Source organism: Bradyrhizobium sp. URHD0069, assembly GCF_000701345.1.
In the GTDB taxonomy this organism is placed as follows: Bacteria; Pseudomonadota; Alphaproteobacteria; order Rhizobiales; family Xanthobacteraceae; genus Bradyrhizobium.
On sequence record NZ_KL370776.1, the window covers coordinates 120664 to 175525 of the forward strand.

The window sequence follows — 54862 nt, forward strand, 5'->3', positions numbered from 1 at the left end:
TCGACGTCCGCGAAATCACAAAACCGATCTCGTCGCCCATCCGCAACGCCTATATCGACTTCACCAAAATGACGACGAGCCTGGTTGCCGTCGTCACCGATGTCGTGCGCGACGGCAAGCGGGTGGTCGGTTACGGCTTCAATTCCAATGGTCGTTACGGGCAGGGCGGACTGATCCGCGAGCGCTTCGCGCCGCGGCTGATGGAGGCCGATCCGAAGAAATTGCTCGACGAGGCCGCCGATAATCTCGACCCGGACAAAATCTGGGCGACGCTGATGTCGAACGAAAAGCCCGGCGGTCATGGCGAACGCTCGGTGGCGGTCGGCACCATCGACATGGCGGTGTGGGATGCGGTGGCGAAGATCGCAGGCAAACCGCTGTTTCGATTGCTCGCCGAGCGTCACGGACGCACGGCCAATCCACGCGTGTTCGTCTATGCCGCCGGCGGTTACTATTATCCCGGCAAGGACCTGTCGATGCTGCGCGGCGAGATGCGCGGCTATCTCGATCGCGGCTACAACGTGGTGAAGATGAAGATCGGCGGCGCGCCGATATCGGAAGATCGCGCGCGCATCGAGGCCGTTCTCGAAGAAATCGGCAGCCAGGCGCAGCTCGCGGTGGATGCCAACGGCCGGTTCGATCTGGAGACAGCGATCGCCTACGCCAAGATGCTGCGCGACTATCCGCTGTTCTGGTACGAGGAGGCCGGCGATCCCCTGGATTTCCAGCTCCAGGCTGCGCTGGCGGAATTCTATTCCGGACCGATGGCCACCGGCGAAAACCTGTTCAGCCATCAGGACGCGCGCAATCTCATCCGCTACGGCGGCATGCGGCCCGACCGCGACTGGCTGCAGTTCGATTGCGCGCTGTCATACGGGCTTTGCGAATATCAGCGTACGCTGGCGATGCTGCAAACCCATGGCTGGTCGCCGAGCCGATGCGTCCCGCATGGCGGGCATCAGATGTCGCTGAACATCGCGGCCGGTCTGGGCCTTGGCGGCAATGAGAGCTATCCCGATCTGTTTCAGCCCTATGGCGGTTTCCCCGATGGCGTTCGCGTCGAGAACGGTCACATCACCATGCCGGATTTGCCGGGCATCGGGTTTGAGGGAAAATCCGATCTCTACGCGGAGATGAAGGCGCTGGCGTCGTAAGGTGTGGCAGTCAACAAATGTGAATTTGGTCCGTCCTTGCCAGACAAAGGCGCTACGACAGCCGCATGTCCAGTAGTCGCCGGCCTTCGTTCTTCAGCAATTTCTTCACGGAACTGGAAGCCGCGATCTCGCCCTGGTTGGCGTAGGCCTCGTGGTTCTTCTCAATGTCCTCGAGACGATAGAGATAGTTCACCATGATGCCTGCGGATTCGCGCAGGCCCTTCGGCGAGAGATCGCCCACCCAGTCGATCCGCTCCAGCCGCGCGCCATTGCCGAGATGGAATCGCGCCACCGAATCGATCAGGCGGCCTTTCGGGGTACGCGCCTTGAGAAAATAATAGGCCGCGAGAGGCTCAAGCAGCGAACGCAGTTGCGCCGTCAGCTCCGCATTCTCTGACCATTTGGGATTGTCGAGATGATCGAGCAGCGCCCGGTCTTCGTCCGAGAGCGGAACATCCGGAGCCTGCTTCAGCCATCGCATGAAGCCCGGCACTGGCGACAGCGTCACGAAATTGTCCAGCTTCGGCAATTCGCGGCGCAATTCCTCGACCACTTGCTTGATCAGGAAGCTGCCGAAGGAAATTCCGCCGAGACCGCGCTGGGTGTTGGAGATCGAATAAAATACCGCAGTGCGGGCGCGCTCGATCGGCACCGTCTGGCGGTCCTCGGCAAGCAGCGGCGCGATCGCGCCGGGGATGGCTTCGGTCAGCGCCACCTCGACAAAGATCAGGGGCTCATCGACCAGAGCGGGATGGAAGAAGGCGTAACAGCGCCGGTCAACGGGATCGATGCGGCGGCGCAGATCGTCCCAGTCGCGGATCTCATGCACCGCCTCATAGCGGATGATTTTTTCCAGAATGTTCGCGGGCGTCGACCAGTCGATCCTGCGCAACACGAGAAACCCCCTGTTAAACCACGAGCCCAGCAGATGCGCGACGTCGCGGTCGAGCGTGGCGAGGTCCTTGTGGCTGTTCATGGCGCGAAGCAAATCGGCGCGCATCGACACCAATTCGCCGGTACCGCCCGGCGCGCGGTTGAGCCGACGGAACAATTCTTGCCGCCGCGGTTCGGAAGCAAAGTGCAGGTCGCTGGCGTCATCGTCGCTCGGCTGCGCCCGCCAGGTCTCGATCGCCTGCGAAAGCTTTTCCCGGTCCGGACCAAAGTTGCAGACCAGGGCGTTGAAGAACGAGAGCCGGCTAGCCTCGTCGAGATGATGGTAGCGATCGAGAAGGTCGCGCGCCATCGCGGTGCCGGAGGCTTCACCCCGGCCTGACAGCAGCGCTTCGCATAATTCGATCAGGCCGGACGCATCCTGTTTTGCGTTGGATGACCCCGCGCGGCGAAGCAGCGTCCGGCCGCGCTCGGAAATCGAGGTCATCAGGTCCGAGAAAAAGGCGTTGTTCATGGCGGGCAAATCGAATCCAGAACGGACCTAATTGTTACATGAATTTAAGGCGGGGCGGATCACAATCAAGCGGGCAAGCAGCGCAAAAAATCGTCAGGCTCCCCCGGAAAAACCATCATGCACCGCCAACGGGTCGGCGCGAGCGCCGCCCGATGACAAGCTCCAGCGGGGATCTGCAAACTCCGTCGGCGTCTTGCCGGTGACCTGCCGGAACGCATGCGAAAACGCCGGCACGCTGGCATAGCCGAGATCGGCGGCGAGCTGCTTGATCGAGACATCGGCCTCCATCGACAGTCTCTCGATCGCAGCCGCAATGCGGGCGCGCTGGCGCCAGCTCCTGAAGCTCAATTGCGTCTGCGACGCGAACAGCCGCGACAGCGTGCGCGCCGTGGTCCCAACCTCGCGTGCCAGCATCTCGATCTCGTGCGAAGCCGTGGGGTCGCCGAGCACAATGTCGGCCGCGCGCCGGCAACGCGGCTCATGCGGCAGCGGAATGAAGGTCGCGGAATCCCCAACCTGATGCAGTTCGAGCATGGCCAATCCAATCAGAAGCCCGGTGCGTTCAGGATTGTTGCGGCCGTCGAACAGCGCAAGGACCGCCTCATGCAACAACCGCGACACCCGCACCACGAATTCCGCTTCCAGGCTGGCGCTGCGCGCTTCTCGTGCCAGCCACGCCAGATCGAAATACAGCGTGCGCATTTCGATATCGGCCAGCACGTCGATGGAATGCTCGAGCCGAGCTGGCACCCATACCGCGCGGTCGGGCGGCACCAGCCAGCGGCCCTTCGGTGTGGTGACCTGCATCGTGCCCTTGGCGGCATACACCAGTTGCGCCTCGCGATGCATGTGGGTGTCGAGCCGGACGCCTTTCCTGTAATGCCGCGCGACCAGATGGACACCATCGCCAGAGGTGCGGTGGCCCCCTCTGATGGCCGCGATTGGCGTTTCGGCGATACTCATTGGCCACATCCCGTCAGGACAAGCATCTATAACCCATCCGCGCAATTACGGGAATCGCCATGAACAACCCCACCCGGGTGATCGGTTTCGTCAACGCCGCCCACTTTATCGACCATTATTCGATGCTGATCTTCGCCGCCGCCGTTATCGTCATGGGGCCCGCGCTCGGCATGGCCTATTCGGAGTTATTGCCTTACACCACGCCAGGTTTTGTCGCGTTCGGCGCCGGGTCGCTATTGACGGGATGGCTCGGCGATCGCTGGAGCCGCCGCCATATGATGGTGATCTTCTTTACAGGGATCGGCGCCTCGATGATCGCAGTCGGGCTTGTGCAGACGCCGCTGCAGCTCGGGGCGGCCTTGCTGTCGGTCGGCCTGTTTGCGTCGATCTATCATCCGGTCGGCACCGCGATGATCGTGTCCTACGCCGACCGTCTCGGCCGCGAGATGGGCCTCAATGGCGTCTGGGGCAATCTCGGCGTGGCCTCCTCGGCGCTGGCCACCGGCGTGATCGGCCAATACCTCGGCTGGCGCTGGGCTTTTGTCATTCCCGGCATCGTCACGGTTCTGATCGGAGTGGCCTTTGCGCGCACCGTGGTTCACGAAGATCGCTCGGGCCACAAGCAGGCGGCAGCGCAGGCGCGGGTGGCGAAAGACGACATGTGGCGGGTGATCGTGGCGCTCTTGATCGTGGTGATCGCGGTATCCACCACCTTCAACGCGGTCACGGTCGCGCTGCCGAAACTGTTCGCGGAGCGGCTGGTCGACCTCACCCAAAGCCCGGCGCTGCTCGGCGTGATCGCGGCTTGTGTTTATGTATTCGGCGCGATGACGCAATACACCATCGGCAAGCTGATCGACCGCTATTCGCTGAAGACCGTGTCTTTGCCGTTGTCCTTCATGCTGGCGCCATTCTTATACTTGGCTGCAACCTTGTCGAACCTGCCGCTGATTTTGGCCGCGATCGGCATCGTGATGGGCGTGTTCGGTCAGGTGACGGTGAACGACGCCATGGTCGGCAAATACACCAGCGAGGAATGGCGCAGCCGCGCCTATGCCGTGCGCTATTTCGTCGGCTTCACCGCGGCCGGCGCCTCGGTGGGCCTGGTGGCATGGCTGTACGAGCAGGGCGGCTTCGTCACCATGCTGCATGCCTTCGCGGGATTGTGTCTTCTGGTGATCGCCGCGGCGATCATCCTGCCACAGGAGATCAAGGTGCCCGCGGCGCAGGCGAACTGATTCAATGAGTTGCCGCGTCCGCCAAGGCGGGCGCGGAGTCTTTGCGGAATCAAAACTCCACTTCTCAGATCGACCAGCAAGCTGGAGTTTCGACCCCGGCTTCGGAATCCGCGTGCAACGGGTCACGCCCAAGTGATTCGAAAGTGATTCGAAGCCCGTAACGTAACCGTCTTCTCAGCGAAATTCCCAGGGTGTCTCGATGACGCTTTCGGCTTGATCCGAAGCAACAGCACGGCCGCACCTTCGCAATTTCTTCGAAGACGGAGTCGATATGAGTTTCAAGACAAGCGCGATAATGCTGCTAATGGGACGATGGGATGCCGCGGCACGCTGGGCTCCCATTCCGCTGCGCCTCATTGTCGGGTACGGCTTCATGGAACATGGCTTTGCCAAACTCGCCAGGGGTCCGGAGGCGTTCGCGACGATCCTGCATGCCATAGGCGTGCCCGGACAACATTTCATCGCATGGATCACCGTGTTGACCGAAATACTCGGAGGTTTGGCAGTCACCCTGGGTGCTTTCGTCACGCTGGTGAGTGTACCGATGGCTGCGATTTTGCTGGTCGCCATATTCACTGTGCATCTGCCTTACGGTTTCAGCTCGATCAAGCTGATGGCGGTGACGGCTGCGGGTGCAACGTTCGGGCAGCCCGGATATGAAACCAACGTCCTGTATCTCGCCTGTCTTGCGGCCCTTGTGCTGGGTGGTTCCGGACCTTTAGCGGTGGATGGTCTGATCCGAAGGCGTTTCGGAGATGCGAGTTCAGAAACCGGAGGCTGGAACGCACTCAAATCCCCAGCGGAATTCATCGCCGCATGGCGCCGGAGGGCAATGAGGTTCATCTCGCCGGCGCGAGCTGCCGGGGGTCAGCGCGGGAGAGTGGATGAATCCGCGGCACGAGGCGAACAGGCGGCAACGCCTGCCCCGGCGCCGGCGCCGCGCGCGGCGGATCAGGCCATGCATGTTCTGATCGCGGGAGGGGGGATCGGGGGACTCACGCTGGCGTTGTCCCTGCACCAATTCGGCATTCCCTGCACTGTCTTTGAGGCGGCTGCGGAAATGAAAGAGCTCGGCGTTGGCATCAACGTCTTGCCGCATGGCGTTCGCGGGCTGGCCCAGCTCGGCCTGCTGCCGGAGCTCGACCGTGTGGGCATCCGCACGCATGAGCTACGTTATCTGAGCCACCGCGGACAGACAATTTGGGCCGGCAAGCGCGGCCTCTGGGCCGGCCACGACACGCCCCAAGTTTCGATCCATCGCGGCAGATTGCACAGTATCCTGTGGCGCGCCGTGAAGGCACGCTTGCCGGACGGCGCCCTGCGCAACGATCACCGTCTGCTTGGCACCGCGCAGGACGCCGACGGAGTCACGGCACGCTTTGCCCTGTCCGGCGGCACGGTCACGGAGGTGCGCGGCGCGGTACTGGTGGGCGCCGATGGCATCCATTCCGTCCTGCGCAGCCAGTTGCATCCTGATGATGGCGGCATCCGCTGGCAAGGCGTCCAGATGTGGCGCGGCGCAGTGGAATGGCCGGCCTTCGAAGGTGGCGATGTCATGATCATGACTGCTGACCTCCTCGCCAAGCTGGTTATCTACCCGATTGCCGAAGGAAGGACGCCGGCGACGCGGCTGACGAACTGGGTGATGCACGGCAAGGTAGCCACCGGCGAATTGCCGCCGCCTCGGCGCGAAGACTGGTCCCGGCCCGGCCGGTTGGAAGAAGTGCTGCAATTCGCCACGCGCTTGCAGCTGCCCTTCCTTGATGTCGAGGCGCTGATCCGAGCCACGCCGCAATATTTCGAATACCCGCAGTGCGACCGCGATCCGCTGCCGTGGTGGAGCCGGGGACGGATCACGCTGCTGGGTGATGCGGCACATCCGATGTATCCGGTCGGCTCCAACGGCGCTTCCCAGGCCATCCTCGATGCGCGTTGTCTGGCGAGGCTGCTGTTCGAATTGACGCCCGAAGCGGCACTCAAGGCCTATGAAGCCGAGAGGTTGCCGATGACGGCCGAGATCGTCCGCAGCAATCGCAGCAGTGGGCCCGAGCGCGTGATGGATGTCGTGGCGGAACGAGCCCCGGACGGCTTTGCCCGTTTGGAGGATGTAATCGCACCGGAAGAACTTGCGGCCATTGTTCACGGCTATGCGCGGACGGCGGGATTCGCCGACCCTCGCCAAGTGCGCTGTTGCGCCGGAACCTGGCAGAGGGCCAATTGGATGCATTTTTTCCGGGGGGCGCCTGACAAATTTCGGCTCGCCCCTAGAATTTCGGGTTCCAACGCTTCCCGCAATCGAGCACAATGGTCGGTGAAGGTTTCGATAACAAAAAGCGAGCAGGTGGGGGATGTATCCAATGTCCAATCAATCTTTGCTGCGCTTCGCCGGCGTCGTTTTAGGTGTCTTTGTCATGATGGCTGTGCCTGCAAGCGCCGATGCACTGAAAGATGAAATCGCACCTTCCGGCAAGTTGCGGGTGGCGATCGCGATCAGCCCGGCCGGCGGCGCGTTCTGGTCGACGAAAAACGACGCGGGCGGTTACGCCGGGGTGCCGGTCGATCTCGGCAAGGAGATGGCGGCGCAACTCGGTTTGCCGGTCGAATATGTCGTTTATCAGAACTCCGGGCAGATCGTCGACGCCGCGTCGAAGGGCGCCTGGGACGTCAGCTTCCTGCCAAAAGACCCTGAACGTGAAGCGAAGATGTCGTTCGGCCCGATCTACGAGGTTGCCGACGCGACCTATATCGTAAGAGCGGGCTCGTCGGCCACGAATTTCCAAACGCTCGATCAGCCCGGTGTCAAAGTCGCGGCGGTGAATAACACCACGACGATGCGCGGCGCGATCGCGCATCTGAAGAATGCCAAGGTCACGGGCTATCAGACCTATGATGAAATCTTCGGGTTGTTGAAGAACGGCGAAATCGATGCCTTCGCGCTGTCGCGCGACCAGCTCAACGCGATGGCGAAAAAGATTCCGGGCACCCGCGTGCTGGATGAAACTTTCAAGCAGACCGTCACCGCGGTGGCGGTGCCCCTCAATCATCCATTGGCGCTGGCGTTCGTGACCAAATTTATGACGGATGCCACATCAAACGGCGTGCTGCGGAAGGCCTATGACAACAACGGACTGAAGGACGCGCCGATCCGCTCGAAATAGCACAAGATCTGGAGAGCGCGCTTCCTCTCCATCTCCGCTGCTTCGTCGGACGGTCCGCGACGCGGACCGATCCGGAAGCTCGAAGTGACGGGCGAATTTGTTTCGCGAGATTCCTGCTTCGGCATCGCGGCCGCGCGGCCAGTGAGGTTCCCGCCGGTGACGCTCTGGAAGTAGTGAGGTGTCGTCACCGGAGGAATTAACGTTTTTCGTCGGCCGCTTGCTGCGGTGCGCTTCAACTGTGCTGGATGTGGTGCGCGGTATCGGACTGAGGCCGACATCTAGCGGTGAACAGCGGAGTACAGGCCCTAACAGCTGATTCGGACGCGGTTCGTTCTGTCCGCGTTCCGAACCTTAACATACGGTCGACTTCCGTCGCATTTTGACACAGCGCTAGGGGCGCGCCTTTGAATCGGAAACGGTGCGCAGGCGCCAGCCGACCACTGTCGCCTCAACGGTGCCGCCGGACTCGTTATTGCGCCAGGCGCCATCCACCCAGCGGCACGCGAACGGCAGTTGATAGGTTCCGCTGTGATCCTCGCATAGCACCTGCACCGGTAGATTCGGGGGTGGCTCTCCTTCTCCATTGAATTCGGCCAGACGTCGTTCGCGCGTTGCCATTTTTTTGTTTCTCCGTAACAGAAGCGGGTGACGCGGTGCGTTCCTCACCCTTGCATCCCCATCCCTTGCTTTGGCTCGGGTGTTATCGCAAAACCTCAACGCGCGAATGAGGTTTCAATGTGGTAACTTTGGCCTCCCGCGCCGGCTCTTCGCAAATTGATGTGATGAAAAATACTTGAATTGAGGATTTCCATGATTCACCGGATCGCTCTCATGGTGTCGGCTGTTTTGGCCCCTTCAACATTGCCAACCGCCGACGCGCGAGCCCAGGATGTTCCCGGCATCGAAATCTGCACCGCCGAAAAGACCATGGAGCGGCGGACCAGTTGCCTGCAGAGCAATGTCGATTTCCTGCACAAGACGATTACCAAGCTCAGCGGCGATCATCAACAGAAGCTCGATGCCGCCAACCGGCAGATCGAGGCATTGAAAAGCACGGTCGCCGCCCTGCAGAAGGCGGCTGAGGATCAAAAGAGGAAGGCCGACGCACCGCCGGCCAAGGATAATCCGGCGCCGGCAAAGGAAGGCGCTAAATGAATTTGCGATAGAATCCACTTGCGTGGTTCCTGGCGCGTGATTGCTTGGCAAGCGATATCGACTTTGCCATAACATCGCGCAACGAAATCGTTGCGCGTGGGCGATCGACACTGAAATCCGCCTGCAAACAAATAGCCCGGGAGGATTTCATGTCGAATGTTCGCGTACTCGCCACCGATCTTCAATTTCCGGAAGGGCCGGTGGTCATGCCGGACGGATCGGTGGTGCTGGTCGAAATCCGCGGCCGGCGCCTGACGCGGGTTTGGCCCGACGGGCGCAAGGAGGTGGTCGCGGAAATTCCGGGCGGTCCCAATGGCGCGGCGATCGGACCCGACGGCAAATGCTATATCTGCAACAACGGCGGCTTCGGCTGGATCCCGTCACGCGGCGCCATAATGCCGGGCGCGCCGGAGCCGCATGAATATATCGGCGGCTCGATCCAGCGCGTCGATCTCGCAACCGGCAAGATCGAAACCCTGTTCGACAAGTGCGACGAGCATCCGCTGAAGGGGCCGAACGATCTGGTGTTCGACAGGCATGGCGGGCTGTGGTTCACCGATCTCGGCAAGCGCCGCGCGCGCGATATGGATGTCGGCGCGTTTTACTACATCAAGCCCGGGATGAAGGAAATCGTCGAAGGCGCATTCGGTATGCTGTCTCCGAACGGCATCGGACTGTCGCCGGACGAAAACACCGTCTACGTCGCGGAGACGCCGACGGCGCGGCTGTGGGCGTTCGATCTGTCCGCGCCGGGCCAGGTCAAACCGCGCGAGGTGATCTATCGCGGCGAACGCGGCAAGCCGATCGCAGGGCTCGGCGGCTACCAGATGTTCGATTCGCTTGCAGTGGAAGCATCCGGCAATGTCTGCGTGGCGACGCTGATCTCGGGCTGCATTTCGGTGATCGCGCCTGACGGCACGATCGTCGAGCAGGTGCCGACCGGCGACCGCCTCACCACCAACATCGCCTTCGGCGGCCCCGAACTGAAGACCGCCTACATCACGCTATCGGGCAAGGGCGAACTCATTGCGATGGACTGGGCGCGCCCCGGCCTGCCGCTGAATTTCCTGAATAAGTGACCTGCGACAACAAATGCCAATTTTCGTCATTGCGAGCAAGGCGAAGCAATCCAAAGCCGCGAAGCAAGGCTGGATTGCTTCGTCGCTACGCTCCTCGCAATGACGACCTGAGGAGCGGAGTGCATAATGGCCTGGCTTGAACCGGTTTCACTGCGTGGCGCGCACGCGCGGCTTGAGCCTCTGTCGCAGGAGCATTGCGAGGGGTTGATCGAGGCGGTGAAGGATGGCGAGCTGTGGAAGCTCTGGTACACCTTCATTCCGCGCGCCGAAGACATGCGGAAAGAGATCGATCGCCGACTTGGGCTGCAGGCGGCTGGATCCATGCTGCCATGGACGGTTTTCGATGCTGACGGCACGATCGCGGGCATGACGACCTATATGAACGTCGATGCGCCAAATCGGCGCGTCGAGATCGGGTCGACCTGGTATGCCAAACGCGTGCAGCGCAGCGCCCTCAATACCCAGTGCAAATTGCTGTTGCTCACCCATGCATTCGAAAAGCTCGATTGCATTGCGGTTGAATTCCGCACGCATTTCTTCAATCATGCGAGCCGGCGCGGCATCGAGCGACTAGGCGCCAAGCTCGACGGCATCCTGCGTAGCCATCAGATCGCGCCGAACGGAACGCTGCGCGATACCGTGGTGTACAGCATCATTGCCGGCGAATGGCCGACGGTGAAGGCGCATCTCGACTATCAACTGAATGAAAAGCCGCGGTAGCGTGTCGCCGCTGCCGGAATTGGTGTGATGGATACATTCGATTACGTGATCGTGGGCGCAGGCTCCGCCGGCTGCGTGCTCGCCAATCGGCTCAGCGAAGATGCTACGACCAGCATCTGCGTGCTCGAAGCAGGGCCCCGCGACTGGCATCCCTACATCCATTTGCCGGCGGGCTTCATCAAGACCTTCTACAATACGAGCATCAACTGGTGCTACTCGCAGGAGCCCGGCCCCTGGACCGGAGGCCGGCGCATCTACGCGCCGCGCGGCAAGACGCTCGGCGGCTCATCCTCGATCAACGGCCATATCTATAATCGCGGCCAGCACCAGGATTTCGACACCTGGGCGCAGCTCGGCAATCGCGGCTGGGGCTATCCTGATGTGCTGCCCTACTTCAGGCGGCTTGAGCGGCGCGTCGGCGATGGCGATGCCGCGTTCCGTGGCCGGGACGGCGGATTGACCGTCACGGATATCGATTGGAAGGATCCGCTCTGCGAGGCCTTCATCGCAGGCGCGATGAGCCTCGGCATACCCCGCAACCCCGATTACAACGGCTCTACGCAGGAGGGCGTCGCCTATGCCCAGCGAACGATCCACAGGGGCAGGCGCGTCAGCGCGGCGACCGCATTTCTGCGCCCCGCGATGAAGCGGCCGAATGTCGAAGTGCGCACGCACGCGTATGCTACCGGAATCATGTTCGAGGGAAAACGCGCGATCGGCGTGCGTTATGCCAAAGGAGGGAAGGGTGGCGTCGCCGCCGAGGTGCGTGCGCGCAAGGAGGTCATTCTCGCCGGCGGCGCCTACAATTCGCCGCAGCTTTTGCAATTGTCCGGCGTCGGATCGCCTGATTTGCTACGGTCGCTCGGGATCGAGGTGCGCCACGCGCTTGCAGGCGTCGGCGAGGGACTGCAGGACCATTACGCGCCGCGCTCGACCGCGCGCGTCAAGAACGCCAGGAGCATCAATGAGCGCGCCCGCGGCCTCCATCTGGTGATGGAGGCGATGAAATGGGCGGCGACGGGGAAGGGAATCCTGTCGCTCTCGCCAACGCTGGTCTATTGCTTCTGGCATTCCGGCGAAACCACCGAGAGCTCCGATCTGCAACTGACGTTTACGCCCGCGAGTTACGCGGAGGGCGTGCAGGGGCAGCTCGAAACCGAACCCGGCATGACGGTCGCGTCCTGGCAGCAACGGCCCGAAAGCCGCGGCCATGTCCGTGCTCGCTCGGCCGATCCGTTCGAGCCGCCGATCATTCAAACCAATTATCTGGTCGCAGAGCTCGACCGCCGCGTCGTGGTCGCTGGCATGAAGCTGGCGCGGCGCCTGCTCTCGTCGGCGCCGCTTGCCCGCTATTACGAGCGCGAGGATTTCCCCGGACCCGACGTGCAGACCGACGACGAATTTCTGGCGGCGGCAACGCAACGCGGGACTACGACGTTCCATCCGGGGTGCACCTGCCGCATGGGTCCGGCCGACAGCACATGGGCCGTGGTCGACGACCAGCTGCGGGTGCACGGCTTACAAAATCTGCGCGTGATCGATGCTTCCATCATGCCGCGGATGATCTCGGCCAACCTCAATGCATCGACCATGATGATCGCCGACAAGGCGTCGGACCTGATCCGTGGCCGCAGCGCGCCGGAGGCCGCAGCGGTCGGATCAGCAGCTGGCTAGTCTGGAGGCTTCGAGACCTCATTCTGAGGGGCATCGCGAAGCGATGCGTCTCGAAGGATAAAGCCACCGAACTGGAAAGGCGCTAAACCTCTCTTCGGCTCAAGAACGCGAGACGCTCGAACAGGTGCACGTCCTGCTCGTTCTTCAACAGCGCACCATGTAGCGGCGGGATCAGCTTGCGCGGATCGCGCTCCCTGAGCGTTTCCGGCGTCATCTCCTCGTTGAGCAAGAGCTTGAGCCAGTCCAGCAGCTCCGACGTCGACGGCTTCTTCTTCAGGCCGGGCACTTCCCGCACCTCGAAGAATATCCTCAAGGCTTCTGCCACCAGGCGTTTTTTGATGCCGGGAAAGTGCACGTCGACGATCCGGCTCATGGTCTCGGCATCGGGAAACTTGATGTAGTGGAAGAAGCAGCGGCGCAGGAACGCGTCCGGCAGCTCCTTCTCGTTGTTCGACGTGATCATCACGATCGGGCGCAGCTTCGCCTTGATGTTCTCGCCGGTCTCGTAGACGAAGAACTCCATGCGATCGAGCTCGAGCAGAAGATCGTTGGGAAATTCGATGTCGGCCTTGTCGATTTCGTCGATCAGAAGCACCGGGCGCTTCTCATGGGTAAAGGCTTCCCACAATTTTCCACGTTTGATGTAATTGCCGATGTCGGAAACTCTGGCATCGCCGAGCTGGCTGTCGCGCAGCCGCGACACCGCGTCGTACTCGTAAAGGCCCTGCTGCGCCTTGGTGGTGGATTTGATGTGCCAGGTCAGAAGCGGCGCACCGAGCGCTTTGGCGACTTCTTCGGCCAGCACGGTTTTGCCGGTGCCGGGCTCGCCCTTTATCAAGAGCGGGCGCTCGAGCACGATCGAGGCGTTGACGGCGACTTTGAGGTCATCGGTGGCGACATAGTCTTTGGTGCCGGTAAATTTCATCGAGCATTTGCCTTGTTGTTTATTCTTGAGCGCGAACGTGCGCGTCTGCATTAACAGGAAATGACCGCCGGCTCGGCGGTCATTGCGGGGATGAAGAGCGTTATCAGGCGCGTCTGACCAGCGAGAGAATGACCAGCACGATCACCGCGCCGATGGTGGCGTTGACGATGTCGCGCACCGCGCTGCCGCCGAGACTGACGCCGAGCTGCGGCAGTAGCCAACTTGCGACCAGCGCGCCGATGATGCCGACCACGATGTTGCCGATCAGCCCGAACCCGGCGCCGCGCACGATCAGGCCGGCGAGCCAGCCGGCGATCGCACCGATCACGAGTACCGCCAAAATTGTCATTGATAGTGCCCCGCTGAAAGCCTTGTCGGCTCAATTCTAATTGAAAAACCCGGCAGGTCTAGGCTGTCAGGCGTGTCTTTTGAAAAACGCCGGCGCCTTCCGGCGTTAAACGTACCCAGCGCTGCGACGCAGGGCCTTGACGTGCACGGTCCGGTGGGCAATCTGTACCTTATGTTTCTGCAATTCTTCACATCGCTGCGCGACGCCCAGGTCCCGGTGACCTTGCGCGAATATTTGACGCTGATGGAGGCGCTCGACGCCGACCTCGCCGAGCAGACGATGGAGAATTTCTACTATCTCTCGCGCGCCACGCTGGTGAAGGACGAGCGCAATCTCGACAAGTTCGATCGCGTGTTCGGCACTGTGTTCAAAGGACTGGAGAGCCTGCTCGACGCCATGGAGAAGGCGGACATCCCTGCCGAATGGCTGAAGAAGCTCGCGGAGAAATATCTCACCGAAGAAGAGAAGAAGCAGATCGAGGCCATGGGCTGGGACAAGCTCATGGAGACGCTGCGCCAGCGCTTGAAAGAACAGAAGGGCCGGCACCAGGGCGGCAACAAGTGGATCGGCACCGCCGGCACTTCGCCGTTCGGCGCGGAAGGCTATAATCCGGAAGGCATCCGCATCGGCCAGGAGAAGAATCGCAATTTCCGCGCCGTGAAAGTGTGGGACCGCCGCGAGTTCAAGGATCTCGACGGCAACGTCGAACTCGGCATCCGCAACATCAAGATCGCGCTGCGCCGGCTGCGCAAATTCGCCCGCACTGGCGCGCCTGACGAACTCGATCTCGACACCACGATCAAGGAGACTGCGAACCACGGCTATCTCGACGTGCATATGCGTCCCGAGCGGCGCAACGCCGTCAAGGTGCTGGTGTTCTTCGATATCGGCGGCTCGATGGATTCGCACATCGAGCAGGTCGAGGAGCTGTTCTCGGCGGCGAAGAGCGAATTCAAGCACATGGAATATTTCTATTTCCACAATTGCCTCTATGAGGGCGTGTGGAAGCAGAACCGCCGGCGCTTCACCGACCGGACGCCGACCTGGGACGTGCTGCATAAATATCCACACGACTACAAGGTGGTGTTCGTCGGCGACGCCTCGATGTCGCCTTATGAAATCATGGTGCCTGGCGGCTCCGTCGAACATGTCAATGAAGAGGCCGGATCGGTCTGGCTCGAGCGCATCACGCGCACCTATCCGCACGCGGTGTGGCTCAATCCGGTGGCGCAGCGCCACTGGGACTATTCGGAATCCACCACGATCATTCGCCGGCTGTTTTCGGAACGCATGTACCCGATCACGATCGAAGGTCTCGAAGGCGCGATGAAGGAACTGGTTCGGTAGGCGCTGGAGCGCCGCCACGATTTTTGCTTCACCTTCCCGATGGGAGAAGGGAGCTGACCGTCCTCGCCGCAACGTTATAGAACCGAAGGTAAGACTAATGCCCCAGACCATTCACCGCGGTATCAAGGCCTTGATCGACGAGGCCAATGCGGAGATCGAAACGTTGAGCGCCGCCGATGCGATCGAGGCCGCAAAAAGCGATGATGTCGTGATCGTCGATATCCGCGATCCCCGCGAGATCGAGCGGGAGGGGCGAATTCCCGGCGCGTTCTCCTGCACCCGCGGCATGCTCGAGTTCTGGATCGATCCGGCGAGCCCTTATGCCAAGCCGATCTTCCAGCAGGAAAAAAAGTTCATCTTTCATTGCGCTGGCGGTATGCGCTCGGCGCTGGCGGCGAAAACCGCGCAGGACATGGGATTGAAGCCGGTCGCGCATATGGGCGGCGGGTTCGCCGCCTGGCGCGACGCCGGCGGTCCGGTCGAGAAGCTCGAGCCGAAGCAGCCGCGGTAACGGCGAAGCCGCCACGCAGGGATGACGTTCTCCTGCTCCGTCACCCCGAGGTGCCGCAGCGAAGCGAAGGCCTCGAAGGGCGACGGACCACCAGCCAAGATCGGAAACCAAAATGCCATCCACCGACGATCCGCTTGTCTCCACCGATTGGCTCGCCGCCCGCGTCGACGATAGCAAAATCAAAATCATCGACGCGTCCTACAAGATGCCGGGCGTGCTGCCGCTGCCGTCGGACGACTATCTCGCCGCGCATATTCCAGGCGCGGTGTTTTTCAACGTCAACACGATTGCCGATCCCAATGACCCGCGGCCGCATATGTATCCTGACGCCGAGCAGTTCGCGCGCGACGTGTCGGCGCTGGGCATCTCCTCGGGCGATACGGTGGTCGCCTATGATTCCGGGACCTGGGTCGCAGCGCCACGGGCATGGTGGATGTTTTTGTCGTTCGGCCATCGCGATGTGAAGGTGCTCAATGGCGGCTTGCAGAAATGGCTGAGTGAAGGGCGACCCACGCATTCGGGCAAGGTCACGCCGAAGCCTGGAAAATTCCAGGCCAAGCTCGATCCGAGTTTCGTCCGCAGCAAACAGCAATTGCTCGACAACCTCGCAACGCGCGCCGAGCAATTGGTCGATGCGCGCCCGCGCCCGCGCTTTGAGGGCACTGTTGCCGAGCCATGGCCGGGCCGCCGCTCCGGTCACATCCCCGGCAGCCGCAACGCGCCCTACGCGGAATTGTTCGACGCCAAGACCGGCGCGATGAAGCCGCTCGACGATTTGCGGAAAGCCTTCGCGAATGCAGGCGTCGACCTGACAAAACCGATCGTGACGACCTGCGGCTCGGGTGTCTCCGCGCTGGTCTTGACGCTGGCGCTCTATCGGCTCGGCGTGCGCGGCAGCGCGCTGTATGACGGCTCGTGGGCCGAATGGGGTCTGCCCGACGGACCGCCGCTCGCGACCGGTTCGGCTTGATCGAGGAAATTTCAGCGGCCGCGTGCGGCCGCCGCCGGCTGGACCAGCGGCAGGGCGAACGGATCGGCCGGCTGCTGCGATGCCTGTCGTGCGGCACGCGCGCGCAATGCCATCTTGCGGCGCTGCGCCGCCTGCGCCTGCAGGCGCTTCTTGGTGGCGCTGCTGTGAGGTTTTGCGTCGGCACCCTGTGCGTGGGCGGCCTCCACGCTGGCGGTCTTGGTCGGGGCCTGCGTCTCAACGACGACGGGCGGCCCGCCCAGCGTGGCGATTTTCGCCGAGCCAGCGCCGGGCTCCGATGAAACAGGCGCATTCGCCTGTTCAGATGTGGCCGGAGCGGATTCAGATGCAGTCGGGGCGGTTTGGTTTGCCGGCGACAAGACTTGTGCCGGCGACGAGAGTTGTTCCGACGCCGCGATCTTTGGTTCGTGGTCCGAGGCGTGAGCAACGTCGGAGGCTGGCGTATCGGCGGAAGCCGCCGGATCGGCTTGAACCAGCGCAGCTTCGCTCTGTATCGGACTCTGTACCGGACTTTCCGACACTGGCGCCTCGGGCTTCGCGCTGTCTGGCGGCGATGAATCCTCGCTCCCCAGCGCGGCGGTCTTTTCAGGCTCGGCCGGCGTGGAGGTGATCGCAGCCGGCTCCAGCGGCGCCGCAAGCGCGGGAAGATCGTCCGATGCCTTCTGCTCCGTGGCCGGCGGATCGACGCGCAGCATGCTCAGCGCCGGTCTTGTGGCTTCGACCGGCTGCGCGAACCTCCTTTCGGGGGGCGCATGCCAGGATGGGTTGCTGGCAAATTCCTCATGTGCCGCGCGCAGCAGTGCTGCCACGCCCAACCCGAACACCAGTACCGACATCGACAATACGATCGCGGCGAATAAGAAACGGAAGCCGGGGAGCATGGAGGGGCGTGTTCCGCCTTCGATGACGTTTCTGTGAAGGCTCTTGAGCTATCGGGAACGCGGTGACACTGGATTGGCCGCGTTCGCGACGCCGCGGCACCGCCAGCGCGCAGCGAATCAGGCTGATTTTTAGAATACCGCAACGCATTCGCAGCGCTTGTTAAAAATCTCCGGCGTGAATGGTCCCGCGCATGCTAAAAGCCGTTTCCTGACCCGGTGAGGCTTCATTGCAACGCCGCGCCCGGATCATCACAAAATGGCGGGTTCTGGCGCGAATTGGCCGAATTTGTCTTGAATGCGCCGCTATCTTCGGCCATTGGCCATTAACGGTCCGGTGGCGGCTTGGGGTCTATGCAAGAGGGATGATGATCAAACGCATTCTGACGATCTGTGCTGCCGTGACGGCTGGCGCGGCGGGAACCTCCCTCGCATTGGCGCAAAGCTATCCGGTACCTCCCGGGGCGGTCTATTCGACGGTGCCACAGCCTTATGCGCCGGGCCATCCCGGAGACTATCGGCGCGCTCCGGGCCAGCCGGATTTCGACGCGCTGGAAGATGACGACGCGCCGAATGCGCAGAGTTCGACCGCGCTGTCGCCGCCCGGTCCGGTGCTTTCGCCCGATGACCCGCGCTATGGTCGCCCCGCTGGCGCTCGGCCGCTCTATTCCGATCGCGGCGCACCGACCGGTCCAATCCTTTCCCCCGATGACCCGCGTTATGGCCGTCCCGCCGGCGCTCCGCCGGTCTATTCCGATCGCGGCGTGCCGACCGGTCCGATCGTTTCTCCCGATGACCCGCGCTATGGCCGTCCCGCTGGCGCTCCGCCGGTCTATTCCGATCGCGGCGTACCGACCGGTCCGATTCTTTCCCCCGACGACCCGCGTTATGGCCGGCTCGACGGACCGCCGCCGGTGATCTATTCGAACCGCGGCAATGGTGATCGTCGCGCTCCCGGAGAGGACGATCGCGCTCTTCGTCCGCCCGAGGCCATCGGGGCTCCAAACAATGTCACCGGAAATGGGCAGCCTCCTATGGGCGCCGACGGCAGGCCGATGGTGCTTTCCGCGCTGCCCCCGGATGAGCAGCCGGAGGTCGCGCCTGCAGAACTCGCACCGAACCTGCGCCGGCAGGAGGTCGCGTTCGCGACCAAGGAGCCGCCGGGCACGCTGATCGTCGATACGCCGAACACCTATCTCTATTACGTGCTGGGTGGCGGGCGGGCGATCCGCTACGGCGTCCGCGTCGGCCGCGACGGCTTCACCTGGACGGGTGTGCAGAAGATCTCGCGCAAGGCGGAATGGCCGGATTGGCATCCGCCGACCGAGATGATCGAGCGTCAGCCTTATCTGCCGCGTTTCATGGCTGGCGGCCCGGGCAATCCGCTGGGCGCGCGAGCGATGTATCTCGGCTCGACGGTCTATCGCATCCACGGCACCAACCAGCCCTCGACGATTGGCAAGTTCGTCTCCTCGGGCTGCATCGGCATGCTGAACGAGGACGTTTCGGACCTGTTCGATCGCGTCAAGGTGGGTACCCGCGTGGTGGTGCGTCCAGGCGGCCCGCCGCCGGGAACCGCGACCGCTTCCGCTCAGTCGGTGCCCGGTCCTGCCGGCGGCGCGCCCGCGCAAATGTCGGCCGCTCCCGTCCCCGGCACCCAGCCGACCATGGTGCCGCCGCTGCCGGCGCCGGTGACGGTCCGTTAGGCCCAGACAACACACATCATCCAGGAGGCGCGCGCAGTAGTGCGCCCCTTTCGTTTCGCTCTCGCGTCATTGCGAGCCAGCGGGTCGCGCGAATGCGCGCCCGATGACAGCTCCGTGAAGCAATCCAGAAGGCCGCGAAGCAAGACTGGATTGCTTCGTCGCTAGCGCTTCTCGCAATGACGGCTGCGGGCGTTATGACGGTGCGCGACGGCTAAGCCAATCTGCGCAGCGGCTCGCCCTTGAACCACGCGTCGATCCCTTCGACCATCTGGCTATAGTGGTTGCGGAAACCTTCCTCGGTCACGTAGCCGAGATGCGGCGTCAGCACGATGTTGTCGAGCTTGCGGAAGGGATGATCGACCGGCAGCGGTTCGACCGAGAACACGTCGACCGCGGCGCCTGCGATCTTCTTCTGCTGCAGGGTTTCCAGCAGTGCTGTTTCGTCGACGATCGGTGCGCGGGCGGTGTTGACGAGGTAGGCGCTCGGCTTCATGCGCGCCAGATCTTCGCGCCCGACCAGTCCGAGCGAGCGTTGGCTCAGCACCACATGGATGGTGACGATGTCGGCGGTTGCGAATAATTCCTCCTTCGTGGCATAGCCGACGCCGACCTCCTTGCATCGTTCCGGCGTCAAGTTGGGGCTCCACGCGATCACGTTCATGCCGAACGCTTTCGCCAGCCCCGAAACCTTGCTGCCGAGCTTGCCAAGACCGACCACACCGAGCGTCTTGCCCTCTATCTCGATGCCGACGAATTTCTGCAAAGCTTCGCCGGCGTGCATGCGGGCGTTTTCGCGGCCGATATTGCGGGTCAGTTCCAGGATCAGCCCGATGGTCAGCGGCGCGGTGGGGTCGCGGCCCCATTGCGTCCCGCACAGCACCACCTGATGGTCTTTCGCGGCTTCCAGATCGAGCGCGGCGTTGCGCATGCCCGAGGTGATCAGGAGCTTCAATTTGGGCAAGGCCGCAAACAGGGCAGCTGGGAACGGCGTGCGCTCGCGCATCGCGCAGATGATCTCGAAATCGCTGAGCGCGCTGGCCGCGGCCGCAGGCGACGCAAACGGCTCGTTGAACACGGTGATATCGACGCGGTCGCTGATTTTCGACCAGTCCGCCACCCGCAAAGCCAGATTGAGATAGTCATCGAGAATTGCACAGCGCAGCCGCGTCATGGGGACACCCATTCAAGCCGATAGTGACGGCGCGGGAACGCGCCGTCCGGGAAAGCGCCATGGTCGCGCGCAACGCTTAGGCGCGCAAGCGCCCGCAGGCCTAAACAAGCGCCCGCGGGTCCAAAACCGCCCGCAGCTCTGAGGGCATTCGCGAAGATGATCAACCGGGATGCGGATGCCGGGATGCAAGGTGCTTGGCGCGCCAGGCGGGACCCGGCCCGCGCATATAATGAAGTTCCGGCCGGTAGGGGTGGAATGCCCTGGCGAAGAACTGGCGCCAGAAGGCGCGAATTCCAGCGAAAGGCTTGGAGCGTCGGTCGCGGCGATCCGCCCGGGAGGAAAGTGACCCTGAAGTGATGGTCGCCATGACAGTCCTGTCTTCTTGTCCGGCGAGTTCTGTCGCGCGGAGCGCCTTTTCGGGGCGCCGGCGGGGAGTTTCGGGCCCGAGTCATTAAAAGAAGGTTTCAATTGTCGCTATCCGTCCTGATACTGGTGAACAGTTGGAAAACGCCGGGGGCGCGGTTGCCCTTTCGCGGCCGCGCCGCTACATCAGCGGCAGCAAAATTTCCGATAAATCCAACGGCTTACAGGGATCGCGATGGCGCGTCAGTTCGTCTATTTCATGCAGGGTTTGTCCAAGACCTATCCCGGCAACCGCAAGGTGCTCGATAACGTCCATCTGTCGTTCTATCCGGAGGCCAAGATCGGCGTGCTCGGCGTCAACGGCTCCGGCAAATCGACGCTGCTGCGGATCATGGCCGGCATCGACAAGGAATATAACGGCGAGGCGTGGGTCGCCGAGGGCGCGCGGGTCGGCTACCTCGAACAGGAGCCGCAGCTCGACGCCACAAAGAGCGTGCGCGAGAACGTCATGCAGGGTGTCGCCAAGCAGAAGGCGATCCTCGATCGCTACAACGAACTGGCGGTCAACTATTCCGACGAGACCGCCGACGAGATGACCAGATTGCAGGACGAGATCGAGGCCGCGGGCCTTTGGGATCTGGACAGCAAGGTCGATCAGGCGATGGATGCGCTGCGCTGCCCGGCTGACGATGCCGACATTGCAAAACTCTCCGGCGGCGAACGCCGCCGCGTCGCGCTGTGCCGGTTGCTGCTCGATCAGCCGGACCTGCTGCTGCTGGACGAACCGACCAACCATCTCGACGCTGAATCGGTGTCATGGCTGGAAGGCCACCTGCGGCAATATCCCGGCGCCATTCTGATCGTCACCCATGACCGCTATTTCCTCGACAACGTGACGGGCTGGATTCTGGAGCTCGATCGCGGCCGGGGAATTCCCTACGAAGGCAATTACACCGCCTGGCTGTCGCAGAAGCAGAAGCGTCTCGCGCAGGAAGGCCGCGAGGACGCCGCGCATCAGCGCACGCTGGAGCGCGAGAAGGAATGGATCGCGGCCTCGCCGAAAGCGCGTCAGGCCAAATCCAAGGCGCGCTATCAGCGCTACGAAGACCTCTTGAAGCAGGCCAGCGAGAAGCAGGCCCAGACCGCGCAGATCACGATTCCCGTGTCCGAGCGCCTCGGTCAGAACGTGGTCGATTTCGAAGGTCTGACCAAGGGGTTTGGCGACCGGCTTTTGATCGACGACCTCACCTTCAAATTGCCGCCCGGCGGCATCGTCGGCGTGATCGGCGCCAACGGCGCCGGCAAGACCACGCTGTTCCGGATGATCACCAAGCAGGAGACACCCGACAAGGGCAGCATCACTGTCGGCGAGAGCGTGCATCTCGGCTATGTCGATCAGTCCCGCGACAGTCTCGACGGCAAGAAGAGCGTGTGGGAGGAAATCTCCGGCGGCAACGAACTGATCCTGCTCGGCAAGCGCGAGGTCAACTCACGCGGCTATTGCTCGTCGTTCAATTTCAAGGGCGCCGACCAGCAGAAGAAGGTCGGCTCGCTGTCAGGCGGCGAACGCAACCGCGTCCATCTGGCGAAGATGCTGAAATCCGGCGCCAATGTGCTGCTGCTCGACGAGCCGACCAACGATCTCGACGTCGACACGCTGCGCGCTCTGGAAGAGGCGCTCGAGGATTTCGCCGGCTGCGCCGTGATCATCAGCCACGACCGCTGGTTCCTCGACCGCATCGCCACGCACATCCTGTCCTTCGAAGGGGACAGCCATGTCGAATGGTTCGAAGGCAATTTCCAGGATTATGAAAAAGACAAGATGCGCAGGCTGGGGCAGGACTCCATCATCCCGCATCGCGTGAAGTACAAGAAGCTGACGCGGTGAGAATGGGAATATGGGGGACGATCTCAGTATTCAATTTGGATGATGCGGGAGCGGAATGCATCAGGGTGTTCTTGTAGCCTCCTTCATGAATTTGCCGCCCCCGGCCGTGCTTATCTCTAGCCACAGATCATTAGTCGCTGACATCCTCACTTAGCTACAAGTGGCGCGAATGCAGTATATGAAGTTTGTGCACGCTCTGAATTGTGTCCCGCTCGCCCTTTCGGCCGTCGTGATAATGTCGGGCTTATCTGTCCCCGCCCGCGCCGCCGATGCCGCCTTCACGCAGTTCATCGCGTCGCTGTGGCCGGAGGCGCAGGCGGCCGGGGTATCGCTCGCGACTTTCGATGCCGGGACCCGCGGCCTCGAGCCGGATTACAAATTGCCCGATCTGATGTTGCCGGGACGCCCCGCCACCGGCGCGCCGTCGCAGGCGGAGTTCGTGCAGGTGCCGGCCGACTATTTGAAGGAAGCCAGCATCGCGCGGCTGGCGGCGGAGGGCCAGCGGCTGATGCAGAAGCATCGCGCCGCGTTGAGCGCGATCGAAGCGCGGTTCGGCGTGCCCGGCAGCATCGTGCTTGCGATCTGGGGCCGCGAAACCGATTACGGCCGCTACACGCTACCCTACGATGGCTTGCGCGTGCTCGCGACGCAGGCCTATGTCGGCCGGCGCAAGGATCAGTATCGCACCGAATTCATCCTGGCGCTGAAGCTCCTTGGCGACGGCGAGGTGGCACGCAAGGACATGCGCGCGTCCTGGGCCGGCGCCACCGGTCTCACGCAATTCCTGCCGTCCGAACTCTACAAGCATGGCGTCGACTTCGACGGCGACGGCCGCCGCGACATCTGGCATTCGGTGCCGGACGCGCTCGCTTCCGCCGCGCAGCAGCTCGTCAACAAGGGCTGGCAGAGCGGTGTGCGCTGGGCCTATGAAGTGCGCGCGCCGGCGAATGTGGATTGCACCATGGGCGTACCGGAAGTGACAAAACCGATCAGCGAATGGCTGCGCGCGGGCTTCGTGCCGGTGCGCGGACAAAAGCTCAGCGCGGCCGAACAGGCGCAGCCGGCATCGCTGCTGCAGCCCGAGGGTATCTATGGCCCGGCGTTTCTGACCACCAGGAATTATTTCGTCATCAAGGAATATAATTTTTCGGATCTGTATGTGCTGTTCGTCGGGCACCTCAGCGACCGCATGTCGAGCCCGCAACCGTTCGCGACGGCGTGGTCGGCATCGGAGCAGCTGCGCACCGCCGATGTCGAAGCCATGCAGCGTCACCTGACCCGGATCGGTCTGTATGCCGACAAGGTGGATGGCAAGGCGGGGATGAAGACGCGCGCGGCGCTCGGGGCCTATCAGAAATCGGCCGGGCTCAAGGTGGATTGCTGGCCGAGCGAAGCGGTGCTGCGTTCGATCGGCGCGGCACCCTAGATGGCGTAATCATTGCTGCCGATATGCCAGGCTCACTCCTGCTGCGCGACCGTGGTAGAGTCGGCTGGAACCGAACTCCGACTGATCCGGGCTTGGAGGTGCTGATGGAGGCTGTCCTGCCTTACCGTGCCATGGCCTACAACAACGGCTGGGCCAACCATCGTCTGCTTACGGCCTGTCTTCGGCTGTCGCAGGCTGATTTCGTGGCGCCGCGGACCGGTTTCTTTCCAAGCCTGCGGGCGACGCTCAATCACATCCTGATTATCGATCGCTTTTACGTGGACGCAATGGAGGGCGGCACACTTGGGCCGGCAGCTTGGGCGGACGAGGAGCCTTGCGAAACTGCGATCACGCTTCGGGATGCGCAGACGGAGGTGGACCGGCGATTGATTGCTGTGGTCGAGCGCCTTGGCATGGCCGATCTCAATCGTGTCGTTGACATACACCGTGGTGATCACATTCAACGCGAGCGGATCGATCGGCTGCTGCTTCACCTGTTTCAACATCAGATTCATCATCGGGGTCAGGCGCACGCGATGTTGAGCGCTACCGAAGTCCCCCCGCCGCAGCTCGACGAGTTCTTCGCCGCAGGAGAGGCACCGCTGCGCGCGACGGAGTTTGCAGAGCTGGGGTGGACGGAGGAGACGGTCTGGGCCGGCTGAGTTGCGCCACGCCTTAGTGGAGGGCGCACTTCCGTCGCCGCAACACCGAGCTAAAAAAAACCCGGCCGCGTGGGCCGGGTTGTGCACTCTAGGCGCGATGAACTTCGCGCCGGTCCGTTCAGGTCAGTTGCAGACCTCGACGCGGCGGAAGCGCCAGCCGTAGCCATCCCAGAAGCGCTCGCGGACCATGCGGCAAGCCGGGTACTCGTCCACATAGACGGGGGCGGGGGCGGCATAGGCCGGACGGCTGGAGGCGATCGCTCCGCCGACGATCGCGCCGCCAATCAGTCCGGCCGCCAAGCCTGCGGCGACGCCGCGCTGTGCGCTTGCGGGCGTCGCGGCGAGCGAACCGGCGACGGTTGCGACCGCGACAAAGGCAGCAATTGTCTTCTTCATGTTTTGGGCTCTCCTGGAGATGGCGCCTTCACTCAGCGCCGGGTTTAGGATGACTCTCACGCCGTGCTCGAAGCTGACCCTCTCGCCAAAGAAGCGCACAACAGTCAATCCAAAGTAAACATTCTCTGGCTGATGGGCTGAAAAAACGGTTTTTTCGGGCCAAGAGCAAAAAACGTCCCCGAAAATCAGCTATTTCCGGGGACGCCAGGCCTGTTTGTCAGGAAGATGAACGGATCAGCCGCAAACTCGCACGCGGCGAACTCGCCAGCCATAGCCGTCCCAGAATCGCTGCCGCTGCCAGACGCAGCTGCCATAGTAGTCATCAGCGACATAGGCCGGACCGCCGCCATAGTAACCGTAGCCGGGTCCGTAGTAGCCGCGGCCATAACCGTAGCCGGGGGCGGCAAGCGCGCCGCCGATGATGGCGCCACCGATCAGTCCAGCCGCGACGCCGGCGGCAACACGGCCGTTGCGGGCTTCGGCGGTCTGCGGCACCGCCAGAGACGAAACAGCCAGGGTGGCGACAGCAGCGAGTGCCATCAGGGTCTTCTTCATGGCGTCACCTTTCTTGTCACGCAAGGACGGCGAAAACCGTCTGTTGGGGGCGAAAGTTCCACATCTCACTTGAATGATCAATGAACGGGAACACCAATGTGGACATTTTGTGCGGTGCACAATCGTGCGCCACGGCGCGAATTGAGCCGAGAGGCGACGATGGGCGCCAATGACGGCATGCGGAACGCGGTCGGCGGCACTGCCTGCTGACGACGGAACCGCCGCGCAAATCGCGGGTCGGCTGGCCGCGGTTCTGGGCCCGACGGCGCCGGCTATCTCGGCGATGATGGCGGGAACTTTTCGGCCGGCGCGGCGACAATCCCGGGGTTCGGGCAATTCCAGCGATTCAGGTGGAGTTGGAGGCGCCGGCGGGGGAACTGGCCAAGGCGGTGGCGGAGGCGATTGGCCATCTGCATTCGCGGACCAGGAACAAGCATTTGATCGAACGCAAACAGAGCTTTTTGGATTCGTTCTAGTCTGCGCGAGGGATCACTTTGGAATCACTTGAAAAGACGATTTTTCCTTTTGCATCGCATCGCGTCAATGCATATCGATGGCCTTGCATCACCGAAGGGCGCGTTCGCTTTCATGATTGTTTGTTCCTGCAACGTCTTGACCGACCGCGATGTCCGCAGCGCCGTCAACGCCTCGGAAGAGCTTGCGCGAAATGCCAAGCAGATCTATGGCTGCCTCGGTTGCAGCGCGGAATGCGGACGCTGTGCACGCACCATCAAGACCATCATTGACGAAGCACTCGGCGCCTGCGCCAAAGCCTGCTGTTCGGGGTGCCCGCATAGCCGGACCGGGACGGATCAGCCCCTTGATGGCGAATTCGCGCTCGCTGCCTCCTGAAAATACAAAACTCAAAATCCGAAAGCTCGAGCCTTGAGCGTTTTGCCTCCACGGTTCTGCCTGCAGGGTTGCTCGCGCTCGCAATCTGACTTAGAAGCGTTCTAATCCAAAAGACGGGGCCTCCTTGTTGGCCTCAAGCAGCGGAGTGGATGATGCAGGGCGACGCAAAGGTCATCGAATATCTCAACAAGGGTCTGCGCAGCGAGCTCACCGCTATCAACCAGTATTGGCTGCATTTTCGAGTGCTGAACAACTGGGGTTTGCTCGAACTGGCCAAGCAGTGGCGCAAGGAATCCATCGAGGAGATGCACCACGCCGACCGCTTCACCGACCGCATCCTTTTCCTCGAAGGGTTTCCCAACATGCAGGTGCTCGATCCCCTGCGGATCGGCCAGAACGTCAAGGAGATCATCGAGTGCGATCTTGCCACTGAGGTGACCGCTCGCGACCTTTACCAGGAGGCGGCGACCCACTGCCACAGCGTCAAGGACTACGTCTCGCGCGATCTGTTCGAGAGCCTGATGAAGGACGAGGAGCATCATATCGACTTCCTCGAAACCCAGCTCGACGTGATCAACCGGATCGGGCTCGAGCTTTACACGCAGAAGCATGTGGGTGGGCTCGAGAGCGAACACTGAGAAGCGAACACTGAGAAGCGAACACTGAGAAGCGAACACTGAGACATGGGCCGTCCTGCACCTCGCAGGGTGGCGCATTCCCTTACAGCTGTGTTTTGTAGCGCGCCTCGACCACGGCTTGGGTTTCCGGCTCGCCGAGCTTTGTCTGGTCGTGAATCATCTGGCTGATGCTCGGAAGTACCGCGCGATCGACACGCACATCCGGTGACCACAGACGCGAGCGCATCAGCGCCTTGCCGCAATGGAAGTAAGCTTTGTGCACAGCGATGCTCAGCACCGCGCGCGGCGGCCTGCCGAATTCCTCCGTTGACGCCAGCAATTCCGGATCCGCCGACAGTTTGCCTTTGCCGCCGACACGCAACGTCTCGTCGATACCCGGCACGAAGAAGATCAGCTGCACGAGGTGAATATTACGGCGTGTCCTCGACGTCGGTCTCGGGACGGTCACCGCCGGCGGCAGTCTCGGTGTGCCATTTGCCGTCGGCCGTCTCATATTCGATCGCCTCGGTGCGGCCGGGGACACGCTGCTCGGCGGCGACGCGCTTGGCGGCGGCCAGCGCTGCGGCGTGGGTCGCGAAAGCTTCCGAAAACACGCCATCGACGGTGTAGGCCCAGCCGTCGTCATGCTGAACGATTTTGTAGGTGACGTGGGACATGGCGTACTCGCTGGCTTTCCGGAACCTGGCCGCAACGGGCTGACCGGCGCGCCTATTCTATGCCAAAATGCGTCGCGATGTAGGCCTCGCTTTCGATGGATCGTCCTTGGTCTGGAACATGGTGGAAATCCCGGCATCCGGTGGAAAACAGGAGAAGGAAAAATGTGCCGCAACATCAAGACGCTGTTTAATTTCGAACCGCCGGCCTCCGAGGACGAAATCCACGCCTCCGCGCTGCAATTCGTGAGAAAGCTATCCGGCTTCAACAAGCCGTCGCAGGCCAACGCCGAGGCGTTCGACCGCGCGGTCGCGGAAGTCTCGGCGGCAGCCCGCCGGCTGCTGACCTCGCTGCATACCCATGCACCGGCGCGCGACCGCGAAACTGAAGCCGAGAAGGCCAAAGAGAGGTCGAAGCTCAGGTTCGGGTGAGCGGCTGGCGCCAGCCTATTCACCATGCGCGGGCACGTCGATTCCGTCCGCCGAATATTGCCGGATTTTGTTGCGCAGCGTGCGCACGGATACCCCGAGCACGCGCGCGGCGCGGGTCCGGTTTCCGTTGCAACGCGCAAGCGTTTGCAGCACCAGTTCCCGCTCGATCTCACCGACCGTGGCTCCGATCAGATACGGCACGACTTCATTCGGGGTCAGCGAAGGCGCCGGCAATTCCGGCGCGGCGATAGCAAACTCATGGGTCATTTACACCTCCCGATCAACGCCCGCTCGAATCGTGGAGCGGAAACATCGAGAACGAACACCCCCAGCGGGCGGGACCCTGGGCGGAGTCGGTTAACAAATCCTTAACGGATAACAAATTCTTAACGCGGCGAACGTGCACGCGTGAGGGTCATGGCCTGTGCGCAGGCGCTGCTCCGAAGGCGACGGCGTTTTGCAGTGGTCGCTGAGCAGCGCCTTAGATCGTCCGATACCCGCCATCCGCCATCACGATCGATCCGGTGACGAAGCTGGAGAGATCGGAGGCCAAAAATATTGCGGGGCCGACAATGTCCTCTGCCGTGCCGGCGCGGCCGAGCGGCGTGTGAGCGACAAAGGTCTTCGCCAGTTCCGGATTGTTGGCACGCGCCGCCGCATTCAGCGGCGTTTCGATAAAGCCCGGGCCGATGGCGTTGACGCGCACGCCGTCCTTGCCGAGTTCGGCCGCAAGCGCGCGCGTAAAGCCGAGCACGCCGTGTTTTGCGGCGGTGTAAGCCGGCGAACTCGGCGTGCGCACATGCACGAACGACTGGATCGATCCAATATTGACAATGCGCCCCCTGGCGGCGCGCAGCGTCGCGAGAAACGCATGCGTCACGTTGAAGACGCCGGTGAGGTTGATCGCGATGACGTCTTCCCAATCCTTGATCACGGCTTCCGCTGCGCCGGTCATCCCGTTGCGGCGAGCGATGCCGGCATTGTTGACCAGGATCGACACCGGCCCGACCTTGTCGGCAACTTGCTTGGCGACGGCGACGCAGTCCTCGCGCCTGGTCACATCGAGCGCGAAGCTTTCCGCCTTGCCGCCTGCATCGCCAATCTCCCGCGCCGCCTCGGCGGCGGCCTTCTCGTTGATGTCGAGCAGCACAAGGCGCGCGCCCTCGCGGGCATAGCCGAGCGCAATCGCGCGGCCGATGCCCGAGCCTGAACCGGTGACAACCGCGATGTGGGATTCGAGAAGCCTGGGCATGATGTTTCCTCTGCTTTTATTTTCGTAGGGCGGATTGCGGTTCGCTGATCCGCCCTGCGCGCCAGCAAATCAGCGCCCTTCAAGAGACGCGACGCATTCGATCTCGATCAGCATCGCGGGGTTGGGAAGCGCATGGACGACGCAGGTCGTGCGGGCGGGGTAAGGCGGCGGCCCGAAGGCGGAAGCATACAACGCGTTCATCGGCGCGACGTCGGATGCGCGCGTCAGCAGCACGTTGACCTTGACCAGATCGCGAAAGCTCGCGCCCGCTTCATCGAGAACGCGCTTGATGTTGCGAACGACAAACCCGAATTGCGCCTCGAAGCCGTCCGGAATGGTGCCGTCGGCGTCAAAGCCGGGAATGCCCGAGACGAACAGCAAATTTCCGGTCCGCGTCGCGAACGAGAGCGGCGGCGTCGTCATTCCGGCCGGCGCGGCGAAGTGCTTGATGGGGGCCATGGGTCACCTCTTGTGTGATACGGGAGTGTAGCGCAGAGGCGCGTTGCCCGTGAAGATGGCTTGGAGGGGAATTAGCCGACCGGTCCGCCGTGGCTCCATGAGCGGAGGCGGAAGCCGCAACCCGCCGCCGCAGCGAATAACGGCAATCAGCGACGGCGGATGACGGACCTCCAACGCATTCCGACGCCATGCGAGGCGAAAGTTCGGGCGATCAGCGTGGAGTGCGAATACATTTTGCCTGTCCGAACCATAGGCTACACTCGGTAAAGCGCGATTCGATCTGCTTCGCGACGCCTGCTCACACGATCCCGCCGCTCACAACACCCCAGGAAACCGTACCAATGAAAATGTCATCCGCCATTCGCGTTGCGCTGGTCGCGCTGACGGCTTTCGCCGGCGCCTCGCTGTCCTCCGCCGCCCGTGCCGACAGCGGCACCGTGTCGCTCACGATTTACAAGGCGGGATGGGTGATCGGCGGCTCCGGCGGAGGTGGCGTCTTGAATTTTCGCGGGCGCAGCTACGCGCTGTCCGCCGGCGGACTGGACTACGGCCTGGTGTTCGGCGGATCGAAGACGGTGCTGCGCGGCCGGGTCAGCAACATCAACCGGCCGTCGGATGTGGCCGGTGTCTATGGCGCGGCGGGCGCCGGGCTTGCGGTCGGCGGCGGCGCGCGCGCCATCGTGCTGACCAACCAGAAGGGCGCGGTGCTGGAACTGTCCGGCCGGCAGGTCGGGCTGATGGCCAATCTGGACCTGAGCGGACTGGCGATTACGTTGAAGTAGGGCGCGGGGTACGTCGCTGCCGTCGTCCCTGCGAACGCAGGGACCTATACGCCGTGCCGTCGATATCGCGGATGGTGTTGAAGGCTTGTTGAACCGGCGCATCGTCACCATAGGTGACCGGGATTATGGGTCCCTGCGTTCGCAGGGACGACGTAGGGTGAGTTTCAGCCAGCCTGTAGCCCGCATGAGCGAAGCGATATGCAGGAGCAATAGGGTACAGAGTCCGTGGTCAGCCCCGGATATCGCTTCGCGCATCCGGGCTACGCTTGCTACTTCGAGGGCACAACGCGGTATGGGTCCCTGCATCGCAGGGACGACTTGGAGTGAGCTTTCAGATTCAGTTGTCAAACAGCGTCAGGACGTGCGTCGGCATTCCCGCGGCGCGATGCGCCCGAGCTGTGCGTCGGTTGCCACCCTCTGAAGAACGAGAGGGCGCAGGGAAAGCCGGGTGCGCGCTGCACCCGCGGTCTCGTGTGCAAAGATGCACAACAGAAAAACGCACACGAGCATACAGGTTCAGCGGAGGCATCCGGCTTTCCCTGCGCAGTGGTTTACGGCTTACTTCGTGCTCTCCCCGGTGAGCCGGGCTCTATTGCCACCGTCATCCCTGAGAAACTTGTTTCTCAAGAACTTGGCGCCAGCGTCGGGCGCCAGGACCACACGACTTCGCCGTCCGCGACAGCAGCGTTCGTCGCTCGCCGCCATCTCGTCCACCGCATCTCACCGCGCGTTCGTGACGATCGCGACCCGCCCCTCTCATCGGGTGAGACACGCGGAGCTAAAGCATTGATTTGCCCGACGGGTTAAGCGGAATATTTTTGCACGCAGGGCTGGACAGGTTTTTGGTGATTTGCCCGTCGGGTTGTTTTGTCGCGGCTGGGCCTCACGATGGCGCTTGATCGATGTTGCGGGCTTCGCCTGGCGTGATCCCGAAGCGTCGGACGAACGCCCGCGCGAAGGCGCTCTCCGACCTGTAGCCGACCTCGGAAGCCACTTGAGCCAGCTTGGCACCGGTTCGGGCGAGCTTTCGGCGCGCCAGTGACAGCCGGAGCTCGGCCAGGAACGCCAGCGGGGCCATGCCCACTGCCTGGCGAAAGGCACGAACCAGCGTCGCCCGGGAGACGTGGGCCTCATTCGCCAACTCATCGAGCGTCCAGTCGCGTGCCGGGTCGCGGAGCATTGCCTGCACCGGTCGTGCGGTGGGCCGCGATGCAAGAAGCCTCATGAGACCATCCGCGGCTGCCGCCTCCTCGAAGTGAAGCCGCAGCATCATCACCAACAAGGCTCTCGCCAGGTCGGCGGCGATGGCGGCGGCACCTTGCCGATCGCCATCCAGCTCGTCGCGGATCGCCAGCACCAGAGAACGCATCTGCTGCAGCACACCTTTACCGCCAAGCTTGAGGACGATGGTGTCCGGGAGCGCCGCAATCACCAGATTGTCCGGCGCTGCCTCGAACCGGAGGCGGCCGCAGATCAGCTCGGTCGCGGGCTGGTCCGTGTTGGCCTTGATCCGAATGGCATTGTTGTACGCGACGGTGACGGGCGGGCCATACGATCCGCCTCGTGCATCCCTGGACCGCAGGATGTGGGCGTCGCCATGGGGAAGCAGCAGAAGATCCCCCGCGTCGAGGCGCAGCCGCGGTCCATCGCGCCGCTCCAGGAGACAGCTTCCCTTGGTGACAATGTGGAAGTAGGCCCAGCCGGGTGGCTCGGCCTCGTGGGACGTGGCCCAGTGCGAGGAAAAGCGGCAGAAGTCCTCGAGTTCGGGTCGCACCCGCAGCAGGGCTGCGACACCGCTGAGGGCATCATGCGAGGCTGGTTCAGTCATGGCCCGGCAGTCCTCCCGCTGGTGATCCGGACGGCCAGTGCTTTGCGCCGCGAGAGCATGTCAGCTCGACCGTCCCAGAGCCATCTTCAGTCCATCATCATCAAGGAGGTTTTCATGAGAATGCTCGACTGGAATGCCTATCGCCAACAGCTTGTCGCCACCGTCGGAGACCTTGGCAAGCTCTCCCCTGACACGGTGAAGGGGTATATCACGCACGGTGGCGCCGCGCAGAAGACCGGCCATCTAAATCCCAAGACCCATGAGCTCATCGCCTTGGCGGCTGCCGTCAGCCTGCGCTGCGATGGCTGCATCACCGTCCATACCGAAGCGGCCCGCAAAACAGGCGCCACGAAAGAAGAGATTGCAGAAGCCCTGGCCGTAGCAGTCAGCGTCAACGCCGGCGCGGCCCTCGTGTATTCCACGCGCACTCTCGACGCGTTTGACGCGGCGTCAAAACGCTTAGAGCACCGTCCCGAGGAGACCCTCCAATGACCGCAAATATCCTTCGCATACTCGGTATGATCGCCAATCCGGTTTCCCAGCGGGTCGGCGTTGCTGCCCTCCGAATTTCCATCGCGATTGTTTTCTTGTGGATCGGTGCGCTGAAGTTCGTGCCTTATGAAGCCGACAGCATAACGCCGTTCGTGGCCAACAGTCCCGTGATGTCCTTCTTCTACAAGCATCCAGAGGGCTACAAGGCCCACCTTACCCGTGAAGGCGAGCTTAAGCCTGCTGACCGTGCCTGGGAGACTGCAAACAACACCTACGCGTTCTCATACGGACTCGGGACTGTTGAGTTGATCATCGGATCCCTGGTGTTGGCTGGCCTTGTGTCGGTGCGCTTGGGACCTGCTGGAGCAGTCTTGGCGTTCCTCACACCATTCGTCACCCTCTCCTTCCTCGTGACGACGCCGGAAGCTTGGGTGTCGGCTCTCGGCGACGCACAACACGGCTTCCCCTATCTCTCCGGTGCTGGCCGCCTTGTGCTCAAGGACACTGTCATTCTGGCCGGCGGATGGCTTCTTGTCGTAGACGGTGCGCGCGCAATACTGGCGCAAATGGCACGCCATCCCGAGGCGGAAAGAGCAGACCGGAACCACTTCGTCCCAGTTGCTGACACAGTCGCTCGGCTGTCCGAGCGTCGAACGTCTCGTCCCGAGACACCAGAGAGAGCGCTAAGCCGCCATTGAACACCACGGGAGCATCGCAAAACGATGCGTCTCGAAGGATGGGCGGCCACATGGTCGAGACGCGCAGCCACTCCAAGAACCGCAAGCGTAGATCGGGTTACGCAAAGGTAAACGTCATCACCAACTAGGTTGGCGGATTACGCGGCGCTAACTCTGCGCATGAATCGAATCCGCCAACTCCCGCCATGGCTGCACCGACCAGTGGCCCGAGGCGGCACCGGATGGCGAGGCTAGCACGAAGATCGCTGGGAAATCATCCAGAGGCGGCTGCCGGCCCATCACAACCGCCTTAGTCGGCCGGCCATAGAACAGGCTCGCGGCTTTCTTGCTGGTGAAGGCGATGGTCTGCGGGCGATAGCGCCGCATCTTGTCCCGGAAGCCTGCAATATCGACCGGGAAGGCAAGGGCCTGATGGTCCATGCCGGCGCCGAGCTTGCAAAGATCGGTGAAGCCGATGCCGAGTTTCAACAGCGCGGAAAATTCATGCGGCTCGTATCGGCGCGCCGTGATGCCGACCTCGTGGATCGTACGCCAGAAGCGATTGCCTGGACCCGCGTAGTAGTGGCCCAAGTCGGCAGAGCGCTGTCCGGCTGCGGTGCCGACGAAGACCAGTCGCAGCTGAGGCTGAAGCTGGTCAGGGAGTTTTTCCAATCGGCATGCTCCCTTTTTCATCAAATCTGTAGGATGGGTTGAGCGAAGCGAAACCCATCGCGACAATTGCGATATGCGATGGGTTTCGCAAAGGCTCAACCCATCCTACCAGCTTAACCCCGACGAGCTCGTCAACACCAATCCGGACGTGGCCAGGGGCCGGGGGAATGCGAGCAATTTTTATGGGCGGGTGAATTGGGAAGTGGGCGCCGGGTGGGGTAGATTGGCCGAAAGCCAACCCGCCGTGGCTTCGTCGCTAGTAGGGATTAGTGTGAGATGCGCGCCTTCATTCGTTCAGTTGATTTGAAGTTAGCGCGTGCAGACATGCAAGCAGGGCGCTCACTAATTCCATATCTGCTTGGGCTTCCAAGAACCCCATTGGTGGACGATGCTAGTTGCGAGAATCTAGGCTAGGTTACCGTCTCATACTCGAAGACTTCATGAACCCTCCAGCAATCGACGATTGGGGCCTTCTACTCGGAGAATGCATACACAACCTACGAAGCTCGCTTGACAATCTTGCCTTCGCTCTCGCGCGACTCCGTCGCGATCCACCAGAACAGCCGTCCAAAATTGCGTTCCCGATTTTTGGAGTACGAACGGAGTTCGAGCGACGCGGGCGCGCTAACATTGATCAGTTGCCAGAAAAAGCGGCGGCCCTGATTGAATTGATACAGCCCTTTCAACGTGACGGTTCCGCAGGAAAAGGCACGCCCGATCTTGACGCCCTCATTCATCTGCAGAGACTTAGTAACACCGACAAGCATCGGATCCCTCCCGTAGTTTTGATTGCACCAACAGACATCTCTCATTCGGTTCAAGTCGAATTTTACTCCGATGAGGACGCGGCGGCTAACGTGCCCCCCGATACAATAGTCTGGGCAGGGCCACTCGAGGCCGACGTCGTGCTTTTAGAGCACAAGACAAATCGCCCAATCGCTTCGGTCAGCGGGCGGTTTGACGGTCAAGCCATCTTGGCTGTTGAGACGCCGGAAGGATTTGAACGAGTGGAAACCTACGTTCAAGGGATCAAATCCTATACGGGATTGGTAGTCGATCAATTCCGTCAGTTTTTCTGACTGTGAATGTGGCCGCATGAGGAAGTGTGGAGAAGAGGATCAGGCTAACAAACGGCGATTTGACCGCCAGATCAAAAAGGCCGGGCTTTCGCCCGGCCATTTGCATTTCCGATGCATGCCCGGGTCAAGCTCCGGGCATGACGATGAGAAGGTAGGGCTTACAACACCCGATTACTCTCCTTCACCTTCTCCGCATCCAGATACACCTGTCCGCCCATCTCCTTGAACTTGGCGCTCATCTGCGCCATGCCATCCTCGATCGTCCCGCTCATGCTCATCCCCACCGCCGTCGGATCGTTCAGCGTCGCCGCGTAGTCGCGGACGTCCTGGGTGATCTTCATCGAGCAGAACTTTGGGCCGCACATCGAGCAGAAATGCGCGACCTTGTGGGCTTCCTTCGGCAGCGTCTCGTCGTGGAAGCTGCGCGCGGTTTCCGGATCGAGCCCGAGGTTGAACTGGTCCTCCCAGCGGAAGTCGAAGCGGGCGCGGGACAATGCGTCGTCGCGCAGTTGCGCTGCCGGATGGCCTTTGCCGAGATCGGATGCGTGCGCCGCGATCTTGTAGGTGATGACGCCGACCTTGACGTCGTCGCGATTGGGCAGGCCGAGATGCTCCTTCGGCGTCACATAGCAAAGCATCGCGCAGCCGAACCAGCCGATCATCGCAGCGCCAATGCCTGAGGTGATGTGGTCGTAGCCCGGCGCGATGTCGGTGGTCAGCGGCCCCAGCGTGTAGAACGGCGCCTCGCCACACTCTTTGAGCTGCTTGTCCATGTTGATCTTGATCTTGTGCATCGGTACGTGGCCGGGGCCTTCGATCATCACCTGGCAGCCCTTCTTCCATGCGATCTGCGTGAGTTCGCCGAGTGTCTCCAGTTCGGCGAATTGTGCGCGGTCGTTGGCATCCGCGATCGAGCCGGGACGCAGGCCATCTCCCAATGAAAACGACACGTCATACTTGCGCATCAAATCGCAGATCTCGTCGAAGTGCGTGTAGAGAAAACTCTCCTTGTGATGCGCCAAGCACCACTTCGCCATGATCGAGCCGCCGCGCGAGACGATGCCGGTGACGCGGTTGGCGGTGAGGTGGATATAGGGCAGCCGCACGCCGGCGTGGATGGTGAAATAGTCGACGCCCTGTTCGCACTGCTCGATCAGCGTGTCCTTGTAGAGCTCCCATGTCAGCTTCACGGGATCGCCGTCGCATTTCTCCAGCGCCTGATAAATGGGAACGGTGCCGATCGGGATCGGCGCGTTGCGCAGGATCCATTCGCGGGTGGTGTGGATGTTGCGTCCGGTGGAGAGGTCCATCACGGTGTCGGCGCCCCAGCGGATCGCCCACACCATCTTGTCGACTTCTTCCTCCACCGACGATGTTACCGCGGAGTTGCCGATATTGGCGTTGATCTTGGTGAGGAAATTGCGGCCGATGATCATCGGCTCGAGTTCGCCGTGGTTGATGTTGCAGGGAATGATGGCGCGGCCGCGCGCGATTTCGCTGCGCACGAATTCCGGCGTGACGAACGCCGGCACCGATGCGCCAAAGCTTTCGCCATCGGCCAATGCAGCTTCGGCGCGCTCGAGCTGGACCTTGCGGCCGAGGTTCTCGCGAGTGGCGACGTAGATCATCTCCTTGGTGATGATGCCGGCACGCGCAAATTCGAGCTGCGTAATCATGTGGCCGTCGAGGCCGCGCAGCGGCCTGTGATAGGCGGTGAACGCCTTTGCGGCATGCGAGGCGCCGACATTGCCGTTGTCTTCCGGCTTGATCTCGCGTCCCTGATATTCCTCGACGCCGCCGCGCTCCTTCACCCATTCGATGCGCGCGCGCTTCAACCCGGCATTGACGTCGATGGTAACGGCCGGATCGGTGTAGGGGCCCGAGGTGTCATACACCGGCAGGTTCGGTTCGCCGGCGCCTTCGCTCAGAATGATCTCGCGCAGCGGCACGCGCACATCGGGCGCTTCATCCGGCGTGACAAAGATCTTGCGCGACGCGGGCAGGGGGCCCGTGGTGACGGCAGGCTTAAGCTCGGCGGTGTTGATGAGTTTGTTCATGGTGTGGCTCCCTTCCGGAGATAAGTTTCTTTCAGTGCCGAAATCCAAACAGGCAAAACAGAGCTCCCGCCACGGCCCAGATCGCGGCGAAGACCGGTATGGCGTAGCGTCGCTTCAGCATGGCGCGGCCGGTCTGCATCACATAGGCAGGCGCCGCCAGCCGCAGGGCGCCGCTGATGACGTTGGTCCAGCCGAACAGCGTGATCATCATCCGCCCGTCGATGGCCCAGATATTGTGCGTCAGCACGACGGCGAGGCCGATCGGCATGATGATCAGGCCGCTGAGAAAGGTCAGCGCCCGGCTCGCCATGAGCTCCTCGGCCATCTCGCGGAACGCGCGCTGGTTGGCGAACACGGCGAGCCCGATCACCAGCAATACCGGTCCGATCAGCCTGGCGATAAAAACCGAGTTTGACATCAACCATCCTTCTCATGCCGCCTCGGCGTGTATCTGCAGCCATGCGCGTACCCGCGCGTCGGGATCGGAATTCTGGGTGACGTCGCTGACCACGGCGATCGAGTCGGCGCCGGCGGCGAAAATGTCCGCGGCCTGTTCCATCTTGATGCCGCCGATCGCGACCAGCGGAATGTTGCCGATGCGGCGCTTCCATTCGGTGAGTTTTGCAATGCCCTGCGGCGCGAACCGCATCGATTTCAGCGTGGTCGGAAAAATCGGACCCAGCGCGATGTAATCCGGCTTGGCGCGCAGCGCATTCTCCAGCTCTTCATCGTCATGGGTGGAAAGGCCGAGCGTCAATCCGGCCTCGCGGATCGCTTTGAGATCGGCATCCACCAGATCTTCCTGACCGAGATGCAGATGCTTCGCCCCGGCGACCACAGCCGCGCGCCAGTAGTCGTTGACCACGAGCTTTGTCTTGGTGCCGCTGGTGACCGCCAGCGCGTCGCTCACGATCTGCAGCGCCTCGGAGTCGTTCAGATTCTTGGCGCGCAGTTGCACCGTGCCGACGCCGAGCGCGGCGAGGCGCGCGACCCACGCGACGCTGTCCACCACGGGATAAAAACGATCAGGATACGCGGGGCGATCAGGATACGCGGAGCGATCAGGATACGCGGGGCGATCAGGATACGGCATGCCAGAACGGGGTCCCAACGACAGGGGTTGAAGGAGAGGCGAAATCGCGGGCTTCCATCAAGCCCGCCTCAAAGGCCGCGCGTCCGGCCTCGACGCCGGAGCGAAACGCCGAGGCCATCGCGACGGGGTCGGCGGCTTTTGCAATCGCGGTGTTCAGCAGCACGGCGTCGTAGCCGAGCTCGAGCGCTTGCGCGGCATGCGACGGCGCGCCCAGACCGGCATCGACCACCAGCGTGATGTCAGGCAGGCGGTCGCGCAAAAGTTTCAGCGCGTCGGGGTTGATGACGCCCCTGGCGCTGCCGATCGGCGCCGCCCACGGCATCACCACCTTGCAGCCCGCATCGACCAGCCGCATCGCGACGCTCAAGTCTTCCGTGCAATAGGGGAACACCTCGAAGCCGTCCTTGATCAGGATGCCGGCGGCTTCGACCAGGCCGACCACGTCGGGCTGCAGCGTGTCGTTGTCGGCGATCACTTCCAGCTTGATCCAGGAGGTGCCGAACAGCTCGCGCGCCAGCTTTGCGGTGGTCACGGCCTCGCGCACGCTGCGGCAGCCGGCGGTGTTCGGCAGCACGGCGACTTCGAGCTCGCGGATCAGCGACCAGAACGCGTCGCCGGTCTTGCCGCCGGCGGCCTCCCGCCGCAGCGACACCGTCACGATCTCGGCGCCCGAGGCGCGGATCGCTCCTTGCATGATCGCCGGCGACGGATACAGCGCGCTGCCGATCAGCAGCCGGGAGGTGAAGGTTTTGCCGTAAAAGTTCAGCATGGCAGTAGCGTCCTTGCTTGCCGCAAGCCGTGGCTGTCATCCCGCCCACAACCCGTCATCCCCGCGAAAGCGGGGATCCAGTATTCCAGCGCAGCGGAGGTCGAATCGAGAGGCCGCGGCGTACTGGATCGTCCGGTCAAGCCGGACGATGACGGCTGGTTTAAGGCCCACGCGCCATCACCTTCACCCTCCCTGCCGCGGCGTGATGATCTCGATCTCGTCGCCGTTCTTCAGCTGCGTCTGCGCCCAGCGGCCGCGCGGCAGCACGTCGTAATTCAGCGCGACCGCGAAATGCGTGCCTTCATATTCGAGCTCGCGAAGCAGCGCGTCGACGCTGGCGGAGGCGATCTCCCGCTGCTCGCCATTGACGGTCACGCGCATTGCATCACCTCGCATTGCATCACCTCATTGTCGATCTGGCCGCGCTCGACATAGGCGAGCGTCAACTCCGCCAGCGCCGGCGCAATCAGGAAGCCGTGGCGATACAGGCCGTTCACCACGATGCGGTCCTTGTCGATGGTGATGCGCGGCAGGTTGTCGGGAAACGCCGGCCTTAAGCCGGAGCCGAATTCGACGATGCGCGCCTCGGCGAACGCCGGATGCACCGCATAGGCCGCGCCCAACAGCTCCAGCGCGGAGCGGACGCTGACGCCGGTATCCTCGGCTTCGATCGAGGTTGCCCCCAGCATGAAGCGATTATCTTCGCGCGGAATCACATAGAGCGGCCAGCGCGGATGAATCAGGCGCACCGGCCGCGACAATTCGACCTCGCCGGTTTCGATCAGGATCAGTTCGCCCTTGACGCCGCGCAACTCGGGTTGCGTGTCGCGCGCGGCTAACCCGCGGCAATCGATCACGACGCCGTCGATATCTCCCGGGCCCGGTTCGCTGCTGAACTTGACGGTGCCGCCGGCGGCAATGATCCGTTCATGCAGTTTCGGCAGCACGCGCCGCGGCTCGACATGGCCTTCGTCGGCAAAGAAAAGACCCTCGCGAAAGCGGCCCTCGAGCGAGGGCTCGAGCGCGGCGAGCGCTTTGGCGTCGACCCGCCGATGGCCGGAGGTGAGCCTGGCAAAGCGTTCGAAATCGTTGCGGTCGCGGGTATGCGCCACGACCAGGGAGCCGTTGAACGGCGTGTCCGGCAATTCCTTGCGCCACAGATCGAGCGCACGCAGGCCGAGCCGGCTGATCAGCGGCTCCGATATCTCGCGCTCGCAATAGGGCGCCAGCATGCCGCCGGCCCAGTGGCTGGTGGAGAGCATCATGCGAGCGTCGCTGCGCTCATGCAGCGTGACGTCGTGGCCGGCCTGCGCAAACAGCAGCGCCTGCCACGCGCCGGCGATACCTGCGCCGATGATGGAAACGGAGGATTGCCCCCCTGACGCGACGGGCCCTTGCCCGCGCTCTGCGTATGTAGCCTGGTACATCCCTGTCCCTTCGCCGGCATGACCCGGATCAGGTTCAAAGGGTCACCGCGGTCTCGCGCCCTGCGAACAGGCCTTGAGCGTGCGGTCTCTCAGCTCCTCGTCGGAGCTCCCCTCGGAACAGCTCTAATGTAAGCCGATGGCAGGGAGTGTCAACGGACACCCATTCGTCATGCACGGCCTTATGCGGGGCATCCACGTCTTGTTCCGCCTCCCAGACGTGGATGGCCGGGCCAAGTGTTTGGTCCGGGGACAGGGCTTGACGCCCGTTCGTCCCGGTCATGATGGTTATTTATTTGGAAACCTGCTGCTGCGTATTGGCGTCGGCGGGGCTGTTGACGGCACCCATCCATGGCGCGCTGGCGAGCATCGGGTCGGGATGCCGCATATGTTCAAGCCGCTCGCGCTTGACGGCGGCGTAATAGCCGCTGGCGTAATAGCGTATGGCGCGCGTGTGGTCGCCGTTGGCGGCGCGGTAGGCGCCGGCGAGATACTTCACCGCGTAGGTGAGATTGGTGTTGGGATCGCGCAGTCCTGCGGCGTCACCGGTGTAGCCGACGCCGCGCGCGGTCGCAAGCTTGATCTGCATCAGGCCGATCGTGCCGCCGCGTCCGACCACATGCGGGCGGTAGCGGCTTTCACGCACGATCACGCGATGCACCAGGGCTTCCGGCACCGCGTTGGCATTGGCATGGGTGGCGACAAGCGCATCGTACTCGGCGCGCTGCGCATGGGCGGCTTGCGAAAACGGCAACACGGCGATGGCGGCGAGCCATGCGAGACAGAGCAAGCGTTTCATGGAAAGTTTCATGGAAAAATGACCTCGGGGTGGGACGTGATTAAAATCAAAATTTAGCGATTGGACGCTCAGGCACCCTGATTGCTGCAATCGCCCGGCAATGTGGCGAAATCCCGGCTTTCTCAGGCGTTCGCTGACGTCGCGCTCAGCCCACGCTCTACAGCGGTCCGCTTCATTGCCGTTCGAAAGACAAAATGTTGCCGTAAGTTTGCAGACGACAGGACCGGGCGTTCCACAGCCGGCAATAACCCTGTCCAATTCGCTTGAAAGCAAACAATGCGTTTCAAGCAAAGAATGCGCTTCAAGCAAAAAAGAAAAGGGAGACGCGCCATGGCCAGAACAGAGTTCGGCTATTTGCCCAGAGAAAATCCCTGCCAGCCCAGAGAAAATCCCTGCGCCCAGTGCGGCAAGCCGATCGCCGCTCCGGAGTGGGTTGAAAGCGGTCCGCACCGCACGTCGTATCTCTGGCAGTGCCGGGCATGCGGCTACCGGTTCGAGGCGGTGGCGTTTTTCGGGGATCCGGATTCCAAACCGCTCGCGGCCTGATGGAACTCCTATAGAGACCAAACGTTGGTACATCTTCATCAACCCCGGAAGGAGGGTGATGATGACCGACATCATGGCAAAACCGCACCAGCTGATCGCGAGCGATCGGGTCGAGGGCACCGCGGTGCGAAGGCCGAACGGCGACAGGCTCGGCCACATCGAACGGCTGATGATCGACAAAATCACCGGCAAGGTGTCCTACGCGATCCTCAGTTTCGGCGGCTTCCTCGGCATCGGATCCAATCTGCTCCCGCTGCCGTGGGCACGTCTTAACTACAACCCCCGGTTCGAGGCCTATGAGCTCGACATCGATGACGACGAGCTCAAACGCGCGCCGTCATTCCGCGCGGACAAGGATTTCGACTGGGGCGATCGCTCGCAGGAAGCGGAGTTGCATCGTTACTACGGAATACCGCCCTATTGGGGCGGTTTCTGATCGAACGTTGAAAGGCTGCGAAACGCGCTAATGGCGCAAGCGGTTGGCCGTGTGCGGGTCAGGGCCACGACGTGTACTTGCGCGTGCGTACATCACTGCTTTCGAAACTTTGAAAATATTGCCGCAGCCGGAACAGCCGCGGGCGTGGCGTGTTTTCTCCAGACGATTCCATCTCAAGGAGAAATCAGATGTTTACAAAATATATAACGGCCGGGTTGGTCGGGTCCGCATTGCTTGCGACTGTTGCCATCGCGCAGACCCCGCCGGCAACCGGCGACCGCGCCAGCACGCCGCCGGCAGCGGCCTCCGACCAGCAGGCGTTCCAAGGCAACTGGCGCGCGTCGAAAGTTGTCGGCCTCAGCGTCTACAACGAAAAGAACGAGAGCCTCGGCTCGATCAACGATATCCTGATGGACAAGAACGGAGACATCAAGGCGGTCGTGCTTGGTGTCGGCGGGTTCCTTGGCGTCGGCGAGCACCTGGTCGCCGTGCCCTTCGACAAGATGAAGTTCGTCAATGAGCCGGTCGCTTACACCGGCACGGCGGGCGGTGCCACGGGCAGCCGCCCGGCATCGCCGACCACCACGGGCGCCGCGACGAGCGCGTCGAAGTCCAATCCTTGGTATCCGGATCACGCGGTGTTCAACGCGACCAAGGACGAGCTGAAGGCGATGCCTGAGTTCAAATATTCGACCTGACGCAACGTCGTAAGCTGGGATATGATCGCAAGAGACCGGACGGCATCACTGCCGTTCGGTTTTTTAATCGCGCAAGCCGTGTGCATCCGCGAAACGGAGGTTTGGTGCGCCGCATCCTTTCAGCGCCGATGTCCCGATGTTAGGCTTCCCGCGGCAGGAGCATCTTGTCCTGCCTAACATGGAACGGGAGGATGACATGCCTGAGAGCGTTTACAAAGTCATCGAGCTGATCGGTACCAGCAAGGAATCCTGGGAACAGGCGGCCGCGGCGGCCGTCAGCAGAGCCGGAGAAACTCTCCGCGAACTTCGCGTTGCCGAAGTCGCCGAGCTCGATTTGCAACTGGATGCCAAGGGCAAGGTCGAAGCCTACCGGGCCAAGCTCAAGGTCTCGTTCAAGTTCGAGGGCTGACGAAGCGATCATGGCGTGCCCCCTGCGGGGAACATGGAGGGTGGGCAAGGGCGCTGTTCGCGCCGTGCCCACCAAATTGCAGCGGTGGGCTCGCGGCGTTCATCAACGGGCGCGCATTCGCGCGAGCCGTTGGCTTAGCCCCACCTACAATTTGCTGCTTATCCTCCGCAAGCGGGACGAGCGAGTAGAACTCACAATCCCGGCAGCGCTGCGATGTTGACGTTGATCGCGCCTTCGGCTTCCGCGATCACGCGCAGCGTTTTGGAATCGAAAGCGATGTCGGCAAGCCGCAGGCTGGTGATTTCCGCCGTCACCCGCACCCCGTCCTCGTTCTTCTGAAAATCCGATATCATGGCCGCGATCTTTTTCTGCGCGTTCGAGGCAAACGGTTTGAGGTCGACGGTGGCCTTGTCGGCCAGTGCCTTTTGCAGCTGCGGCATGACCGCCTGCGCCGCAGCTCCAAGCAGCCCGAACGCCGCTTCCGATTCGACGGCGAGTTCGACGTTGGTCAGCCGCAGGATCTGTTGCGCCTGATCCAGCACCGGCTTGCCCCAGATATGCACATTGGCTTCGGCGCCTAGTCCGAAGAAGCTCGTTTTCTCCTTGGCTTTCACCAGAAGCGAGATCAGCAGCCGGTCGCCCGATGCGGCGACACTGGCGCGCTTGACGGTAACGTCGACAGGGCCCGAACCGTCCTCCGGAAACGTCCGGCCGGCGAATTGTGCTTCCACGATCTTGTTGATGTCGGTGAACGGCATATCGATCGGCATGCCAATATGGACCCCTCCGACCGTCGGCGGGACGATGGCGATGACAGGCGGAAACGGGCAATCGGGCTTGGTCTGTGCCGGAGTGATGCGGGTCTCGGCCTCGATGCCGAGCGTCAGTGTGACGGCAGACGCATCGACGCGCGGCTGCGCGGCGATGGCGCGGCTCGGACGCAGCTCCAGCCAGAGCGCTGGCGATGACGAGGTCACGCCGGGGCCCTGCAGCGGAATCGAACGGCAAATCTTGGCCCATTGCAGCCGCGCGTTCCGCTCGAGCGCGGGATCGTTGCGTATCCGCGCCTGCACGGCGGTGAGCTGATCGGCGACCGTCTTGTCGATCAGCGGCTTGACCTGCGCGGGGACGTTGACGCGGGCGCCCGCCACCGAAAGATTGGTATCACCCAAATTGACCTGCGCGGCCAAATTCGGTTCAAGGCGCCAGGCGGCGGCGAGTTTCGGCCGCGACGTGATCGTGACATTGCCTTTGATCTCCGCGCTGGCGTTGAGCTCCTTGATGTTCACGCTGCCGATTTGCTTGGCGACATCGCCGCCGAGCAGCCTACCCAGCGCATCGTCGACCGCGCCCGTCGCTTTTGATGTCAGCGAGCCCGTCACATTCAACGTTCCCGTCAGCGACGTTGCCAGCGACAGTACATCCTGGGCGCCGGTCGCGGTGATCGGCCCGCGCGAGGCCGTCCAGCCGATGTCGGCGTTTTGCAAAATCTGCGATATCGGATTGTCGGCCTTGCCTCCGAAGCTGCGTGGCGCGCCGCGATCGGCGGCGTCGCGGATGGCGGAAAGCGCGATCGCGACCGGCGCGATGATGCTGGAGCTGCGCGGCGCGGGCGGCAGCGGCGGCAATTCGACGAGCACCGGGGCTGCGACCTTGCCGCGCGGCGATAGCCAGTCCATGGCCTTCAGACTGAGAAAAAACGAAACCGCGACCAGCGCGATCGCGAGCAGGGTGGTTTTCAGCTTAGCCGTCAGTCGCATCATCCCCTCGGGACCGATTCAGCCGGAGAGTCTACAGCGCTGATATGGCGGACGCCAGTACGGGCAGGCGCGAACACATTGTGGCCTCATCCTGTGAGGAGGTGCGGCGCTTGCGTGCGTCTCGAAGGGTGAGGGGTTGGTCGATAAGGCGGTTAGCAGGCCTCATGGTTCGAGACGGCGCCAGCGCGCCTCCTCACCATGAGGATCGACGGCGAACGCCTGGTTCAATTCCTGAATTGGTTCGCTTCCTGAATTGACAGGCGACGATAACGCCTCATCCTGAGGAGCCCGCCGCAGGCGGGCGTCTCGAAGGATGAGGATGGTCGATATGGCGGTTACTTCTCGATTATAAAGCGCGGTAATACCGGCGTGTATCATCACGTTAGCCGCAGCATTTGAAGCGTTATCTTGCCGAATACGATTTTTCGTTACAACGAACGTTCGGCCCTAAGTGTTACTGACGCGGAACGTGCGACCAAGGCGGTACAGGGGCGTTGTGGGCAAGCGGATGACCTATCAACGAACTAATGGCGGACCGAACGAAATACCAATCTAGGCTTCACGGCCCGCGCGGGACTTACGAACCGCGCGATCCCCGCCAGCTTTCCTTTTCTTTTTTGGGCGATCCTGAGTCTTAGCCTTGTGTTGCGGCGGGGTGCTCGCCATACGGCGAACTACCTCGTTGCGCCTTTTTGCTACTTCCTCCGATGAATATTCTTCGGGGTGCGATTTGTTTGGCATGGCCAAACTCAGTCCTTCTTGTACTTTTTCAGCATCTTTGTGATCTGCTCTGTTGTCGCCAGCGTTCTGACGTTATCTCGCGATAGGTCGCCGCCACTTGCTTTGTCGATCACACTCTTAGCCTTCTGAACCAACTGATTCGCCTGAGTGTCATCCTTTAAAACTTCCAACATTTTGCCGCATCGCTTTTCCATCTCCTTGGAATTCATAAACGATGTAGGAAAAGGGTCCATCAGAAGCCGCATCGCAAGGAGCATGTGATAGCGGGCTGATTTGTAAACTCTTAGCGGCTTGGTCCGCAACTGGACTTCCAATCTGTACGCGGCGAGCGCGGATAGAAAGTAGGGGTCCAACTTATCGGGCTCTAGAAAGATGTCCTTTCCAACGCGCAACCTAAGCGTTTTGTAGCTTTTTGCAGCGGCGTGCGGCTCTTCCAGAAACATCGAAGCGAATACCTTAATCAAGGTTTGAGGCGCGACGATTCTTCCTTTCTCCACTGGAATGCGATCGTACTGCCCGTCTCTCCGTTCATAGAGAAGACGGATTTCTTCCGGGTGAGATTCGAAATGCTTCTCAAGCCTCTTCGCAAATTCGGTCCGTGCGTAGATTTGCTCTTGTGTCAATTCAGTCTGTTGATTCGTCCCAGTGACAACTGAATCGATAACGTTATCGTCGTTCGTCCAAATCAAACGTAGGGGAACGTGGATTGCAGAATCCTTCAGCTTAGCCCGCTGATCAAAGAGAACGTTGCTCGTCTGGCATCCATTCACTATCTGAAAATTTTCGATGGTGAAGATGTTGCCGAACTGTGTAAGCCCCCTGGCGATAATCGTAACCCCATTGTTCATAAGTACGAAGCGCGCTTTTTTCTCGGAAAGAACAGTCTGCCTGATACCTGAGTTTACCTCATTGTAATCCTGCCAATCTCTGACGTTGTCGTAAAAGATTCCGCCGACGATGTCGTCGCCGGCGTCGTCGCTGATAATCTTCACGAAGTCATTTGCGTGCAGGTATCCGAGGTAGGCGAGACGGACGCCTTCGATACTTGGGATTTGAACCTTTTGATCGAAGGTAAATGTTCGAGTGACTGCGTTTTTCGTTGCTGTATGCAGGCGCATAATGTCGTCGGCGCCGTAAGGCGTGAAGGTGACAGCTTCGAACATCTCGGTATCAGTTAGTTTACTTGCTTCGATATTTTTGCGAGCAACCAGATCGGCTGCGTCTGTCCATTTCCCAGTCGTTACGTAATAAATATGGCAAGCGGGTCGGCGCTTAAAACTAGGAGCGCGGTTGTAGATGGCCTTCCATATTTGAGTGGCGTCCTTAACGTCGTCGTTTTGCACCATAAGGGGAACGGGGCGGAAGAAGTCCTGAACGCCGTTTCCTATCGTGCCAATCTTCGCCCCGTCGAATGACGGCGACCGCTCAGCCTGAACGAAAATAAATGTGGCTTCGATATATCCATTCTGATCAAGCATCTCTTGGACCTGATCAACGTCGGTCATAAGAGAGCCGTTCACAATGATGGCGACCGCATCAATCCCGGTATCTCCACCATCGCCAATGACAACATCTTTGAGATTGAGCGCGCGGCTAAAATGCCGCCGAACCGCAAGGTAAGCGCTCAGGTATTGAACCTGTCCTTCTCCTCCAGCGCCTCTATTCCGTTCTCTTTTGAGAACTCACTGAGGATGGACTGAACGATCATATTCATAAAGGCCGCTCCTCGCGCCGCCGGCGACTCGCCGAGGGGCAGATTGGGACGCCCAGTTTCTACGCTCGCCCCAGTTGCAATGGGGAAGTTAAATACCACATGATCTGTGCAGTCAAAGTGATAACTCGGCCTGCGGCGGGCTCCTCAGGATGAGGACCATCTAACGTTTAGCCATAGGCAATCTGGCTGCACCATTTACAGGTCGCCATGCTGAGGAGCGCGCTGTTCGCGCGCGTCTCGATGGATCGGGGAGTGGCCCATGTGCCGCCTTGAGGCCTCATGGTTCGAGACCGCGCCAGCGCACCTCCTCACCATGAGGATCGACCATCAGCCCCGCTTGCCGGTCGTATTGTCGGCGCGGCGGTCCATCGGCAGCACGATCACCTTGGTGCCGACGTTGACCCGCGAATAGAGATCGGCGACGTCTTGGTTGGTAAGGCGGATGCAGCCGGACGAAACCCGGGTGCCGATGGTCTGCGGCGCGTTGGTGCCGTGAATGCGATAGATCGTGCCGCCGAGATACATCGCGCGGGCGCCGAGCGGATTGCCGGGGCCGCCGGCCATGTAGCGCGGCAGGTAAGGCTGGCGCGCGATCATTTCCGAAGGCGGAGTCCAATCCGGCCACTCGGCTTTTTTGGTCACCGACTGCACGCCCGACCAGGTGAAGCCATCACGGCCGACGCCGATGCCGTAGCGGATCGCCTGACCGCCACCGAGCACGTAATAGAGATAGGTGTTGGGCGTATCGATGATGATGGTGCCCGGCGCCTCGCGGCTAGCGTAACTCACGATCTGGCGCTTCAGCCGAGCCGGCATCTCGACCACGGTGCCTTCGTCTTGCGACGGCGCGGTCTGCACCGGCGGCGCCGACTGTACCGGAGGCGTCATGACGAACGGAAATAGCGGCAGCGGCGCCGCCGCGGCGGCACCGGAAAACGCCATCGTGCCGATCGCCAGTGCGCCAAGAGCGGCGGCGGTACGGCGGGAATCCAGCTTCAATGCATCCAGATTGAACATCGGTCGTCCCCCTGTTTGATCGCTCTCGCGCCAGTTCGGCGTGTCGTTGGGCGGATCAGTACCGGGCGACGGTTTCAGGACGTTTGCGTCAAGCCGCCAAAACGGTTTCGTCGGGGCGGAGAAATGTTTCGTCGCGGTGTCATAAAAAGACGATGTTGAGAAAATGATGCATCAATTTTCTCTCCCTCTCTCACCAGGGGGAAGGAGAAATTCCCGTCATTTGTCCAGGCTTACAGGGCGCGCCGGCGCGGCAGATCGGAGGTGGAGCCGCCGGTGGTGATGCGTTTGTCGGCAACGGCATGATGAAACTGCTCTAGCACCAGACCAATGGCCGACAGATCGCCTTCCTCGATCGTGCCGTCGTCGTAGCAATCGAGCGCCTCCCGCAGGATGCCGTCCGCTTCGCGTTGCATGGTCGCCAATTCTTCGGCAGATTCCGCCTGGCGCACCTTGGAGACCAGGTCGAGCAGATTGTCGCGATGCAGGCTGTACTGCTCTCTTTCATTCCGTCTCAAATAGTGGCGCAGCCAGGCGCCGACGGACCCCAGCCCGGACAGCAGCAGAATAGCGCCCCAAATGTAGTCGCTGTATTTTTCGAGGAAAGTGCGCTCGGTACCGTCGATGTAGGCCGCCGCTCCCTGATGGGCGGGCAGCGCGGCGTCCTTGTCGGTGTCCGGTTGCTCGATTTTTCCGGCGCCGGGCACTTCTCTGGCGAGTTGCGGTCGAACGGCAAAAAGCTGCCGAACGAATGCGCCGACCGCCGTGTCGGATAAAGACTTCGGCGCGACAATCAGGTGGTTGACGCTGACCGTGTCAATTTTGTCCTCCGGCCTGGCGGGCGATGAATTAAAGGTGCTGCCGGGAATTTCCTCGGCTTCGTACAGCGGATGCTTCTGGGCGATCGCCTCCGACACGTCGACCGGAAGGAATTTCGGCTCGCCTCTGGCCTTGGCGGTCGCGGCAATGGCTTCAGTCGTGATCTTGCTGTCCAGCGGCCCCACCGCCATGAAGGCATCGATGGCTGGATCGCGGGCCAGTTCGGCAATTTGATTGGTGCCGAATTGGGTGATCGTCACCTGGTCGGGATTGACGCCGGATTCGGTCAGGATCACGCGCAATAGCGTGACATTCGCTTGCGTCCGGCCGATGACGCCGACGCGATGACCGGCGAGATCGTCGATCGCTTTGATTTTTGGAGTCGGATGCCTTTTGGAGTTTTTGGGCGGGAGGCCGGAAGGCGCCCATAGCACAACGACGTTCTTGCGCAGGATGGCGACGGCTTCGGCGTTGGCAGGCAGGTTCAGATCGCCGCGCGCGACCGCCAGGTCGGTTTTTGAGGCTGTCAAAAGTGCGATGCTTTCGGTCGCTCCGTCGGTTGTAATCGGTGACAGCCGAACCGGACTTCCGTCGCGGGTAAAAATTTGCGCCAGCGCCTGGATCAGTTTGTGGTCGTCGCTGCCGGGCGGGCCAACCGCAATCCGCAAAGTCGTCGGCCGTAAAGCCAGGTACAGCGTGGCCGCGGTCGCGCCGAAAAGGAAAATGCCGGCGGCGAGGATCAATAGCGAATAGTTCTTCCGCTTCCGCCTTCTGCGGGACACGGCCGGCTGTTCGCTGAGCTCGGATGAAGACATTGTTGCGGGAATGTTACACGAAATATTTCCAGGCGGCCCGAAAAAGGATGACCCGCATACCATGACGTCACACGTTTGAAATATCTGTAGCCGAACGTCGGAGTTGAGAATCAACAAGCTCCCAGGTTCCCGAAATGCGGATATTGATCGCGACCGACGCTTGGCATCCGCAGGTAAACGGCGTGGTCCGCACGTTGACCTCATTGGCCCGCAGCGCATCGGCGCTCGGCGCCGAAATCGACTTTCTGACCCCGGATGGGTTTCCATCTGTGGGCGTCCCGACGTATCCGGGATTGCGAATGGCCTTGCCGAACGACCGCGAGATTGCCGCGAGGATCGATGCGGTATCCCCGGACGCCGTTCATATCGCGACCGAGGGGCCGATCGGATGGGCGGTGAGAGCCTATTGCCGGCGGCGTAAGCTGGCGTTCACGACTTCCTACACCACGCGGTTTCCGGAATACATCGCGGTACGCTCGATCGTGCCGGCGACACTGAGCTATGCGGTGCTGCGACACTTTCATGCGGCAGCCGCCATGACGATGGTTGCGACCTCCTCGCTCAGGCAAGAGCTCAGTGCCAGAGGTTTCAAGAAGCTTGGCACCTGGACGCGAGGGGTCGATACAGACCTCTTCTCGCCCGGCGAGGGGGCCGAGCTTGATTTTCGCAGACCCATTTTTATGACGGTCGGGCGTGTCGCCGTCGAAAAAAACCTTGAGGCGTTTCTTGCGTTGGACTTGCCCGGAACCAAGGTGGTGGTCGGGGATGGACCGCAGAAGCCGGTCCTGGCGCGCCGCTATCCGAACGCCAGATTCCTGGGCGAAAAAAAAAAAGGGTAAGGATTTGACCGCCCATCTGGCGGCGGCAGACGTCTTTGTCTTCCCCAGCCGCACGGACACTTTCGGCATCGTGCAACTCGAAGCGCTGGCCTGCGGCACGCCCGTCGCCGCGTTCCCGGTTACGGGCCCGCTGGATGTGATCGCGGATCATCCCGTTGGCGCCCTGGATACAGATTTGCGAAGCGCCTGCATCCGCGCCCTCGGGATATCCCGCGAAGCGTGCCGGAGTTTTGCGCTCGAGCGCTCCTGGGAGAACAGCGCAAGGCAGTTCATCGGCAACCTGACGGCGTTGCAGCCCAGCCGTTCGCTGCGACCTGCGCGCCGTGTCGCGGGCAGCAGCCCCGTGCGCGGCTAATCGGACAGATACAACAGCGAGCCACATACCATGATGCAAATCGCACAACTGGAATTCGATCGCGAGATGGTCGAGCGGGCCTATGACCGCTGGGCCCCGATCTACGACCTCGTGTTCGGCGGGGTGTTCAGCAAAGGCCGGCGCGCCGCCATTCTCGCCACCAACAGTATCGGTGGCCGCGTGCTTGAGGTCGGTGTGGGGACCGGCATTTCGTTGCCGCAATATGCGCCGAACCTTCGCGTGTTCGGGACCGATATCTCGGAAGCCATGCTGGGCAAGGCGAAGGCGCGGGTTGCCGAACTGGGCCTGAAGAATATCGAGGGTCTCGCGGTGATGGATGCCGAGAAACTCGAATTCCCCGACAATTCCTTCGATGTCGTCATGGCGCAATATGTCGTGACGGCGGTCCCGAATCCGGAAGCCGCGCTCAACGAGTTCGCCCGGGTTTTACGACCCGGCGGCGAGATTATCCTGCTGAGCCGGGTGAGCGCCGATGCCGGGATGCGCCGCTTCATCGAGCAATGGCTGCAACCGGTGGTGCGTCAGCTTGGCTGGCGGAGCGAATTTGCATGGTCGCGTTACGCGCAATGGGCGGCGGGAGCCCACGGGGTCGAATTGGTCGAGCGCCGCCCGGTGCCGCCCCTCGGCCACTTCTCGCTGATTCGCTTCCGCAAGGCCGCCTAGCTCACGGATCAAGCGGTAACGCGGGGCTTTCCGGTCGCGCGGTCGCACAAGCCGACATGTCATTATGATGTTGTCACACACCGGACACCGAATCCATGTACGCAGGTGCTGGCCAAAATTGGAGGGGACGATGAAGCGCTTTATGACGGCTTTGCGAACGCAGCGATGGGATGATCACCGCTACTATCATCACAGTCGCATCAACCAGAGCCTGCACTTTGTCAGTGCCTTCAGTTTCCTGGTCGGTTATGCGCTGCTCTTTGTCGATCCGGTAGCCGCTGCCCTCGTCGGCTGGCTGGTCTCCATGACCACGCGGCAGGCCGGCCATCTCTTCTTCGAGCCGAAAGGCTACGATCACGTCAATCAGGCCACCCACGAACACAAGGAAGAAATAAAGATCGGCTACAATCTGCAGCGAAAGATTGTGCTGCTTGTGATCTGGGCGCTTTCGCCGCTCGTGCTGTTCCTCGATCCAACCCTGTTCGGGATCTTTGCCCCCTGGGCGTCACCGGCCGATTTCATGCGACAGGTCGCCAAGATCTGGCTCGCGATCGGGATTGGCGGCCTCCTGTTCCGGACCATCCACCTGTTCTTCATCCGCGACGTGGAAACTGGCCTGGTCTGGATGACCAAGATCCTGACCGACCCGTTCAACGATCTCAAGCTCTACTACAAGGCGCCGCTCTACCTGCTGAAGGGCGAACTGATCGATCCCGGTCTCGAAAAGCACGTCAAGCCCGCCTGACAAGTGCACTATCCAACAGTGCGCCGTCGAAAAGACGGCTGCGGTTCACCGCGGCCGTCTTCGTGTCATCATCTCTCTCAGGATTTGCCGGCGGATCGTCTTGTTGGTGAGGGAAGCGTCGCGCCACCACCAGCCGTCCTGCTTCATTTTCACGGCCGCGGCGACAAAGCGTTTCGCCACCTCGGCAAAATCCGCGTCGGTATAGTTCAGGCTGAAAATCAGACGGCCGGTCCCGACCCAGCTCAGCGCGAGTTGCTCGAGGCGCAAATAGTACTGAAGCATCCAATTGTAGCGCGACGGCTCGGTATAGTGGACCATCCAGATCGAAGAAAGATTGCTGACCCGGACCGGCAAATCCTGCGCGGCCAGCATTTCATTCAGCCGTCGCGCGCGGTCGTCCCAGGTCTCATCGAGACCGTTATAGATCGAACGAAACGACGGATCGTCGAGCCGGTTAAGGAATTCGTCCATCGCCGTCATGACGTAGGGATGCGAATTGAACGTTCCGCGCGCGAAGCAGATATCGACAGGGCGATCTTCACGGAAGCGGCGCATCAGATCCTTGCGCCCGCAGACCACACCGACCGGGAGTCCGCCCGCGAGGCTTTTGCCATAGGTCACCATGTCGGCGCGCACGCCGAAATACTCCTGCGCGCCGCCGGCGGCGAGCCTGAAGCCGACGAATACCTCGTCGAAGATCAGCACGATATTGCGCTCGCTGCAGATTTCCCGCAGCGATTTCAGCCACTGGCCATACGCGGCGCGATCGAAATGGCCGCTTCGCGAGCTGTCGGCCAACGCGGAATCGGCCGGCGCATTGGCATTGGGGTGAAGCGCCTGCAGAGGATTGACCAGGACGCAGGCGATATCGCGCCGCGTCCTCAAGACGCGGAGCGTCCGTTCCGACATCTCGGCCAGCGTATAGGTTTCGTGCGGCGAAATCGGATTGCCGACGCCGGGCTGCACGTCGCCCCACCAGCCGTGATAGGCGCCGGCAAACCGCACCAGATGCGAGCGGCGGGTGTGATAGCGGGCGAGCCGCACCGCCTGCATTACCGCTTCGGTGCCGGACATGTGGAACGAGACCTCATCGAGTCCCGAAATCTCGCACAGCCGCCGGACATTGTCGGCAATGGCGGGATGGTAGGGCCCGAGCACCGGGCCGAGCGCATGGGCCCGCGCCGCAGCCTTGGCGATGCATTCCTTGTAGAAATCGTTGCCGAAAATATTGACGCCGTACGAGCCCGTCAGGTCGTAGAAGACGTTGCCGTCGATGTCGGTGACCGTGACCCCCGCCGACGACTGCATGAACGCACCGGCGCCCAGCTGCTCCCGGACCAGCCGGCTGTACTGAAACGGCACCCGGTAGGCCTCGGTGAATTGCAGGTCGGAGATTTTCTCGGAGGCCTGCAGCGTCATCTGCCGGCCCTTGGCGAACCGTTCCTGGTAGAGGCGCGCCAGCTTGAAAAAGCCGTCCTGACGCTGGATCGCCACGGCCGGCGGCGCGCCGTCAGAGCTGAAAAAGTCGTTAATGTCGAATTCATAGAACGGGATCAAACGCGCCGCCAGGCGCGACATCTTCGCATGCCCGGTCAACGAGCGGTGTTTGGCACGCGAC

At 61.9% G+C, this 54862-nt stretch carries 56 protein-coding genes, 4 pseudogenes and 1 riboswitch (2 of these 61 running past the window's edge); of the genes and pseudogenes, 31 read left to right on the top strand and 29 right to left on the bottom strand.

The annotated features are described in order from the left end of the window. A protein-coding gene (locus tag N554_RS0132830) for a mandelate racemase/muconate lactonizing enzyme family protein (protein WP_029587310.1) crosses the window boundary here: on the top strand, positions 1-1154 show its 3' portion. 16 nt of this gene lie to the left of the window's left edge; 1154 of the gene's 1170 nt are visible here — the last part of the coding sequence; its start codon lies beyond the left edge, outside the window; its stop codon occupies positions 1152-1154. A gap of 52 nt (positions 1155-1206) precedes the next feature. On the opposite strand, the gene N554_RS0132835 is transcribed toward N554_RS0132830, so the two are convergent. After that, on the bottom strand, positions 1207-2559 hold the full coding sequence (locus N554_RS0132835) for a malonyl-CoA decarboxylase (protein ID WP_029587311.1): 1353 nt from the start codon (positions 2557-2559) through the stop codon (positions 1207-1209). Positions 2560-2652: 93 nt separating this feature from the next. Continuing rightward, positions 2653-3522: an AraC family transcriptional regulator gene (locus N554_RS0132840; protein ID WP_051677853.1), complete on the bottom strand. Its 870-nt coding sequence runs from the start codon at positions 3520-3522 to the stop codon at positions 2653-2655. A gap of 59 nt (positions 3523-3581) precedes the next feature. Here N554_RS0132840 and N554_RS0132845 point away from each other — a divergent pair, with 59 nt between their 5' ends. From N554_RS0132845 to N554_RS0132855, 4 genes and pseudogenes are all read left to right on the top strand, one after another. After that, entirely contained in the window at positions 3582-4760 is a 1179-nt protein-coding gene (locus N554_RS0132845) for an MFS transporter (RefSeq protein ID WP_029587313.1), read from the top strand. A gap of 304 nt (positions 4761-5064) precedes the next feature. Beyond that, positions 5065-5331 (top strand): annotated as a pseudogene (locus N554_RS42805) (DoxX family protein); the annotation flags it as partial. A 387-nt stretch (positions 5332-5718) separates the two neighbouring features. Continuing rightward, positions 5719-6930, top strand: a pseudogene (locus N554_RS39310) (flavin-dependent oxidoreductase); the annotation flags it as partial. A 244-nt stretch (positions 6931-7174) separates the two neighbouring features. Beyond that, positions 7175-7918, top strand: a complete 744-nt coding sequence (locus N554_RS0132855; protein ID WP_036054937.1) for an ABC transporter substrate-binding protein — start codon at positions 7175-7177, stop codon at positions 7916-7918. 390 nt (positions 7919-8308) lie between these two features. On the opposite strand, the gene N554_RS0132860 is transcribed toward N554_RS0132855, so the two are convergent. Beyond that, on the bottom strand, positions 8309-8536 hold the full coding sequence (locus N554_RS0132860) for a hypothetical protein (protein ID WP_029587315.1): 228 nt from the start codon (positions 8534-8536) through the stop codon (positions 8309-8311). Positions 8537-8728: 192 nt separating this feature from the next. Between N554_RS0132860 and N554_RS0132865 the strand changes: the two genes are divergently transcribed. The 4 genes from N554_RS0132865 to N554_RS0132885 all read left to right on the top strand — a co-directional run bounded on the left by N554_RS0132865 (position 8729) and on the right by N554_RS0132885 (position 12546). Further along, positions 8729-9073 (top strand): hypothetical protein, encoded by a 345-nt coding sequence (locus N554_RS0132865; RefSeq protein ID WP_029587316.1) that lies wholly within the window; start codon positions 8729-8731, stop codon positions 9071-9073. Positions 9074-9222: 149 nt separating this feature from the next. Next, complete coding sequence (locus N554_RS0132870; protein WP_029587317.1) at positions 9223-10152, top strand: SMP-30/gluconolactonase/LRE family protein; 930 nt, start codon at positions 9223-9225, stop codon at positions 10150-10152. A 126-nt stretch (positions 10153-10278) separates the two neighbouring features. Beyond that, positions 10279-10872, top strand: coding sequence for a GNAT family N-acetyltransferase (locus tag N554_RS0132880; protein ID WP_029587318.1), 594 nt, complete (start codon positions 10279-10281; stop codon positions 10870-10872). A 27-nt stretch (positions 10873-10899) separates the two neighbouring features. Continuing rightward, positions 10900-12546 carry a GMC family oxidoreductase gene (locus tag N554_RS0132885; protein ID WP_029587319.1) on the top strand — a complete coding sequence of 549 codons (1647 nt, stop codon included), beginning with the start codon at positions 10900-10902 and terminating at the stop codon, positions 12544-12546. An 82-nt stretch (positions 12547-12628) separates the two neighbouring features. On the opposite strand, the gene N554_RS0132890 is transcribed toward N554_RS0132885, so the two are convergent. Both N554_RS0132890 and N554_RS0132895 read right to left on the bottom strand, forming a co-directional pair. Beyond that, a complete protein-coding gene (locus tag N554_RS0132890; RefSeq protein WP_029587320.1) occupies positions 12629-13471 on the bottom strand; it encodes an AAA family ATPase in 843 nt (280 codons plus the stop codon). A 103-nt stretch (positions 13472-13574) separates the two neighbouring features. Next, complete coding sequence (locus tag N554_RS0132895) at positions 13575-13820, bottom strand: GlsB/YeaQ/YmgE family stress response membrane protein (protein WP_029587321.1); 246 nt, start codon at positions 13818-13820, stop codon at positions 13575-13577. A 171-nt stretch (positions 13821-13991) separates the two neighbouring features. On the opposite strand from N554_RS0132895, the gene N554_RS0132900 reads away from it, so the two are divergent. The 3 genes from N554_RS0132900 to sseA all read left to right on the top strand — a co-directional run bounded on the left by N554_RS0132900 (position 13992) and on the right by sseA (position 16648). Beyond that, complete coding sequence (locus tag N554_RS0132900) at positions 13992-15167, top strand: vWA domain-containing protein (RefSeq protein WP_029587322.1); 1176 nt, start codon at positions 13992-13994, stop codon at positions 15165-15167. 97 nt (positions 15168-15264) lie between these two features. Beyond that, positions 15265-15678, top strand: a complete 414-nt coding sequence (locus N554_RS0132905) for a rhodanese-like domain-containing protein (protein ID WP_029587323.1) — start codon at positions 15265-15267, stop codon at positions 15676-15678. A 112-nt stretch (positions 15679-15790) separates the two neighbouring features. Continuing rightward, on the top strand, positions 15791-16648 hold the full coding sequence (gene sseA, locus N554_RS0132910; RefSeq protein ID WP_029587324.1) for a 3-mercaptopyruvate sulfurtransferase: 858 nt from the start codon (positions 15791-15793) through the stop codon (positions 16646-16648). A gap of 11 nt (positions 16649-16659) precedes the next feature. Here the strand turns inward: sseA and N554_RS0132915 are convergent, their stop codons facing one another. Further along, positions 16660-17547, bottom strand: coding sequence for a hypothetical protein (locus N554_RS0132915; RefSeq protein WP_051677840.1), 888 nt, complete (start codon positions 17545-17547; stop codon positions 16660-16662). A gap of 362 nt (positions 17548-17909) precedes the next feature. Between N554_RS0132915 and N554_RS0132920 the strand changes: the two genes are divergently transcribed. Further along, positions 17910-19250: a L,D-transpeptidase gene (locus tag N554_RS0132920; RefSeq protein WP_029587326.1), complete on the top strand. Its 1341-nt coding sequence runs from the start codon at positions 17910-17912 to the stop codon at positions 19248-19250. Between the two features lie 211 nt (positions 19251-19461). Here N554_RS0132920 and N554_RS0132925 read toward each other — a convergent pair whose 3' ends face one another. After that, positions 19462-20421, bottom strand: a complete 960-nt coding sequence (locus N554_RS0132925) for a D-2-hydroxyacid dehydrogenase family protein (RefSeq protein WP_029587327.1) — start codon at positions 20419-20421, stop codon at positions 19462-19464. Between the two features lie 160 nt (positions 20422-20581). After that, positions 20582-20788 carry a hypothetical protein gene (locus N554_RS42555; RefSeq protein ID WP_081851542.1) on the bottom strand — a complete coding sequence of 69 codons (207 nt, stop codon included), beginning with the start codon at positions 20786-20788 and terminating at the stop codon, positions 20582-20584. Positions 20789-21019: 231 nt separating this feature from the next. Here N554_RS42555 and ettA point away from each other — a divergent pair, with 231 nt between their 5' ends. The 3 genes from ettA (at position 21020) to N554_RS0132940 (ending at position 24760) form a co-directional block, all read left to right on the top strand. Continuing rightward, positions 21020-22672, top strand: coding sequence for an energy-dependent translational throttle protein EttA (gene ettA, locus N554_RS0132930; RefSeq protein WP_029587328.1), 1653 nt, complete (start codon positions 21020-21022; stop codon positions 22670-22672). A gap of 235 nt (positions 22673-22907) precedes the next feature. Next, the gene (locus N554_RS0132935; protein ID WP_156042242.1) at positions 22908-24098 is read left to right on the top strand and encodes a lytic murein transglycosylase; all 1191 of its coding nucleotides are present in this window, start codon (positions 22908-22910) and stop codon (positions 24096-24098) included. Between the two features lie 104 nt (positions 24099-24202). After that, positions 24203-24760: a DinB family protein gene (locus N554_RS0132940; RefSeq protein ID WP_029587330.1), complete on the top strand. Its 558-nt coding sequence runs from the start codon at positions 24203-24205 to the stop codon at positions 24758-24760. 123 nt (positions 24761-24883) lie between these two features. Here the strand turns inward: N554_RS0132940 and N554_RS0132945 are convergent, their stop codons facing one another. After that, on the bottom strand, positions 24884-25156 hold the full coding sequence (locus tag N554_RS0132945; RefSeq protein ID WP_029587331.1) for a hypothetical protein: 273 nt from the start codon (positions 25154-25156) through the stop codon (positions 24884-24886). A 234-nt stretch (positions 25157-25390) separates the two neighbouring features. Beyond that, a complete protein-coding gene (locus N554_RS0132950) occupies positions 25391-25711 on the bottom strand; it encodes a hypothetical protein (protein WP_029587332.1) in 321 nt (106 codons plus the stop codon). Positions 25712-26299: 588 nt separating this feature from the next. Between N554_RS0132950 and N554_RS0132960 the strand changes: the two genes are divergently transcribed. Beyond that, entirely contained in the window at positions 26300-26563 is a 264-nt protein-coding gene (locus N554_RS0132960; RefSeq protein WP_029587333.1) for a (2Fe-2S)-binding protein, read from the top strand. A gap of 152 nt (positions 26564-26715) precedes the next feature. Further along, positions 26716-27201: a bacterioferritin gene (bfr, locus tag N554_RS0132965; protein ID WP_029587334.1), complete on the top strand. Its 486-nt coding sequence runs from the start codon at positions 26716-26718 to the stop codon at positions 27199-27201. A gap of 82 nt (positions 27202-27283) precedes the next feature. Here bfr and N554_RS0132970 read toward each other — a convergent pair. Together N554_RS0132970 and N554_RS0132975 are read right to left on the bottom strand one after the other, a co-directional pair. Then, a pseudogene (locus N554_RS0132970) lies at positions 27284-27601 on the bottom strand (hypothetical protein); the annotation flags it as partial. A gap of 10 nt (positions 27602-27611) precedes the next feature. Then, the gene (locus N554_RS0132975; protein WP_029587336.1) at positions 27612-27857 is read right to left on the bottom strand and encodes a DUF2188 domain-containing protein; all 246 of its coding nucleotides are present in this window, start codon (positions 27855-27857) and stop codon (positions 27612-27614) included. Between the two features lie 162 nt (positions 27858-28019). On the opposite strand from N554_RS0132975, the gene N554_RS0132980 reads away from it, so the two are divergent. Next, positions 28020-28286 carry a DUF2277 domain-containing protein gene (locus N554_RS0132980; RefSeq protein ID WP_029587337.1) on the top strand — a complete coding sequence of 89 codons (267 nt, stop codon included), beginning with the start codon at positions 28020-28022 and terminating at the stop codon, positions 28284-28286. A gap of 15 nt (positions 28287-28301) precedes the next feature. Here N554_RS0132980 and N554_RS0132985 read toward each other — a convergent pair whose 3' ends face one another. The 3 genes from N554_RS0132985 to N554_RS0132995 all read right to left on the bottom strand — a co-directional run bounded on the left by N554_RS0132985 (position 28302) and on the right by N554_RS0132995 (position 29997). Continuing rightward, positions 28302-28553 carry a helix-turn-helix domain-containing protein gene (locus N554_RS0132985; protein WP_029587338.1) on the bottom strand — a complete coding sequence of 84 codons (252 nt, stop codon included), beginning with the start codon at positions 28551-28553 and terminating at the stop codon, positions 28302-28304. Positions 28554-28767: 214 nt separating this feature from the next. Continuing rightward, complete coding sequence (locus N554_RS0132990; protein ID WP_029587339.1) at positions 28768-29538, bottom strand: SDR family NAD(P)-dependent oxidoreductase; 771 nt, start codon at positions 29536-29538, stop codon at positions 28768-28770. 69 nt (positions 29539-29607) lie between these two features. Next, positions 29608-29997: a RidA family protein gene (locus N554_RS0132995; protein WP_029587340.1), complete on the bottom strand. Its 390-nt coding sequence runs from the start codon at positions 29995-29997 to the stop codon at positions 29608-29610. 341 nt (positions 29998-30338) lie between these two features. Here N554_RS0132995 and N554_RS0133000 point away from each other — a divergent pair, with 341 nt between their 5' ends. Then, positions 30339-30779, top strand: a complete 441-nt coding sequence (locus tag N554_RS0133000; RefSeq protein WP_029587341.1) for a hypothetical protein — start codon at positions 30339-30341, stop codon at positions 30777-30779. A gap of 883 nt (positions 30780-31662) precedes the next feature. Here N554_RS0133000 and N554_RS0133005 read toward each other — a convergent pair. Next, entirely contained in the window at positions 31663-32607 is a 945-nt protein-coding gene (locus tag N554_RS0133005; protein ID WP_029587342.1) for an AraC family transcriptional regulator, read from the bottom strand. 114 nt (positions 32608-32721) lie between these two features. Here N554_RS0133005 and N554_RS36945 point away from each other — a divergent pair, with 114 nt between their 5' ends. Continuing rightward, positions 32722-33099: a carboxymuconolactone decarboxylase family protein gene (locus N554_RS36945; RefSeq protein ID WP_029587343.1), complete on the top strand. Its 378-nt coding sequence runs from the start codon at positions 32722-32724 to the stop codon at positions 33097-33099. Next, positions 33096-33797: a reactive chlorine resistance membrane protein RclC gene (gene rclC, locus N554_RS0133015; protein ID WP_081851543.1), complete on the top strand. Its 702-nt coding sequence runs from the start codon at positions 33096-33098 to the stop codon at positions 33795-33797. Before N554_RS36945 ends, rclC begins: the two co-directional genes overlap by 4 nt. 147 nt (positions 33798-33944) lie before the next feature. Here the strand turns inward: rclC and N554_RS0133020 are convergent, their stop codons facing one another. Continuing rightward, positions 33945-34448 (bottom strand): mismatch-specific DNA-glycosylase, encoded by a 504-nt coding sequence (locus N554_RS0133020; RefSeq protein WP_029587345.1) that lies wholly within the window; start codon positions 34446-34448, stop codon positions 33945-33947. A gap of 440 nt (positions 34449-34888) precedes the next feature. Here N554_RS0133020 and N554_RS40660 point away from each other — a divergent pair, with 440 nt between their 5' ends. Then, the gene (locus N554_RS40660; protein ID WP_156042243.1) at positions 34889-35527 is read left to right on the top strand and encodes a hypothetical protein; all 639 of its coding nucleotides are present in this window, start codon (positions 34889-34891) and stop codon (positions 35525-35527) included. 158 nt (positions 35528-35685) lie between these two features. Here the strand turns inward: N554_RS40660 and thiC are convergent, their stop codons facing one another. The 7 genes from thiC to N554_RS0133070 form a co-directional block, all read right to left on the bottom strand. Beyond that, on the bottom strand, positions 35686-37584 hold the full coding sequence (gene thiC / locus N554_RS0133035; protein ID WP_029587348.1) for a phosphomethylpyrimidine synthase ThiC: 1899 nt from the start codon (positions 37582-37584) through the stop codon (positions 35686-35688). A gap of 31 nt (positions 37585-37615) precedes the next feature. Next, complete coding sequence (locus N554_RS0133040; RefSeq protein WP_029587349.1) at positions 37616-38002, bottom strand: hypothetical protein; 387 nt, start codon at positions 38000-38002, stop codon at positions 37616-37618. A 12-nt stretch (positions 38003-38014) separates the two neighbouring features. Then, positions 38015-38677: a thiamine phosphate synthase gene (locus N554_RS0133045; RefSeq protein ID WP_051677842.1), complete on the bottom strand. Its 663-nt coding sequence runs from the start codon at positions 38675-38677 to the stop codon at positions 38015-38017. Then, positions 38664-39446 carry a thiazole synthase gene (locus N554_RS0133050; RefSeq protein WP_029587351.1) on the bottom strand — a complete coding sequence of 261 codons (783 nt, stop codon included), beginning with the start codon at positions 39444-39446 and terminating at the stop codon, positions 38664-38666. The genes N554_RS0133045 and N554_RS0133050 overlap by 14 nt, the downstream gene beginning before the upstream one ends. Before the next feature lie 183 nt (positions 39447-39629). Continuing rightward, positions 39630-39827: a sulfur carrier protein ThiS gene (gene thiS / locus N554_RS0133055; RefSeq protein WP_029587352.1), complete on the bottom strand. Its 198-nt coding sequence runs from the start codon at positions 39825-39827 to the stop codon at positions 39630-39632. Beyond that, entirely contained in the window at positions 39818-40873 is a 1056-nt protein-coding gene (locus N554_RS0133060) for an FAD-dependent oxidoreductase (protein ID WP_029587353.1), read from the bottom strand. The genes thiS and N554_RS0133060 overlap by 10 nt, the downstream gene beginning before the upstream one ends. Continuing rightward, positions 40861-40996, bottom strand: a riboswitch (TPP riboswitch). (Overlaps the previous gene by 13 nt.) Positions 40997-41162: 166 nt before the next feature. Further along, entirely contained in the window at positions 41163-41669 is a 507-nt protein-coding gene (locus tag N554_RS0133070) for a lytic transglycosylase domain-containing protein (protein WP_029587355.1), read from the bottom strand. A 330-nt stretch (positions 41670-41999) separates the two neighbouring features. Here N554_RS0133070 and N554_RS0133075 point away from each other — a divergent pair, with 330 nt between their 5' ends. From N554_RS0133075 to N554_RS0133090, 4 genes are all read left to right on the top strand, one after another. Continuing rightward, a complete protein-coding gene (locus N554_RS0133075; protein ID WP_051677843.1) occupies positions 42000-42215 on the top strand; it encodes a hypothetical protein in 216 nt (71 codons plus the stop codon). A gap of 61 nt (positions 42216-42276) precedes the next feature. Then, positions 42277-42651, top strand: a complete 375-nt coding sequence (locus N554_RS0133080; RefSeq protein WP_245283793.1) for a PRC-barrel domain-containing protein — start codon at positions 42277-42279, stop codon at positions 42649-42651. A 188-nt stretch (positions 42652-42839) separates the two neighbouring features. Then, positions 42840-43349: a PRC-barrel domain-containing protein gene (locus N554_RS0133085; RefSeq protein ID WP_029587358.1), complete on the top strand. Its 510-nt coding sequence runs from the start codon at positions 42840-42842 to the stop codon at positions 43347-43349. Positions 43350-43545: 196 nt separating this feature from the next. Beyond that, positions 43546-43758, top strand: a complete 213-nt coding sequence (locus N554_RS0133090; RefSeq protein WP_029587359.1) for a dodecin family protein — start codon at positions 43546-43548, stop codon at positions 43756-43758. 191 nt (positions 43759-43949) lie between these two features. Here the strand turns inward: N554_RS0133090 and N554_RS0133095 are convergent, their stop codons facing one another. Together N554_RS0133095 and N554_RS0133100 are read right to left on the bottom strand one after the other, a co-directional pair. Beyond that, positions 43950-45518: a DUF4403 family protein gene (locus tag N554_RS0133095; RefSeq protein WP_029587360.1), complete on the bottom strand. Its 1569-nt coding sequence runs from the start codon at positions 45516-45518 to the stop codon at positions 43950-43952. 749 nt (positions 45519-46267) lie between these two features. Beyond that, a complete protein-coding gene (locus N554_RS0133100; protein WP_029587361.1) occupies positions 46268-47764 on the bottom strand; it encodes an AIPR family protein in 1497 nt (498 codons plus the stop codon). On the opposite strand from N554_RS0133100, the gene N554_RS40665 reads away from it, so the two are divergent. Continuing rightward, positions 47741-47959, top strand: coding sequence for a hypothetical protein (locus tag N554_RS40665; protein ID WP_156042244.1), 219 nt, complete (start codon positions 47741-47743; stop codon positions 47957-47959). The two genes, N554_RS0133100 and N554_RS40665, sit on opposite strands and share 24 nt — an antisense overlap. 341 nt (positions 47960-48300) lie before the next feature. Here the strand turns inward: N554_RS40665 and N554_RS0133110 are convergent, their stop codons facing one another. Together N554_RS0133110 and N554_RS0133115 are read right to left on the bottom strand one after the other, a co-directional pair. After that, positions 48301-48990, bottom strand: coding sequence for a L,D-transpeptidase (locus tag N554_RS0133110; RefSeq protein ID WP_029587363.1), 690 nt, complete (start codon positions 48988-48990; stop codon positions 48301-48303). A 230-nt stretch (positions 48991-49220) separates the two neighbouring features. After that, positions 49221-50840, bottom strand: a complete 1620-nt coding sequence (locus tag N554_RS0133115) for a TAXI family TRAP transporter solute-binding subunit (RefSeq protein ID WP_371259547.1) — start codon at positions 50838-50840, stop codon at positions 49221-49223. On the opposite strand from N554_RS0133115, the pseudogene N554_RS36950 reads away from it, so the two are divergent. The 3 genes and pseudogenes from N554_RS36950 (at position 50756) to N554_RS0133130 (ending at position 53244) form a co-directional block, all read left to right on the top strand. Beyond that, positions 50756-51815: pseudogene (locus N554_RS36950) on the top strand (glycosyltransferase family 4 protein). The gene N554_RS0133115 and the pseudogene N554_RS36950 overlap by 85 nt on opposite strands. 30 nt (positions 51816-51845) lie before the next feature. Further along, positions 51846-52499 carry a class I SAM-dependent methyltransferase gene (locus N554_RS0133125; RefSeq protein ID WP_029587365.1) on the top strand — a complete coding sequence of 218 codons (654 nt, stop codon included), beginning with the start codon at positions 51846-51848 and terminating at the stop codon, positions 52497-52499. Between the two features lie 130 nt (positions 52500-52629). Next, on the top strand, positions 52630-53244 hold the full coding sequence (locus tag N554_RS0133130) for a hypothetical protein (protein ID WP_029587366.1): 615 nt from the start codon (positions 52630-52632) through the stop codon (positions 53242-53244). A 45-nt stretch (positions 53245-53289) separates the two neighbouring features. On the opposite strand, the gene N554_RS0133135 is transcribed toward N554_RS0133130, so the two are convergent. Then, positions 53290-54862, bottom strand: the 3' portion of a protein-coding gene (locus N554_RS0133135) for an aminotransferase class III-fold pyridoxal phosphate-dependent enzyme (RefSeq protein WP_029587367.1). 92 nt of this gene lie beyond the right edge of the window; 1573 of the gene's 1665 nt are visible here — the last part of the coding sequence; its start codon lies beyond the right edge, outside the window — the gene reads right to left on this strand; it ends in the stop codon at positions 53290-53292.

Bases quoted from the DNA above. Each gene is read 5' to 3' on its own strand.
- N554_RS0132895 (WP_029587321.1), bottom strand. From the start codon at position 13,820: ATGACAATTTTGGCGGTACTCGTGATCGGTGCGATCGCCGGCTGGCTC.
- N554_RS0133090 (WP_029587359.1), top strand. From the start codon at position 43,546: ATGCCTGAGAGCGTTTACAAAGTCATCGAGCTGATCGGTACCAGCAAG.
- N554_RS0133115 (WP_371259547.1), bottom strand. From the start codon at position 50,840: ATGCGCTGCGGGCCAATGAGGTCAACGTGCGGACCACGCCGTTTACCT.
- N554_RS0132915 (WP_051677840.1), bottom strand. From the start codon at position 17,547: ATGCTCCCCGGCTTCCGTTTCTTATTCGCCGCGATCGTATTGTCGATG.
- N554_RS0132935 (WP_156042242.1), top strand. From the start codon at position 22,908: ATGTCGGGCTTATCTGTCCCCGCCCGCGCCGCCGATGCCGCCTTCACG.
- N554_RS0132985 (WP_029587338.1), bottom strand. From the start codon at position 28,553: ATGACCCATGAGTTTGCTATCGCCGCGCCGGAATTGCCGGCGCCTTCG.
- N554_RS0132855 (WP_036054937.1), top strand. From the start codon at position 7,175: ATGGCTGTGCCTGCAAGCGCCGATGCACTGAAAGATGAAATCGCACCT.
- N554_RS0133045 (WP_051677842.1), bottom strand. From the start codon at position 38,677: ATGCCGTATCCTGATCGCCCCGCGTATCCTGATCGCTCCGCGTATCCT.
- N554_RS0132960 (WP_029587333.1), top strand. From the start codon at position 26,300: ATGATTGTTTGTTCCTGCAACGTCTTGACCGACCGCGATGTCCGCAGC.
- N554_RS0132900 (WP_029587322.1), top strand. From the start codon at position 13,992: ATGTTTCTGCAATTCTTCACATCGCTGCGCGACGCCCAGGTCCCGGTG.
- N554_RS0133110 (WP_029587363.1), bottom strand. From the start codon at position 48,990: ATGTTCAATCTGGATGCATTGAAGCTGGATTCCCGCCGTACCGCCGCC.
- N554_RS0132880 (WP_029587318.1), top strand. From the start codon at position 10,279: ATGGCCTGGCTTGAACCGGTTTCACTGCGTGGCGCGCACGCGCGGCTT.
- N554_RS0132925 (WP_029587327.1), bottom strand. From the start codon at position 20,421: ATGACGCGGCTGCGCTGTGCAATTCTCGATGACTATCTCAATCTGGCT.
- rclC (WP_081851543.1), top strand. From the start codon at position 33,096: ATGACCGCAAATATCCTTCGCATACTCGGTATGATCGCCAATCCGGTT.
- N554_RS0133080 (WP_245283793.1), top strand. From the start codon at position 42,277: ATGACCGACATCATGGCAAAACCGCACCAGCTGATCGCGAGCGATCGG.
- N554_RS0132980 (WP_029587337.1), top strand. From the start codon at position 28,020: ATGTGCCGCAACATCAAGACGCTGTTTAATTTCGAACCGCCGGCCTCC.
- N554_RS0133070 (WP_029587355.1), bottom strand. From the start codon at position 41,669: ATGAAACGCTTGCTCTGTCTCGCATGGCTCGCCGCCATCGCCGTGTTG.
- bfr (WP_029587334.1), top strand. From the start codon at position 26,716: ATGCAGGGCGACGCAAAGGTCATCGAATATCTCAACAAGGGTCTGCGC.
- N554_RS0133000 (WP_029587341.1), top strand. From the start codon at position 30,339: ATGAAAATGTCATCCGCCATTCGCGTTGCGCTGGTCGCGCTGACGGCT.
- N554_RS0132945 (WP_029587331.1), bottom strand. From the start codon at position 25,156: ATGAAGAAGACAATTGCTGCCTTTGTCGCGGTCGCAACCGTCGCCGGT.
- N554_RS0133125 (WP_029587365.1), top strand. From the start codon at position 51,846: ATGATGCAAATCGCACAACTGGAATTCGATCGCGAGATGGTCGAGCGG.
- N554_RS0132835 (WP_029587311.1), bottom strand. From the start codon at position 2,559: ATGAACAACGCCTTTTTCTCGGACCTGATGACCTCGATTTCCGAGCGC.
- N554_RS0133095 (WP_029587360.1), bottom strand. From the start codon at position 45,518: ATGCGACTGACGGCTAAGCTGAAAACCACCCTGCTCGCGATCGCGCTG.
- N554_RS0133040 (WP_029587349.1), bottom strand. From the start codon at position 38,002: ATGTCAAACTCGGTTTTTATCGCCAGGCTGATCGGACCGGTATTGCTG.
- N554_RS0132905 (WP_029587323.1), top strand. From the start codon at position 15,265: ATGCCCCAGACCATTCACCGCGGTATCAAGGCCTTGATCGACGAGGCC.
- N554_RS0132950 (WP_029587332.1), bottom strand. From the start codon at position 25,711: ATGAAGAAGACCCTGATGGCACTCGCTGCTGTCGCCACCCTGGCTGTT.
- sseA (WP_029587324.1), top strand. From the start codon at position 15,791: ATGCCATCCACCGACGATCCGCTTGTCTCCACCGATTGGCTCGCCGCC.
- N554_RS0132860 (WP_029587315.1), bottom strand. From the start codon at position 8,536: ATGGCAACGCGCGAACGACGTCTGGCCGAATTCAATGGAGAAGGAGAG.
- N554_RS0133100 (WP_029587361.1), bottom strand. From the start codon at position 47,764: ATGACCGACGTTGATCAGGTCCAAGAGATGCTTGATCAGAATGGATAT.
- N554_RS0132975 (WP_029587336.1), bottom strand. From the start codon at position 27,857: ATGTCCCACGTCACCTACAAAATCGTTCAGCATGACGACGGCTGGGCC.
- N554_RS0132995 (WP_029587340.1), bottom strand. From the start codon at position 29,997: ATGGCCCCCATCAAGCACTTCGCCGCGCCGGCCGGAATGACGACGCCG.
- N554_RS0132940 (WP_029587330.1), top strand. From the start codon at position 24,203: ATGGAGGCTGTCCTGCCTTACCGTGCCATGGCCTACAACAACGGCTGG.
- N554_RS0132885 (WP_029587319.1), top strand. From the start codon at position 10,900: ATGGATACATTCGATTACGTGATCGTGGGCGCAGGCTCCGCCGGCTGC.
- thiC (WP_029587348.1), bottom strand. From the start codon at position 37,584: ATGAACAAACTCATCAACACCGCCGAGCTTAAGCCTGCCGTCACCACG.
- N554_RS0132890 (WP_029587320.1), bottom strand. From the start codon at position 13,471: ATGAAATTTACCGGCACCAAAGACTATGTCGCCACCGATGACCTCAAA.
- thiS (WP_029587352.1), bottom strand. From the start codon at position 39,827: ATGCGCGTGACCGTCAATGGCGAGCAGCGGGAGATCGCCTCCGCCAGC.
- N554_RS0133085 (WP_029587358.1), top strand. From the start codon at position 42,840: ATGTTTACAAAATATATAACGGCCGGGTTGGTCGGGTCCGCATTGCTT.
- N554_RS0133005 (WP_029587342.1), bottom strand. From the start codon at position 32,607: ATGACTGAACCAGCCTCGCATGATGCCCTCAGCGGTGTCGCAGCCCTG.
- N554_RS0133060 (WP_029587353.1), bottom strand. From the start codon at position 40,873: ATGTACCAGGCTACATACGCAGAGCGCGGGCAAGGGCCCGTCGCGTCA.
- N554_RS0132870 (WP_029587317.1), top strand. From the start codon at position 9,223: ATGTCGAATGTTCGCGTACTCGCCACCGATCTTCAATTTCCGGAAGGG.
- N554_RS40660 (WP_156042243.1), top strand. From the start codon at position 34,889: ATGAACCCTCCAGCAATCGACGATTGGGGCCTTCTACTCGGAGAATGC.
- N554_RS36945 (WP_029587343.1), top strand. From the start codon at position 32,722: ATGAGAATGCTCGACTGGAATGCCTATCGCCAACAGCTTGTCGCCACC.
- N554_RS0132990 (WP_029587339.1), bottom strand. From the start codon at position 29,538: ATGCCCAGGCTTCTCGAATCCCACATCGCGGTTGTCACCGGTTCAGGC.
- N554_RS0133130 (WP_029587366.1), top strand. From the start codon at position 52,630: ATGAAGCGCTTTATGACGGCTTTGCGAACGCAGCGATGGGATGATCAC.
- N554_RS42555 (WP_081851542.1), bottom strand. From the start codon at position 20,788: ATGGCGACCATCACTTCAGGGTCACTTTCCTCCCGGGCGGATCGCCGC.
- N554_RS0132865 (WP_029587316.1), top strand. From the start codon at position 8,729: ATGATTCACCGGATCGCTCTCATGGTGTCGGCTGTTTTGGCCCCTTCA.
- N554_RS0132845 (WP_029587313.1), top strand. From the start codon at position 3,582: ATGAACAACCCCACCCGGGTGATCGGTTTCGTCAACGCCGCCCACTTT.
- N554_RS0133050 (WP_029587351.1), bottom strand. From the start codon at position 39,446: ATGCTGAACTTTTACGGCAAAACCTTCACCTCCCGGCTGCTGATCGGC.
- N554_RS0132920 (WP_029587326.1), top strand. From the start codon at position 17,910: ATGATGATCAAACGCATTCTGACGATCTGTGCTGCCGTGACGGCTGGC.
- N554_RS0133075 (WP_051677843.1), top strand. From the start codon at position 42,000: ATGGCCAGAACAGAGTTCGGCTATTTGCCCAGAGAAAATCCCTGCCAG.
- N554_RS0132840 (WP_051677853.1), bottom strand. From the start codon at position 3,522: ATGAGTATCGCCGAAACGCCAATCGCGGCCATCAGAGGGGGCCACCGC.
- ettA (WP_029587328.1), top strand. From the start codon at position 21,020: ATGGCGCGTCAGTTCGTCTATTTCATGCAGGGTTTGTCCAAGACCTAT.